Source organism: Jatrophihabitans sp. (genome assembly GCA_036399055.1).
GTDB lineage: Bacteria > Actinomycetota > Actinomycetes > Mycobacteriales > Jatrophihabitantaceae > Jatrophihabitans_A.
On sequence record DASWNX010000035.1, the window covers coordinates 1 to 57,504 of the forward strand.

General features: G+C 69.3%; 53 protein-coding genes (1 of these 53 only partly in view). 36 read left to right on the top strand and 17 right to left on the bottom strand.

Features of this window, described 5'->3' with window-relative positions; translation table 11 throughout:
- The coding region (locus VGB75_15850) for a DNA translocase FtsK (protein HEY0168517.1) at nt 1–1,651 on the top strand (1,651 nt) is incomplete at its 5' end.
- A gap of 76 nt (nt 1,652–1,727) precedes the next feature.
- Here VGB75_15850 and VGB75_15855 read toward each other — a convergent pair.
- A complete protein-coding gene (locus VGB75_15855) occupies nt 1,728–1,883 on the bottom strand; it encodes a hypothetical protein (protein HEY0168518.1) in 156 nt (51 codons plus the stop codon).
- 32 nt (nt 1,884–1,915) lie between these two features.
- Nucleotides 1,916–2,524 carry an amino-acid N-acetyltransferase gene (locus tag VGB75_15860; protein ID HEY0168519.1) on the bottom strand — a complete coding sequence of 203 codons (609 nt, stop codon included), beginning with the start codon at nt 2,522–2,524 and terminating at the stop codon, nt 1,916–1,918.
- A 78-nt stretch (nt 2,525–2,602) separates the two neighbouring features.
- On the opposite strand from VGB75_15860, the gene rimO reads away from it, so the two are divergent.
- From rimO to VGB75_15890, 6 genes are all read left to right on the top strand, one after another.
- A complete protein-coding gene (rimO, locus tag VGB75_15865) occupies nt 2,603–4,021 on the top strand; it encodes a 30S ribosomal protein S12 methylthiotransferase RimO (protein ID HEY0168520.1) in 1,419 nt (472 codons plus the stop codon).
- A complete protein-coding gene (gene pgsA, locus VGB75_15870; GenBank protein ID HEY0168521.1) occupies nt 4,018–4,620 on the top strand; it encodes a CDP-diacylglycerol--glycerol-3-phosphate 3-phosphatidyltransferase in 603 nt (200 codons plus the stop codon). The genes rimO and pgsA overlap by 4 nt, the downstream gene beginning before the upstream one ends.
- Entirely contained in the window at nt 4,617–5,168 is a 552-nt protein-coding gene (locus tag VGB75_15875; protein ID HEY0168522.1) for a CinA family protein, read from the top strand. Before pgsA ends, VGB75_15875 begins: the two co-directional genes overlap by 4 nt.
- A gap of 140 nt (nt 5,169–5,308) precedes the next feature.
- On the top strand, nt 5,309–5,659 hold the full coding sequence (locus VGB75_15880) for a helix-turn-helix transcriptional regulator (GenBank protein HEY0168523.1): 351 nt from the start codon (nt 5,309–5,311) through the stop codon (nt 5,657–5,659).
- A gap of 112 nt (nt 5,660–5,771) precedes the next feature.
- Entirely contained in the window at nt 5,772–6,545 is a 774-nt protein-coding gene (locus VGB75_15885) for a TetR family transcriptional regulator (protein ID HEY0168524.1), read from the top strand.
- Between the two features lie 138 nt (nt 6,546–6,683).
- The gene (locus tag VGB75_15890) at nt 6,684–7,535 is read left to right on the top strand and encodes a PspA/IM30 family protein (protein HEY0168525.1); all 852 of its coding nucleotides are present in this window, start codon (nt 6,684–6,686) and stop codon (nt 7,533–7,535) included.
- A gap of 48 nt (nt 7,536–7,583) precedes the next feature.
- Here the strand turns inward: VGB75_15890 and VGB75_15895 are convergent, their stop codons facing one another.
- The 3 genes from VGB75_15895 to VGB75_15905 are packed head-to-tail and all read right to left on the bottom strand — an operon-like array spanning nt 7,584 to nt 13,605.
- Complete coding sequence (locus VGB75_15895; protein HEY0168526.1) at nt 7,584–8,405, bottom strand: DNA-formamidopyrimidine glycosylase family protein; 822 nt, start codon at nt 8,403–8,405, stop codon at nt 7,584–7,586.
- 5 nt (nt 8,406–8,410) lie between these two features.
- Entirely contained in the window at nt 8,411–12,910 is a 4,500-nt protein-coding gene (locus tag VGB75_15900; GenBank protein HEY0168527.1) for a DEAD/DEAH box helicase, read from the bottom strand.
- Nucleotides 12,911–12,966: 56 nt separating this feature from the next.
- Nucleotides 12,967–13,605: a GNAT family protein gene (locus tag VGB75_15905; GenBank protein ID HEY0168528.1), complete on the bottom strand. Its 639-nt coding sequence runs from the start codon at nt 13,603–13,605 to the stop codon at nt 12,967–12,969.
- A 55-nt stretch (nt 13,606–13,660) separates the two neighbouring features.
- Here VGB75_15905 and VGB75_15910 point away from each other — a divergent pair, with 55 nt between their 5' ends.
- The 5 genes from VGB75_15910 (at nt 13,661) to miaB (ending at nt 19,393) form a co-directional block, all read left to right on the top strand.
- A complete protein-coding gene (locus VGB75_15910) occupies nt 13,661–13,852 on the top strand; it encodes a DUF3046 domain-containing protein (protein ID HEY0168529.1) in 192 nt (63 codons plus the stop codon).
- A 180-nt stretch (nt 13,853–14,032) separates the two neighbouring features.
- Nucleotides 14,033–15,073, top strand: a complete 1,041-nt coding sequence (recA, locus tag VGB75_15915; protein ID HEY0168530.1) for a recombinase RecA — start codon at nt 14,033–14,035, stop codon at nt 15,071–15,073.
- A 119-nt stretch (nt 15,074–15,192) separates the two neighbouring features.
- Nucleotides 15,193–15,669 (top strand): regulatory protein RecX, encoded by a 477-nt coding sequence (locus VGB75_15920; GenBank protein HEY0168531.1) that lies wholly within the window; start codon nt 15,193–15,195, stop codon nt 15,667–15,669.
- Nucleotides 15,670–15,941: 272 nt separating this feature from the next.
- Nucleotides 15,942–17,654: a ribonuclease Y gene (gene rny, locus VGB75_15925; protein ID HEY0168532.1), complete on the top strand. Its 1,713-nt coding sequence runs from the start codon at nt 15,942–15,944 to the stop codon at nt 17,652–17,654.
- A gap of 170 nt (nt 17,655–17,824) precedes the next feature.
- Entirely contained in the window at nt 17,825–19,393 is a 1,569-nt protein-coding gene (gene miaB / locus VGB75_15930) for a tRNA (N6-isopentenyl adenosine(37)-C2)-methylthiotransferase MiaB (protein ID HEY0168533.1), read from the top strand.
- Nucleotides 19,394–19,402: 9 nt separating this feature from the next.
- Here the strand turns inward: miaB and VGB75_15935 are convergent, their stop codons facing one another.
- On the bottom strand, nt 19,403–20,587 hold the full coding sequence (locus tag VGB75_15935; protein HEY0168534.1) for a DUF349 domain-containing protein: 1,185 nt from the start codon (nt 20,585–20,587) through the stop codon (nt 19,403–19,405).
- A 58-nt stretch (nt 20,588–20,645) separates the two neighbouring features.
- On the opposite strand from VGB75_15935, the gene miaA reads away from it, so the two are divergent.
- From miaA to tatA, 4 genes are all read left to right on the top strand, one after another.
- Complete coding sequence (gene miaA, locus VGB75_15940; protein ID HEY0168535.1) at nt 20,646–21,590, top strand: tRNA (adenosine(37)-N6)-dimethylallyltransferase MiaA; 945 nt, start codon at nt 20,646–20,648, stop codon at nt 21,588–21,590.
- Nucleotides 21,587–22,447: a diaminopimelate epimerase gene (gene dapF / locus VGB75_15945; GenBank protein HEY0168536.1), complete on the top strand. Its 861-nt coding sequence runs from the start codon at nt 21,587–21,589 to the stop codon at nt 22,445–22,447. Before miaA ends, dapF begins: the two co-directional genes overlap by 4 nt.
- A 57-nt stretch (nt 22,448–22,504) precedes the next feature.
- Complete coding sequence (gene hflX / locus VGB75_15950; protein ID HEY0168537.1) at nt 22,505–24,088, top strand: GTPase HflX; 1,584 nt, start codon at nt 22,505–22,507, stop codon at nt 24,086–24,088.
- Between the two features lie 72 nt (nt 24,089–24,160).
- Nucleotides 24,161–24,520 carry a Sec-independent protein translocase subunit TatA gene (tatA, locus tag VGB75_15955; protein HEY0168538.1) on the top strand — a complete coding sequence of 120 codons (360 nt, stop codon included), beginning with the start codon at nt 24,161–24,163 and terminating at the stop codon, nt 24,518–24,520.
- A gap of 40 nt (nt 24,521–24,560) precedes the next feature.
- Here the strand turns inward: tatA and lexA are convergent, their stop codons facing one another.
- The gene (lexA, locus tag VGB75_15960; GenBank protein ID HEY0168539.1) at nt 24,561–25,313 is read right to left on the bottom strand and encodes a transcriptional repressor LexA; all 753 of its coding nucleotides are present in this window, start codon (nt 25,311–25,313) and stop codon (nt 24,561–24,563) included.
- A 261-nt stretch (nt 25,314–25,574) separates the two neighbouring features.
- Here lexA and VGB75_15965 point away from each other — a divergent pair, with 261 nt between their 5' ends.
- From VGB75_15965 to VGB75_16000, 8 genes are all read left to right on the top strand, one after another.
- A complete protein-coding gene (locus tag VGB75_15965) occupies nt 25,575–26,144 on the top strand; it encodes a LysM peptidoglycan-binding domain-containing protein (GenBank protein ID HEY0168540.1) in 570 nt (189 codons plus the stop codon).
- Between the two features lie 319 nt (nt 26,145–26,463).
- Entirely contained in the window at nt 26,464–27,021 is a 558-nt protein-coding gene (gene nrdR, locus VGB75_15970) for a transcriptional regulator NrdR (protein HEY0168541.1), read from the top strand.
- Complete coding sequence (locus VGB75_15975) at nt 27,018–29,921, top strand: vitamin B12-dependent ribonucleotide reductase (GenBank protein ID HEY0168542.1); 2,904 nt, start codon at nt 27,018–27,020, stop codon at nt 29,919–29,921. The genes nrdR and VGB75_15975 overlap by 4 nt, the downstream gene beginning before the upstream one ends.
- 594 nt (nt 29,922–30,515) lie before the next feature.
- Entirely contained in the window at nt 30,516–31,691 is a 1,176-nt protein-coding gene (locus VGB75_15980) for a cysteine synthase family protein (GenBank protein ID HEY0168543.1), read from the top strand.
- Nucleotides 31,688–32,887, top strand: coding sequence for a hypothetical protein (locus VGB75_15985; GenBank protein HEY0168544.1), 1,200 nt, complete (start codon nt 31,688–31,690; stop codon nt 32,885–32,887). The genes VGB75_15980 and VGB75_15985 overlap by 4 nt, the downstream gene beginning before the upstream one ends.
- Nucleotides 32,888–32,928: 41 nt before the next feature.
- Nucleotides 32,929–34,197: an MFS transporter gene (locus tag VGB75_15990; GenBank protein HEY0168545.1), complete on the top strand. Its 1,269-nt coding sequence runs from the start codon at nt 32,929–32,931 to the stop codon at nt 34,195–34,197.
- A complete protein-coding gene (locus tag VGB75_15995; protein HEY0168546.1) occupies nt 34,190–35,368 on the top strand; it encodes an ATP-grasp domain-containing protein in 1,179 nt (392 codons plus the stop codon). The genes VGB75_15990 and VGB75_15995 overlap by 8 nt, the downstream gene beginning before the upstream one ends.
- Nucleotides 35,369–35,413: 45 nt before the next feature.
- Nucleotides 35,414–36,421, top strand: a complete 1,008-nt coding sequence (locus VGB75_16000) for a hypothetical protein (GenBank protein ID HEY0168547.1) — start codon at nt 35,414–35,416, stop codon at nt 36,419–36,421.
- 102 nt (nt 36,422–36,523) lie between these two features.
- Here the strand turns inward: VGB75_16000 and VGB75_16005 are convergent, their stop codons facing one another.
- Both VGB75_16005 and VGB75_16010 read right to left on the bottom strand, forming a co-directional pair.
- Nucleotides 36,524–37,531 (bottom strand): magnesium and cobalt transport protein CorA, encoded by a 1,008-nt coding sequence (locus VGB75_16005; protein ID HEY0168548.1) that lies wholly within the window; start codon nt 37,529–37,531, stop codon nt 36,524–36,526.
- A 110-nt stretch (nt 37,532–37,641) separates the two neighbouring features.
- On the bottom strand, nt 37,642–38,706 hold the full coding sequence (locus VGB75_16010; GenBank protein ID HEY0168549.1) for a hypothetical protein: 1,065 nt from the start codon (nt 38,704–38,706) through the stop codon (nt 37,642–37,644).
- Between the two features lie 108 nt (nt 38,707–38,814).
- Between VGB75_16010 and VGB75_16015 the strand changes: the two genes are divergently transcribed.
- A complete protein-coding gene (locus VGB75_16015; GenBank protein HEY0168550.1) occupies nt 38,815–39,888 on the top strand; it encodes a zinc-dependent alcohol dehydrogenase family protein in 1,074 nt (357 codons plus the stop codon).
- A 55-nt stretch (nt 39,889–39,943) separates the two neighbouring features.
- On the opposite strand, the gene VGB75_16020 is transcribed toward VGB75_16015, so the two are convergent.
- The 4 genes from VGB75_16020 to VGB75_16035 form a co-directional block, all read right to left on the bottom strand.
- On the bottom strand, nt 39,944–41,860 hold the full coding sequence (locus VGB75_16020; protein HEY0168551.1) for a glycoside hydrolase family 15 protein: 1,917 nt from the start codon (nt 41,858–41,860) through the stop codon (nt 39,944–39,946).
- A gap of 111 nt (nt 41,861–41,971) precedes the next feature.
- Nucleotides 41,972–42,619, bottom strand: a complete 648-nt coding sequence (locus tag VGB75_16025; GenBank protein HEY0168552.1) for a VOC family protein — start codon at nt 42,617–42,619, stop codon at nt 41,972–41,974.
- Nucleotides 42,620–42,800: 181 nt separating this feature from the next.
- Nucleotides 42,801–43,685 carry a peroxide stress protein YaaA gene (yaaA, locus tag VGB75_16030; GenBank protein ID HEY0168553.1) on the bottom strand — a complete coding sequence of 295 codons (885 nt, stop codon included), beginning with the start codon at nt 43,683–43,685 and terminating at the stop codon, nt 42,801–42,803.
- A gap of 147 nt (nt 43,686–43,832) precedes the next feature.
- The gene (locus VGB75_16035; GenBank protein HEY0168554.1) at nt 43,833–44,510 is read right to left on the bottom strand and encodes an NUDIX domain-containing protein; all 678 of its coding nucleotides are present in this window, start codon (nt 44,508–44,510) and stop codon (nt 43,833–43,835) included.
- Between the two features lie 239 nt (nt 44,511–44,749).
- On the opposite strand from VGB75_16035, the gene VGB75_16040 reads away from it, so the two are divergent.
- Nucleotides 44,750–45,349, top strand: coding sequence for a hypothetical protein (locus VGB75_16040; GenBank protein ID HEY0168555.1), 600 nt, complete (start codon nt 44,750–44,752; stop codon nt 45,347–45,349).
- 41 nt (nt 45,350–45,390) lie between these two features.
- The gene (locus VGB75_16045) at nt 45,391–45,750 is read left to right on the top strand and encodes a nuclear transport factor 2 family protein (protein HEY0168556.1); all 360 of its coding nucleotides are present in this window, start codon (nt 45,391–45,393) and stop codon (nt 45,748–45,750) included.
- Between the two features lie 64 nt (nt 45,751–45,814).
- Here the strand turns inward: VGB75_16045 and VGB75_16050 are convergent, their stop codons facing one another.
- Nucleotides 45,815–46,858: a beta-ketoacyl synthase N-terminal-like domain-containing protein gene (locus VGB75_16050; GenBank protein ID HEY0168557.1), complete on the bottom strand. Its 1,044-nt coding sequence runs from the start codon at nt 46,856–46,858 to the stop codon at nt 45,815–45,817.
- 280 nt (nt 46,859–47,138) lie between these two features.
- Here VGB75_16050 and VGB75_16055 point away from each other — a divergent pair, with 280 nt between their 5' ends.
- The 9 genes from VGB75_16055 to VGB75_16095 all read left to right on the top strand — a co-directional run bounded on the left by VGB75_16055 (nt 47,139) and on the right by VGB75_16095 (nt 55,209).
- A complete protein-coding gene (locus tag VGB75_16055; GenBank protein ID HEY0168558.1) occupies nt 47,139–47,405 on the top strand; it encodes an acyl carrier protein in 267 nt (88 codons plus the stop codon).
- Nucleotides 47,402–48,655, top strand: a complete 1,254-nt coding sequence (locus tag VGB75_16060; protein ID HEY0168559.1) for a beta-ketoacyl-[acyl-carrier-protein] synthase family protein — start codon at nt 47,402–47,404, stop codon at nt 48,653–48,655. Before VGB75_16055 ends, VGB75_16060 begins: the two co-directional genes overlap by 4 nt.
- Nucleotides 48,652–50,814: a beta-ketoacyl-[acyl-carrier-protein] synthase family protein gene (locus VGB75_16065; GenBank protein ID HEY0168560.1), complete on the top strand. Its 2,163-nt coding sequence runs from the start codon at nt 48,652–48,654 to the stop codon at nt 50,812–50,814. Before VGB75_16060 ends, VGB75_16065 begins: the two co-directional genes overlap by 4 nt.
- The gene (locus VGB75_16070; GenBank protein HEY0168561.1) at nt 50,811–51,629 is read left to right on the top strand and encodes an alpha/beta hydrolase; all 819 of its coding nucleotides are present in this window, start codon (nt 50,811–50,813) and stop codon (nt 51,627–51,629) included. The genes VGB75_16065 and VGB75_16070 overlap by 4 nt, the downstream gene beginning before the upstream one ends.
- 37 nt (nt 51,630–51,666) lie before the next feature.
- Nucleotides 51,667–52,659, top strand: coding sequence for a thioesterase family protein (locus tag VGB75_16075; protein ID HEY0168562.1), 993 nt, complete (start codon nt 51,667–51,669; stop codon nt 52,657–52,659).
- Nucleotides 52,656–53,066: a nuclear transport factor 2 family protein gene (locus VGB75_16080; protein ID HEY0168563.1), complete on the top strand. Its 411-nt coding sequence runs from the start codon at nt 52,656–52,658 to the stop codon at nt 53,064–53,066. The genes VGB75_16075 and VGB75_16080 overlap by 4 nt, the downstream gene beginning before the upstream one ends.
- A gap of 45 nt (nt 53,067–53,111) precedes the next feature.
- The gene (locus VGB75_16085) at nt 53,112–53,591 is read left to right on the top strand and encodes a nuclear transport factor 2 family protein (protein ID HEY0168564.1); all 480 of its coding nucleotides are present in this window, start codon (nt 53,112–53,114) and stop codon (nt 53,589–53,591) included.
- Nucleotides 53,592–53,598: 7 nt separating this feature from the next.
- Nucleotides 53,599–53,874 carry a ubiquitin-like small modifier protein 1 gene (locus tag VGB75_16090; GenBank protein HEY0168565.1) on the top strand — a complete coding sequence of 92 codons (276 nt, stop codon included), beginning with the start codon at nt 53,599–53,601 and terminating at the stop codon, nt 53,872–53,874.
- A gap of 81 nt (nt 53,875–53,955) precedes the next feature.
- Complete coding sequence (locus tag VGB75_16095) at nt 53,956–55,209, top strand: NAD(P)/FAD-dependent oxidoreductase (GenBank protein HEY0168566.1); 1,254 nt, start codon at nt 53,956–53,958, stop codon at nt 55,207–55,209.
- Between the two features lie 6 nt (nt 55,210–55,215).
- Here VGB75_16095 and VGB75_16100 read toward each other — a convergent pair whose 3' ends face one another.
- The 3 genes in view from VGB75_16100 to VGB75_16110 are tightly spaced (at most 35 nt apart) and all read right to left on the bottom strand, a layout consistent with a single transcriptional unit that may run on beyond the window.
- Complete coding sequence (locus VGB75_16100) at nt 55,216–56,025, bottom strand: SDR family oxidoreductase (GenBank protein HEY0168567.1); 810 nt, start codon at nt 56,023–56,025, stop codon at nt 55,216–55,218.
- A gap of 35 nt (nt 56,026–56,060) precedes the next feature.
- Nucleotides 56,061–57,002 (bottom strand): beta-ketoacyl synthase N-terminal-like domain-containing protein, encoded by a 942-nt coding sequence (locus VGB75_16105; protein ID HEY0168568.1) that lies wholly within the window; start codon nt 57,000–57,002, stop codon nt 56,061–56,063.
- On the bottom strand, nt 56,999–57,504 hold the 3' portion of the coding sequence (locus tag VGB75_16110) for a beta-ketoacyl-[acyl-carrier-protein] synthase family protein (GenBank protein HEY0168569.1). The gene runs 667 nt beyond the window's last position; only the last 506 of its 1,173 coding nucleotides appear in the window; the start codon falls outside the window, past its right edge; its stop codon occupies nt 56,999–57,001. The genes VGB75_16105 and VGB75_16110 overlap by 4 nt, the downstream gene beginning before the upstream one ends.

The window sequence follows — 57,504 nt, forward strand, 5'->3', positions numbered from 1 at the left end:
GGCGTTGGGCAAGCGTCGACCCGGCGTTCCCGAGCAGGGGCAGCCGCCCACCGACGAGAGGACCGACGACCGGGTCGAGCCACCGCCGCACACGCCGCTGCCGGCGCGCGTCGAGCAGCTCGCGCTGTCGGGTGACGTCACCTACACGCTGCCGGCCAACGAGGTGCTCAAGCCCGGGTCGGTGCACAAGGCGCGCTCCAAGGCCTCCGACGAGGTGGTCAGCCGGTTGACCGAGGTCCTCGAGCAGTTCGACATCGACGCTCAGGTGACGGGCTACACGCGCGGGCCGACCGTGACCCGCTACGAGGTCGAGCTGGGCCCGGCGGTCAAGGTGGAGAAGGTGACGGCTCTGAGCCGCAACATCTCCTACGCCGTGGCCAGCAACGAGGTGCGGATCCTGTCGCCGATCCCCGGCAAGTCCGCGATCGGCATCGAGATCCCCAACACCGACAAGGAGATCGTCAGCCTCGGCGACGTGCTCCGCTCCGCGACGGCGCGCTCGGACCACCACCCGATGGTGGCCGGGCTCGGCAAGGACGTCGAGGGCGGCTTCGTGGTGGCCAACCTGGCCAAGATGCCGCACCTGCTGGTGGCCGGCGCGACCGGCGCCGGCAAGTCCTCCTGCATCAACTCACTCATCCTGTCGGTGCTGACCAGGGCCACCCCTGACGAGGTCCGGATGGTGCTGATCGATCCCAAGCGGGTCGAGTTCGCCGCCTACCAGGGCATTCCGCATCTGGTGACGCCGGTGATCACCAATCCGAAGAAGGCCGCCGACGCCCTCGCCTGGGTGGTTCGTGAGATGGACATGCGCTATGAGGACATGGAGGCCTCCGGCGTCCGGCACATCGACGACTTCAACCGCAAGGTGCGCCACGGCGAGCTGACCGCCCCGCCGGGCAGCGAGCGGGTCTACACGCCCTATCCGTACCTGCTGGTGATCGTCGACGAGTTGGCCGACCTGATGATGGTGGCCCCGCGCGACGTCGAGGACGCGGTCGTGCGGATCACCCAGCTGGCCCGGGCGGCCGGCATCCACCTGGTGATCGCCACCCAGCGACCCTCGGTCGACGTGGTGACCGGCCTGATCAAGGCCAACGTGCCGTCCCGGCTGGGCTTCAAGACCTCGTCTGTGACCGACTCCCGGGTGATCCTGGACCAGCCGGGCGCTGAGAAGCTGCTCGGCAAGGGAGACGGGCTGTTCCTGCCGATGGGGGCCTCCAAGCCGGCCCGGATCCAGGGCGCCTATGTCACCGACTCCGAGATCAACGCGATCGTGGCGCACTGCAAGGCTCAGCTGCAGCCCAGCTACCGCGAGGACGTCACCGTGGTGGCCGCGTCCAAGAAGGACATCGACGCCGACATCGGAGACGACCTCGACGTGTTCCTGCAGGCAGTGGAGTTGGTCGTCTCGACCCAGTTCGGCTCGACGTCGATGCTGCAGCGCAAGCTGAGGGTCGGTTTCGCCAAGGCGGGACGGTTGATGGACCTGATGGAGTCCCGCTCGATCGTGGGCCCGTCCGAGGGGTCCAAGGCGCGCGATGTGCTGGTCAAGCCCGACGAGCTGGCCGGGCTGATGTTCACCCTGCGCAACGGTGGCAGCGCCGAGGACCTGGTGGCCGACGACGGGGACGAGCCGGCGTCGTTCTGAGCCTCCCGCGCCTTGGGGGCGGGCACGGCAAACGGCCCTGACCGCGGCGGTCAGGGCCGGCAGCGAAGCGGGGCCGCTAGCCGCGGGCTGCGTGCCGGGCGAGGTAGAACAGCCGGCGCAGCGTCAGCCTGGCGCGCGCGTGCGAGGCGTGGCGGCCGGAGCCGACGACGGCGTCCCGGGTCGGCGCCGTCCAGCTGGCAGCACCCGAGCGGGTCAACTGAAATCCGGTCATTGACAACACCTCCGTGCCGGACGGTATAGGTGTTACTTCTTGGGACTTGAGAGGCGCGCGGAGCCTTCGGCCTCGACATGACGGTGCGCTCGGTCCGGGGCCGTCGAGCGGCCCTCGAGCGTGAGCAGCATCCGGGAGTTGCCCAGGGTGTTCGGCTTGACGTACTCCAGATCGAGGAATTCGGCCACGCCGGCGTCATAGGAGCGGCGCAGCTGCGAGTACACCTCCGGATCCACCGGAGCGCCTTCGATCGGGATGAAGCCGTGCCGTGCGAAGAACCGGGTCTGAAAGGTCAGCGCGAACAGCCGGCGCAGGCCCAGCTCCCGCGCTCCGGCGATCAGCTCGCCCAGCAGCAGGTCCCCGATCCGGCGACCGCGCCGCTCCGGGGCCACCGCCAGCGTCCGGATCTCGCCGAGGTCCTCCCACAGCACATGCACCGCGCCGCAGCCGATCACCGTGCCGGCCGACTCGGCCACCCGGAACTCCTGCACCGACTCGTACAGGGTCACGGTGTCCTTGGCCAGCAACAGCCGCTGGCCGGTGTAGGTGTCGATGAGGTCCTTGATCATCGGGATGTCTCTGGTGCGGGCCCGCCGGATCACGACTTGCTCAGCCGGACTCGCTGGGCTGATCTCGGGCATGGCTGCACGATACCCAGCCGGCGCCCGAACGGACCTGAGCGAACAGCGGGCGCCCTGGTCACGGGTAGCCTGCTGGATGTGTCCGAACCGCTCACCGGAGTGCAAGCCAGCAGCAGCGTCGCCATCGTCACGTTGGGCTGTGCCCGTAACGAGGTGGATTCGGAGGAGCTGGCAGGAACCTTGACCGCCCGGGGTTGGCAGCTGGCCGACGCCGACACCGCCGACGTGGTCGTGGTCAACACCTGCACGTTCATCGACTCCGCCAAGAAGGACTCGATCGACACCCTGCTGGCGGCGGCCGACAGCGGCAAGAAAGTGGTCGCGGTCGGATGCATGGCCGAGCGTTACGGCGATCAGCTGGCCGGCGCCCTGCCCGAGGCCGACGCCATTCTGGGCTTTGACTCCTACTCCAGCATCGACGCCCGCCTCGATGACGTGCTGGCCGGCCGGCCGATCGCCCCGCACACCCCGAGCGACCGGCGGACCCTGCTGCCGATCAGCCCGGCGCAGCGCCAGGTGGCGGTCTCCGACGTGGCCGTTCCGGGCCACCACTGGGGACCCACGGTGGCACGGGCCCGGCTCGATGACGCCCCGGTGGCCTACCTCAAGCTGGCCTCGGGCTGCGATCGCCGGTGCACCTTCTGCGCCATCCCGTCCTTCCGCGGCGCGTTCGTCTCCCGCGGCCCGGCCGAGATCCTGGCCGAGGCCCGCTGGCTGGCCGACCAGGGCGTCCGGGAGCTGGTGCTGGTCAGTGAGAACTCCACCTCCTACGGCAAGGACCTGGGCGACCTGCGGACCCTGGAGGCGCTGCTGCCCCAGCTGGCCGCGATCGAGGGCATCGAGTGGGTCCGGGTCTCCTACCTGCAGCCGGCCGAGCTGCGCCCCTCACTGCTCCAGGTGATCGCCAGCACCCCAGGCGTGCTGCCGTACTTCGACCTGTCCTTCCAGCACGCGGCCCCCCAGGTGCTGCGCCGGATGAAGCGGTTCGGCTCGACCGAGTCCTTCGTGGGACTGCTCGAGCAGGCTCGCGCGCTGGCGCCGCACGCTGGCGCACGCAGCAATGTGATCGTCGGCTTCCCCGGCGAGACCGAGGACGACGTGGCCGAGCTGGAGCGGTTCCTGACCCTCGCGCGGCTCGACGCGGTCGGGGTCTTCGGTTACTCCGACGAGGACGGCACCGAGGCCGAGCAGCTCGACGGCAAGCACGACCCGGCCGTGATCGCCAGCCGGGTGGAGCGGGTCTCGACCCTGGCCAACGAGCTGATCGACCAGCGTGCCGAGGACCGGCTGGGCGAGAACCTCGAGGTGCTGATCGAGTCGGTTGAGGACGGCGCGCTGATCGGCCGGGCCGGCCACCAGGCGCCTGAGAGCGACGGTAGTGTGCGGCTGTCCGGCGAGCTGGCCGGCTTGCGTCCGGGACTGCTCGTGCGAGCCGTGGTGGTCGGCACTGACGGCGCGGACCTGATCGCCGACGTGGTCCCCGGCACAGCGCGATGACTGGGTTCGAGCCGCGGCCCGACCCGATCGCCGATCCGGTCACCACCGTGTCGGCGTGGAACCTCGCCAACGCCCTGACCATGCTGCGACTGGCGCTGGTGCCGTTCTTCGCCGCGGCGCTGTTTCATGGCAGCGGCCACTCGACGGGGTGGCGGGTGACTGCCTGGGCGATCTTCGCGGTGGCCAGCATCACCGACCGGATCGACGGCGAGGTCGCGCGCAAGCGTGGCCTGATCACCGAATTCGGCAAGCTGGCCGACCCGATCGCGGACAAGGCGCTGATCGGCACCGCGCTGGTCGGGCTGTCGATGCTGGGCGACCTGCACTGGTGGGTGACGGTGGTGATCCTGGTGCGCGAGGTCGGCGTGACGCTGCTGAGGTTCTGGGTCATCCGGCACGGCGTGATGCCCGCCAGCCGTGGCGGCAAGGTCAAGACCTTGCTGCAGGGGGTGGCGATCGGGTTGCTGGTGTTGCCGCTGTCCGGCGCGCTGCACCTGGCCGCCAGCCTGGTGATGGCAGCCGCGGTGGTGCTGACCGTCATCACCGGCCTGGACTACGTGGCTCGAGCGCTGCGATGGCGGCGGGTGGTGCGGGTATGACCACGTCCGCGCTGCCCGCGGTGAGCCCGGAACTCGCCGAGCAGCTGCAGCAGCTGCACCGGATGCTGGGCGAGCTAGAGCAGACGGTGGCGGTGGCCGAGTCGGTGACCGGCGGCCTGCTGGCGGCGGCGCTGACCAGCACCGCCGGCGCCAGCGCCACCTTTCGCGGCGGGTTGGTGGTCTATGCCACCGACCTCAAGACACGGCTGGCCGGCGTGGCGGAGGACCTGCTCGCCGAGCACGGGCCGGTAGCCCCCCAGGTCGCCCTGGAGCTGGCGCGCGGCGTGCGCAGCCGGCTGTCGGCAAGCTGGGGCGTCGGAGTCACCGGGGTGGCCGGGCCGCAGCCCCAGGACGGCAAGCCGGTGGGGACGGTCTTTCTCAGCGTCGTCGGGCCTGGCCCGGCCGCTGGCATCGAATCGGTGTCGGAGCTGAATCTCAGCGGGGACCGGAACATGATCCGGGTGCGCGTCGTTGAACAAGCAGTCGCACTTCTCGCCGGCGCGGTTTCCCACCTAGCCGGACCAACTGAGACGAGCGCCTGGAAATAGTTCGCTGTCAGCAAATTAGTTCGCGGGCTCGGCGCCGTCCTTGGTGACCGGACTAGCATTGGATTTCAGAAGATCGCCACTCGGCCGATGGTGCTTTCAGGGCCGATGACGTGATCGGTGGACGAAGGGGGTATCGCGAGATGGCAGTTCTCCGCCATGTGGTCGGCGAGACCCTGCGTGCGGTCCGCCTGCGCCAGCGCCGCACCCTTCGCGAGGTGTCAGCAGCGGCGCGGGTCAGCCTGGGCTACCTGTCCGAGATCGAGCGGGGCCACAAAGAGCCGTCCTCGGAGCTGCTGGCCGCGATCTGTGAGGCACTCGACATTCCGCTGTCCGAGGTGTTCCTGCTGGTCTCGGACACGCTGCGTCGCCAAGAGACGATGGCCGAGCGGGCGATGGTGCTCGGCGCCCGGCGTGGCTCTCCGGTGCTGACCCCGGCGCCGCGCGGCGCCGAGGGTCCGCAGGTCCGGTCGCTGCCCCACGTCGCGGCCTAGCCGCCTCCAGCCCCGCTGCGCAGGGCTTAACCCTCATCCCGCGGTCGAGACAATGGGCGTGTCGGGTGTGCGGCTAGGTGATGCGCGCCGGTCTGCCGCCTAACTTCGGGGTATGAGCACGCACAGTTCTTCCCGCCGTCCTGACCCGTTGTCCGACTTCGTGCTTCGACCCACCACCGCGGGCCCCGTGCCCGGAGCGCAGCCGCGGGCCGCCTCGGCCGCCCTCGGTGGCCAGGCCGCCCTTGGCGGCCCCGCTGCTCCGTCCAGCGCCGCCGTCAACCGGCCCAGCGGCCCGGCTGCTCCGTCCAGCGCCGGCAGGCCGCAGGCCGCTCGAGCCGGTTCGGCCCCGGTCACCTCTGCCGCGGCGGCGAGTTCCCGGACGGCGGGTCCGATGGCCCGCAGCCGCGCCGCGATCCTCGACGGCGCCAGAGCTGCTGTCGAGGCGAATGGAACGAAGATCACGATGGCGCAGGTGGCCGCGCGCGGCGGAGTGGCCAAGGCGACCTTGTACAACCACTTCCGCGCCCGTGAGGACGTGCTGGCGGCCCTGTTGCTCGACGAGATCGACCGGCTGGTGGCCGCGGTGTCGCACCTGGAGCTGTCACAGGCGCTGATCACCGCCGCGGTGGCGGTGTCTGAGCACCCGTTGCTCGAAGCGCTCGGTGGTCAGGACACCACCGCCCTTGCCGTGCTCGCCCGGGTGGACGTGCGCAGCCCGGGTTGGGCCCGGGTCGCCCAGGCCGTCGAGCGGCTGCTGCGGCGGTCCGGGCGAGCCGGCACGCCGACGGTGCTGCGCTGGCTGTCCTCATTCATCATCGCGCCGGCAGAGGAGGTCGACATCGCAGCTGATGTGGCCGTCCTGCTCTCCGGCCTGCCGACGGCCTGACACCGGCTGCAGCCGGACGCTGGGGACCGGCCCGCCGGCCAGCCAGCCCGCCAGCCCGGTTTGGACCATGCCGCCGGCCATGATGCAGACTGGACGAGGACGGATGTCTCCAACGGTTACCGGAAGGTCGTAGCAGCGATGGCGAACGGCTTAGTCAAGGCCTGGCGTTACATCTCAGCCTGGTTCGGCGCCAAGGTGGACGAGAATGCTGACCCGGAGATCCAGATCCGGCAGGCGATCGAAGATGCCCAGCGACAGCACGTGGGACTGAACAATCAGGCTGCGCGTGTCATCGGCACCCAGCATCAGCTGGAGCTGCAGCTTGACCGCCAACTCGGCGAGATTGAGAGTCTGCAGGCCCAGGCCCGGCAGGCTCTGGTGCTGGCCGATCAGGCGCGGGCCGCCGGTGATGAGGCCAAGGCCGCCCAATTCGAAGAGACCGCCGGGATGCTGGCCAATCAGCTGGTGACCGCCGAGTCTTCGGCTGCCAATCTCAAGCAACTGCACGACCAGTCGATAGTCGCCGCTCAGCAGGCCCGCCAGGCGGTGCAGGACAACGCCATGACGCTGCAGGAGAAGATGGCTCAACGCAGCAAGCTGCTCGGCCAGCTGGAGCAGGCCAAGATGCAGGAGCAGGTCTCGGCGGCGCTGAACCAGATGGGCGAGCTGGCCGCGCCCAAGAACACCCCGTCGCTGGACGAGGTGCGTGACAAGATCGAGCGGCGCTACGCCAACGCGCTGGGGCAGGCCGACCTGGCCCAGAACTCGGTCCAGGGCCGGATGCTGGAAGTCCGCCGGGCGACCACGAACCTGGCGGGACAGTCACGGCTGGCTGAGATCCGCGCCTCGCTCGGCTCAGGCACCGGTGGTGACGGTGGCGCCGGTGGCGCCGCGGCCCTGACCGACAGCGCGCCGCCGGCGCTGGAGAAGGGCCAGCCGCCGTTGACCGCGGACCAGACCGTGACCGAGCGGGCCGAGACCGAGCGCTAGGGCTTGATCGAGCGCTAGGCCCGAATCGAGCGCTAGGCCCGGACCGAGCTAGCCCTGGGCCGGCTCCTTGCCGGCTAGCCCGGGGCCACCCGCCTGGCAGGACGGGCAGTAGAAGGTGATGCGCTCCGTCGCCGGGTCCTCGCCCTGCTCGCATTGCAGCACCCGGGCGCCGCACCGGCGGCAGCCCTTGCCCGCCCGCCCGTACACCCAGTACTGCTGCCCCGGCTGACGCCAGCCGGTGGTAGTCCTGCTGTACTGGCCGAGGTTGCCGCGTAACAGCCTTGCCGCGTCGTCCAGGACCGCGCCGAGATCGGGCACCTCGGCCACCGGCAGGAACGGGCTGAGTCTGTTGAGAAAGAGGATTTCGCTCTTGTAGACGTTGCCGATTCCCGCTGCCAGTCGCTGGTCGAGCAGCGCCTCCCCGATGGGCCTGTCCGGTTGACCGGCGTACCTGCGCAGCGCCTCGGGGCGGTCGAAGTCCGGCGTCACCAGATCCGGGCCGAGGTGACCGACTACCTCGTGCTCGTCCGCGGTCGCCACCAGCTTCAGGTCGTGCACGCGCACTCCCGCCGCAAGCCAGTCGGCGTTGCCGACCAGCGCTCGGATCTCGAAGTCGCGCCCCCGCGGCCGGGATTTCGCCGGGCCGACCAGCCAGCTGCCGTCCATCCGGAGATGGCTGTGCAGGGTCTGCCCGGTGGAGAACCTCATCAGGATGTGCTTGCCGCGCGGCGTCACCTCGGTGACGGTGGCGCCGGTCAGGTCCGCTAGCGCCAGGGCGGACGTGCGCAGGTCGAACCGGGTCACCGGCCGTCCCGCCAGGGCCGTGTGCAGGCGCTGGCAGGCGATGTAGATGGTGTCGCCCTCGGGCATTCAGCTCACGCCCGCAGTCGCAGGCCGCGCGGGGAGGGCCTGAAGCCGGCCTGCTCCAGCGCGTTGCCCAGCGCCGAGGACACGACTGGGTCGCCGTCGGCTGACTCGACATGCAGCTTGCCCAGCGCGCCGGCTCGGGCGCTGAGGGCCAGTGCCGTGGCCGCCGCGCGCAGCCGGTCCTCATCACCGGTGAACGACAGCAGCGTCTTGCCGCCACGCTCGACGTAGAGGGCGCATTCACCGTCGACCAGCACCACCAAGGCCCCCGCCTTGCGGGCCGGTTGGTGCCCGCGCTTGCCGGCTTCCAGCTCGGGCAGGTGCATCCGGTCAGGCCAATTCAGAGCCGCCCCGTAAGGGTTGGCGGGGTCGGTGGCAGCCAGCACCAGCGCTTCTCCCGGACTGGAAGTGCTCCGGTCCCGTTCGCTCGTCAGGCTGCGCAGCCGGTCGATCGCGCCGGTCAGCCCGAACTGGGCGGCGCCCAGGCCCTCGACGAAGTAGCCACGCCGGTAGCGGCCGGCGTCCTCACCTTGCCGAAGCACCGGGTAGACCGCTGAAAAGCCTCCGATCACCCCCTCGGCGGCGACCTCGCCGCGGGTCAGGATGCCGTAGCGGTCCAGCAGCACCTCGGTGCGCAGCAACGCCCGGTGGGCATCGTCGGGGCCGCGCTCGGGCAGCCGGGACCAGCGGCCGGGAAGGGACGCGGTGTGCCGCGCGACCCCGGCCGAGGCCGCGCCCGTCAGGTTGAACCTGCCGTACCGGGCTCGGGGAGCCGCCGGCCGCCGGCTATGCGCGGTGCGCCCACCGCCGAGCCGTCCGCGCACCGGGGCCAGCGTGTCGTTGGTGATGAGGCCGGCGAACGCCAGGTCCCAGATCGCCCGGGTGATGTCAGCTTCAGACACCTCGGCCAACTCGGCCACATCAGCCGCCTCGGCGCGCACCCGGTCGGCGATGGCGCGCAGGAACAGCGCCTGCTCACCGTCCAGCGCGGCCAGGATGGCCCTGTGCGCCGGGCTCAGCTCGAGATCGGACACCGGCGCCAGCAACTCGGCCGCCGCCCCGGCCGGCACCAGGGTCAGCCAACCGTCATTGCCTGCCAGCGCGCCGGCGCCGCACCACAGCACCTCGCCCGAACTGGTCAGCTCATCCAGCAGCGCCGGTGAGTAATCCGAGACCCGGGCCGGTAGCACCAGGCTCTCCAACGCGCTGGCCGGCACCGCGACGCCAGCCAGTTGCTCGATCACCCGGGCCAGGCCGTCGACGCCCCGGGCGCGGCGAGCGCCGCCGACGCCTTGCCACTCCGGCAGGAACCGGGCCAGCACGGCTTGGGGCGCGGGCTCGACCTCGCGGCGCAGAGCAGCCAGGGACCGTCGTCGGATAGTGCGCAGCATGGTGGCGCCGCAATATTCGCGCCCGGCCCGGCCAGGCGTGAACTCACCAGCGACCACCTGCCCGGTGGCCACCAACCGCTCAAGACCGGCCTGGACCACAGCGGCGCCCAAGCCCAACCGGGCTGCGGGCTCGGCGATGACGAATGGGCCGTGGGTTCGGGCGTACCTGGACAGCAGGTCGCCCAGCGGATCTGCGACCAGTTCGGTGAAGGCCTCCGGAATCCCGACCGGCAGCGCGGCCCCGAGAGCGTCGCGGACCCGGCCGGCGTCCTCGATGGTCAGCCAGCGCAGTTCGCCGGCGATCCGCACGGTGATCACCCGGCGCGCTGAGCGCAGCTGCTCCAGGTCTTGGGCGGTGGCGCCCCGGGCGACGGCCTCGGCGGTGCTGAGGTCACCGACCTCGCGCAACAGGTCATGGGTCTGGTCCGGCCCGCGGACCTGGCGGGTCTCGCTGAGCCTCTGAGCGTCGGCGACGGACTCGGCGATGGCGTTCTCATCGAGTAGGTCTCGCAGGTCGGGCGAGCCCATCAGCTCGGCCAGCAGCGAGGTGTCCAGGGTGAGCGCCTGAGCGCGGCGCTCGGCCAACGGCGCGTCGGTGTCGTAGAGGAACATGCCCACGTAGCTGAACAGCAGGGACTGCGAGAACGGCGACGGGCTGGTGGTCTCGACCTCGACCAGCCGGACCTGGCGGGACTGAAGTTGTCGCATGAGCTCGCTCAGGCCGGGCAGGTCATAGACGTCCTGCAGGCACTCACGCATGGCTTCGAGCACCACCGGGAACTGGCCGTAGTCACGGGCGACCTGCATCAGGGCGTTGGCGCGCTGCCGCTGCTGCCACAGCGGCGCGCGTCGGCGCGGATCTCGCTTGGGAAGCAGCAACGACCGGGCCGCGCACTCCCGGAACCGGGAGGCGAACAGCGCGGAGTTGGTCACCTCGCCGGTCACCAGGCTGGCGATCTCAGCGGGGTCGAAGACGGTGATGTCCGCGCCCGGGGCTTCTGCCGTGGTGTCGGGCAGCCGCAACACGATGCCGTCGTCGGAGTGCATCGACTGCACGTCCAAGCCATGCCGCTCACGCAGCGCGGCTGAGATGGCCAGCGCCCACGGCGCGTTCACCGGCGCGCCGAACGGCGAATGGATAACCAGCCGCCAGTCACCGAGCTCGTCGCGGAACCGCTCCACCACGATCGTGCGGTCGGTCGGCAGGTGTCCGGTGGCGATCCGCTGTTCGGTGAGGTAGCCGACCAGATTGGTCGCTGCCCATTCATCCAGCCCGGCGGCGCGGGCCCGGCCGATCGCCTCGGCCTCGGTGGCGCCGCCGAGCTCGCGCACGAACGCCCCCAGCGCCCGGCCCAGCTCCACCGGCCGCCCGGGCGAGTCGCCCTTCCAGAACGGCATCTTGCCGGCTTGGCCAGGCGCCGGGCTGACCAGCACCCGGTCGTGGGTGATGTCCTCGATCCGCCAGGAGGAGGAGCCGAGCAGGAACACCTCGCCGACCCGGGATTCGTAGACCATCTCCTCATCCAGCTCGCCGACCCGGCGGCCGGGGCCGTCAGCGGCGGCCAGGAACACCCCGAACAGGCCGCGGTCTGGGATGGTGCCGCCTGAGGTCACCGCCAGCCGCTGGGCGCCTGCCCTCCCGGTCAGCTCTCCGCTGATCCGGTCCCAGACCAGCCGGGGCCGCAACTCGGCGAAGGCGTCAGAGGGATAGCGGCCGGCCAGCATGTCCAGCACCGCCTCGAGGGCGGAGCGGGGGAGGGTGGCGAAGGACGCGCTGCGCCGGATCAGGCGCTCCACCTCGTCCACCGTCACGGTGTCCAGCGCGACCATGGCCACGATCTGCTGGGCGAGCACGTCCAGCGGATTTCGCGGGTAGCGCATGGACTCGATCTGGCCGTCGCGGATTCGCTCGGCCACCACGGCGCACTCGAGCAGGTCGCCGCGGTACTTGGGGAAGATCACGCCGCGCGACTCCGCGCCGACCTGGTGCCCGGCGCGGCCCAACCGCTGCAGGCCGGCGGCGACCGACGGCGGTGACTCGACCTGCACCACCAGGTCCACCGCGCCCATGTCGATGCCCAGTTCGAGCGAGGAGGTGGCGACCACCGCCGGTATCCGGCCGGCTTTGAGGTCCTCTTCGACGATCTGGCGTTGCTCGCGAGACACCGAGCCGTGATGGGCCCGGATGTCGGCCACCCGGTCGGGATCGCGTTCGTGAGCCAGGTCGTTCAGCCGTGCCGTCAGCCGCTCGGCCAACCGGCGGGAATTGGCGAAGACGATGGTGGAGGTGTGGCTGTCGATCAGGTCCAGCACCCGCTCCTCGACATGCGGCCAGATCGAGGCCCGGCGCTGGGGGTCCTGCCCGGTGTCGGGCTGGCCGTCACCGAGCGCGGTCAGGTCCTCGACCGGCACCACCACCGCCAGGTCCAGCCGCTTGACTGTGTGCGGCTGGACCACGGTCACGGCCCGTCCACCGGCCAGGAAGGTGGCGACCTCCTCGATCGGCCGGACGGTGGCTGACAGGCCGATCCGTTGCGCGGGCTGGTCCAGCAGCGCGTCCAGCCGCTCCAGGCTCACCGCCAGGTGCGCGCCGCGTTTGGTCGCCGCGACCGCGTGCACCTCGTCGATGATGACGGTCTCGACGCCGGCCAGGGCCTGCCGGGCCGCGGAGGTGAGCAGCAGGAACAGCGACTCCGGCGTGGTGATCAGGATGTCGGCGCCGTGGCGGGCAAAGGCGCGCCGGTCCTCGACCGAGGTGTCGCCGGAGCGCATCGCGACCTGGATTCTGGGCTCGGGCAACTCCAGCCGGCGAGCGGCTTGGGAGATGCCGACCAGCGGCGAGCGCAGGTTGCGTTCCACATCGGCCGCCAGCGCCTTCAACGGGCTGACGTAGAGCACCCGGCAGCGCCGGTTCGGATCGTCGGGAACCGGCAGCGCGGCCAGCCGGTCGATCGCGGACAGGAACGCGGCCAGCGTCTTACCGGAGCCGGTCGGGGCGACCACCAGCGTGTGCTCGCCTTTGGCGATGGCTTGCCAGGCCCCGGTCTGGGCGTCGGTGGGGCTGTCGAAGGCACCCTCGAACCAGGCGGTGGTCGCCGGCGCGAACATGGTGTCCATGCCTCCAGTGTGCGCGTGGGGTATGACAGGGACGCCCGAGGAGCCCGGTCGCCGGGTCAGCGGCGCAGGCTGGCCCGCAGACGGTCGCGGGCCTCGGGCCAGTCCTCGTCGGTCATGGCGTATTGAGCGGTGTCGCGCCAGGTGCCGTCGGCTCTGATCCGGTGCTTGCGCAGCACCCCCTCCGGCCGGGCGCCCAGCCGTTGGATCGCCGCCCTCGACCGCTCGTTGAGCACGTCGGTGTGCCACACCACTCGGGCGGCGCCGAGCACCTCGAAGGCCTGGCTGAGCAGGAGCAGCTTCGACTCGGTGTTGTGGCCGGTGCGCCACCACCGCCTGCCCAGCCAGGTGTGACCGATGGCCAGCGCCCGCAGCTCGGGTCGCACCTCGTAGTAGCTGGTGGCGCCCAGCACCTCGCCGGTGCCGGCGTCGAGCTGGGCGAACGGAAACTGCTCCCCGCGGGCTCGGGCTGCCAGCGCGGCCAGGATCTCAGCGCGGGCGAGCTCGGCGGTCACGGGGATCGTCGCCCTGCCCAGCCAGCGGTAGACCTCCTCTGCGCCGCCGTCGGAGCGCACCGCCGCCGCGTACCCCTCGGCGTGCTCGAGCTGCAGCGGCGCCAGCGTGACCTTGGAGCCGAGCAGCACCTCCTGGGCGTACCAACGGTGCGGCTCGGGTGCGGGGGTGGCGGGAACCGGCATGGGGAGATCTTGCCCGAGAGCCGCGGCCGGCCGCGCGGGCATTACTCTTCCAGGCGTGCGACTGAGTGAGTTCTGGCAGCGGATGGAAGCCGGGTTCGGATCGGCCTATGCGCACTCGCTGGCCGCGGACTACCGGGTGACCGCCCTCGGCGCGACCGTCAACGACGCGATCGCGCGCGGGGACTCGCCGAAATCGGTGTGGCGCGCGCTCTGCCAGGAATTCGACGTTCCGCAGCGACTGCGCTGAGCCGCCGGGGCCGGTCAGCGGCGCATTGACACCGGCGTGTCGCCCTCAATCGAACACTTGTTCGCTAATCTGGTGGACGAGCGCGTGGTCCTCCACAGATGCGCTTGGCCGATGAAAGTGTCGGTGGTCAGATCTAACGTTGCTCTCGACGGAACAGCCAAATGAGAGAGGTACCCAAAGATGGCCGCAGCATTCGACCGCGACAAGGCACTTGAGGTCGCACTGGGTCAGATCGACAAGCAGTTCGGCAAGGGCTCGGTCATGCGGTTGGGCGAGCGGCCCTACGTGCCGATCGAGGTGATTCCGACCGGCTCGATCGCGCTGGACATCGCGCTCGGAATCGGCGGCCTGCCCCGCGGCCGGATTGTGGAGATCTACGGCCCAGAGAGCTCGGGCAAGACGACCGTGGCCCTGCACGCCGTCGCCAACGCCCAGGCTGCCGGTGGGGTGGCGGCGTTCATCGACGCCGAGCACGCGCTGGACCCTGAGTACGCCCGCGCTCTAGGCGTTGACACCGACGCGCTGCTGGTCAGCCAGCCCGACACCGGTGAGCAGGCGCTCGAAATCATGGACATGCTGATTCGCTCGGGAGCTTTGGACATCATCGTCGTGGACTCGGTCGCCGCCCTGGTGCCCCGCGCCGAGATCGAAGGCGAGATGGGTGACAGCCACGTGGGTCTGCAGGCCAGGCTGATGAGCCAGGCATTGCGCAAGATCACCGGCGCGCTGAGCAACTCCGGCACCACGGCGATCTTCATCAACCAGCTGCGCGAGAAGATCGGCGTCATGTTCGGCTCGCCCGAGACCACCACCGGTGGCAAGGCGCTGAAGTTCTACTCGTCGGTGCGCCTGGACGTGCGCCGCATCGAGACCCTCAAGGACGGTGGCGAAGCGGTAGGCAACCGGACCCGGGTCAAGGTGGTCAAGAACAAGGTCGCTCCGCCGTTCAAGCAGGCGGAGTTCGACATCGTCTACGGCCAGGGAATCAGCCGTGAGGGTTCGCTGATCGACGTCGGTGTCGATCAGGGAATCGTTCGCAAGTCCGGCGCCTGGTACACCTACGAAGGCGATCAGCTCGGCCAGGGCAAGGAGAACTCCCGCAACTTCTTGCGCGATAACCCCGACCTCGCAGAAGAGATCGAGAAGAAGATCAAGGAAAAGCTCGGAGTGGGCGCCCAGGTGACTGAAGAGGCGCCGTTGCCGGCCCCGGTGGACTTCTAACGCCAGTGGCTCGCTCGCGTCCGGCGGGCGGTGGCTCATTTCCGCCGCCCGCCGAGCCCACAGATCTCGATGACCGCCTCGCTGATCCGGACGCTGACCCTGAAAGCGTCGCTCGGACGATGTGCCTGCGTCTGCTGACGGTGCGTGCCCGAACCCGCGCTGAGCTGTACGAGGCGCTCACGGCTCGGGGCGTTCCCGAGCCGGCGTCGACGAAAGTCCTCGACCGGCTGGCCGAGGTCGGATTGGTCGACGATCGCGCATTCGCCGACGCCTATGTCCTGTCCCGGCGACGTGATCGTGGCCTGGCGGTGCGAGAGATCGGCCGCCAATTGCGAGACAAGGGCGTCGACGAACCGGTGATCGCAGCCGCGGTGAGCGGCATAGGCGCCGACGCTGAGGCAGAGGTCGCCCGGCATCTCGTGCTGACCAAGCTGCGCTCGATGACCCGGCTGACGTCTGAGGTCAAAACGCGTCGTTTAGTAGGAATGCTGGCTCGCAAGGGTTATCCGCCGTCCATGGCCTTTCAGATAGTCCGCGAAGCCGTCGGGGCGTCAGCTGATGACTCCGGTTCTGACCAGACCGCATGGCTGGCTTGACCCTGTGCCTCATCATTCATAACCTCACAAGATCAGGAGACTGGATGCGTTGCGTCCCACGCGTAACGCACTGACATACATCACGTCATGTTTGCCCGTTGACCACCGCCACGTCGAGGACCGAAGGAGCTTGCAAACGCCGCCGCTGCCTCTGCGGAAAGGCGCCTCCATTCTGTGTTCGTTCAGGCGTTCGTCGCACGGCTCCGCCTCCTGGCAGTGCTGTCGCGACGGGTCTTGACTGACGCGTCGCCTCCGCGAGAGGAGGACGTTCAGTGAGCCACTTGAGTGAGTTTGCGGCTATCGCCGCCATATTCGCGTTGATCCTCATCCTCGGTCTTCGATTCCTGTCGCTCTACGCCGGCCGCTCCGCGGCCGGCACGGCCACAGCCCCACAGGCGGCGGTGATCAGCCCGGACCGGATGGCCGAGGCCGAGGCCGAGGCGGAGGCGGTGCGGCAGCGCGCGGTGAAAGAAGCCGACGCGGCCCGGCGCGCGGCCGACGCCGAGATCGAATCGCTGCGCAGGGCGGCTCAAACCGAGGTGGCCACGGCCCGAGCCAGCGGTGACGCCGCCAAGGCGCGTGCCGAGGCGGCTGCCGCCGACCTCATCGCCGACGCCAAGCGCGCTGCGGAGCGAGAGACACAGGCCCGGCTGGCAACGTTGACGGCTCGTGAGGAGGATCTGGCCGCGCGTGCTGAGGAGCTGGAACGGCGCGAGTCCGATCTGGATTCGGCCGTGTGTGAGATCGAGGCCCGCCGGGCTGAGCTCGACGTCGAGGGCGCCACGCTGGAGGAGCTGCGCTCCGAGCTGGCCGCGGCGACGCTCCGGCACGAACTCGAGCACACAGCGGCTCTGGAGCGGGTAGCCGGCCTCACCGCCGAAGAGGCCAAGGTGGAGTTGCTCAGCTCTGTCGAGGCCGCCGCCCGCCGCGACGCGGCAAGCCTGGTCCGCTCGATCGAGACCGAGGCGCGCGCCGAAGCGACCGACCGGGCCCGGGCGATCGTGGTCGACGCGGTGCAACGCGTCGCCAGCGAGCAGACCACCGAGACCGTGGTCAGCGTGCTGCACCTGCCCAGCGACGAGATGAAGGGCCGCATCATCGGGCGAGAGGGCCGCAACATCCGAGCCTTCGAGTCGGTCACCGGCGTCAACGTGATCATCGACGACACCCCTGAGGCCGTCCTGTTGTCGTGTTTCGACCCGGTTCGCCGAGAGATTGCCCGGATCACCCTGGAGAAGCTGGTGCTCGATGGCCGGATCCATCCGCACCGCATCGAGGAGATCTATGAGACGGCCAAGGTCGAGGTGGACGAGTTGTGTCTGCGAGCGGCCCGCGACTCGCTGGCCGAAATCGGCATCACCGACCTCGATGAGCGGCTGATTCCCACCCTGGGGCGGCTGAAGTACCGGACCAGCTACGGCCAGAACGTCCTGGGGCACCTGACCGAGACGGCTCACATCGCCGGCATCATGGCCAGCGAGCTCGGGCTCGAGCCGAGCTTGATCAAGCGCTCGGCCTTCCTGCACGACATCGGCAAGGCCCTCACCCATGAGGTCGAAGGAAGCCACGCCATCATCGGCGCGGACCTGCTGCGCAAGTACGGCGAGAGCGAAGCGGTCGCCCATGCCGTGGAGGCCCACCACAACGAGGTGCAACCCAGGACTGTCGAAGCCGTGCTGACCCAGGCGGCCGACGCGTGCTCGGCGGCTCGCCCGGGCGCTCGGCGGGAGTCGCTGGAGGCCTACGTCAAGCGGCTTGAGCGGATCGAGGAGATCGCCACCGCCCGGCCAGGGGTCGAGCGGGTCTTCGCCATGCAATCGGGCCGCGAGGTCCGGGTGATGGTGCTGCCCGAGCAGGTCGATGACCTGGCCGCCGGCGTGATCGCCCGCGAGGTAGCCAAGCAGATTGAGGACGAGCTGACCTACCCCGGCCAGATCCGGGTGACGGTGGTTCGCGAGTCGCGAGCCACCGAGGTAGCCCACTGAGCCGGCCAGCGGCCTGCTGAGGAGTCGTCAGGTCGTGCTCGACGCAGCCCTGCTCGCCTGTGACCCGCTGGGTCCAGGGGCGTGGGGGAGGGGCCGGCCATGAGCAAGGCGGGAGGCGTCTAAGAGCCTGGTCAGCGGTGGGTGGTGCGGCCTCGTATTCTTGAGCCGATATGAATGCCGCCCCCGGTCCCGAGTCCAGCGCCGCTCACACCGGCGACCCTGCCCGCACCCCGGCCACCGGTGACCTGGCGGGTGACCCGACCAGGGGCGACCTGGCTGCTCACCCGGCCACGGGCGACCCAGCCGGCGCGGGCCTGACCTATGCCATCCGCACCTACGGCTGCCAGATGAACGTCCACGACTCCGAACGCTTGGCCGGGCTCCTGGAGCAGGCTGGCTACCTCCGGGCAGCCGACCAGAGCGGCCGGGAGGCTGACCTGGTGGTGTTCAACACCTGCGCGGTGCGCGAGAACGCCGACAACCGGCTCTACGGAAACCTCAGCCAGTTGGCGCCGGTGAAGTCTGCCCGACCGGGCATGCAGATCGCCGTCGGAGGCTGCCTGGCGCAGAAGGACCAGGCGACCGTGCTGCAGAAGGCGCCCTGGGTGGACGTGGTCTTCGGCACCCACAACCTGGCCAGCCTGCCGGTGCTGCTCGAGCGCGCTCGGCACAACGGCCAAGCCCAGGTCGAGATCCTCGAGGCCCTGGCAAACTTCCCCTCGGACCTGCCCAGCCGGCGTGACTCGGCCTTCTCGGCCTGGGTGTCGATCGCGGTGGGCTGCGACAACAGCTGCACGTTCTGCATCGTGCCCAGCCTGCGCGGCAAGGAGACCGACCGGCGCCCCGGCGACGTGCTGGCCGAGATCGAGGCGCTGGTGGCCGAGGGCGTCACCGAGATCACCCTGTTGGGGCAGAACGTCAACTCCTACGGCCGGTCGTTCGGTGACCCCCTCGCTTTCGGCAAGCTGCTGCGCGCCTGCGGGCGTGTCCAAGGCTTGGACCGGGTCCGGTTCACCAGCCCGCACCCTCGTGATTTCACCGATGACGTGATCGCCGCGATGGCTGAGACCCCGAATGTCTGCCCGCAGCTGCACATGCCCATGCAGTCAGGCTCGGACGCGGTGCTCAAGTCGATGCGGCGGTCATACCGGCAGGCCCGCTATCTCGACATCATCGACCGGGTGCGAGCGGTGATGCCGCAGGCGGCCATCACCACCGACATCATCGTCGGTTTTCCCGGCGAGACCGAGCAGGACTTCGACCAGACCCTCGAAGCCGTCCGGCGGGCCAGGTTCGCCAGCGCGTTCACCTTCCAGTACTCCCCACGGCCGGGCACGCCGGCCGCGACGATGGAGCACCAGATCCCCAAAGCCGTGGTGCAGGAGCGCTACGAACGGTTGATCGAGCTTCAGGACGAGATCAGCTGGCAGGAGAACAAGCGACTGCTGGGCACCGAGGTGCAGGTGCTGGTGAGCTCGGCTCAGGGCAAGAAGGACGCGGCGAATCTGCGGATGTCGGGCAGGGCGCGCGACGGCCGGCTGGTGCATGTGGGCGCCGGCGAGCTTCCGGTGGCGCCCGGCGACCTGGTCCACGCCACGGTCAGTCATGCCGCCCCGCACCACCTGGTCGCCGACGGCGGCATCTCCGCGCACCACAAGTGGCGTGGGCCCTCCGGTCAAGCCGCGCCGGCCGCCAGGCCAGCCGCGCCGCTGCTCAGCATCGGCCGCCGTCCGAGCTAGCCCGGACGGCTACTCCGGCAGCAGGGCCTTGCGCCTGCTGACCTCGGCTTCAGCCTTGGCGATCCGCTGCGGGTCTCCGGAAGCCTGGGCCTTGGCGAGCTTGGCCTCTGCCTCGCGGAGGCGTTCTTTCAACTGGGCCAGGAAGGGGTTCGACTCGGTCGCTCCCCGCTTCCACTCGGCGTCAAGCGCGTCGCGAACCCGCTGCTCGGCGGCGCGCATCCGGGCCTCCAGCCGCTGCACGGCATCGCGTGGCACGTGGCCAAGCGCTTCGAGCTTCTCCTGCAGGTCGCGCAGCGCCACCTGAGCCTGCCGCGGATTGCTCAGATCCAGCGCGGCGGCTTCAGCGATGATCGACTCCTTCTCCTTCAGGTTCTGGCTCTGCTCGGCGTCACGCTCGGCGAAGACCCCCGAACGCCGCTCGAAGAAGACGTCCTGGGCAGCCCTGAACCGCTTCCACAGCGCGTCCTCGGTGCTGCGGTTGGTTCGCGGAGCGAGCTTCCACTCGTTCATCAGTTCCTTCAACGCCGCTGAGGTCTCGCGCCAGTCCTCGGAGCCGGACAGCTCCTCAGCCTTGGCGACCAGCTTCTCCTTGATCGACTTGGCGGCGTCGCGCTCGGTGTCGAGGTTGGCGAAGTGGCTGCCTCGGCGCTTGCCGAAGGCGTCGCGGGCGGCGGCGAACCGCTTCCACAGCGCGTCGTCGGTCTTGCGGTCGATGCCCTTGATCAACTTCCATTCCTCGACGATGGCACGCAGCCGGTCGCCGGCTGCCTTCCACTGGGTGGAGCTTTCCGCGATCGTCTCGGCCTCGACCACCAGGGCTTCCTTCTTGGCGATGGCCTCGGCGCGGGCAGCGTCGCGCGCTTCGGCCTGCTCGCCCATCTTGGCGTCGGCCGCGGTGATCAACGCGACGAGCCGGGTGTCGAGCGCGGCGAGATCACCGACCGCCGCGACCGTCGGCAGCGAGGCGTGCAAGGTCATGGCTTGGGACTTGGTGGCCTTGGGATCGCCGGCGCCGGATTCCAGCCGCTTTGCCAGCAGGCCGATCTCGGTCTGCAGGTCTTCATACCTGCGGGTGTAGTAAGCCAGGCCGGCCTCGGCGTCCCCGGCTTGCCAGGAGCCGACCTCCCGTTCACCGTCGGCGGTCTTGACGAACACCGTGCCAGCCTCGTCGATACGTCCCCATTCCGAACTCATATCGAGCATTAGACACGACTGCAGACGCCTACGGTGCAGCCGGTTAGCCTCTTGCAACGTGACTGACACCGACGCGGGGCCCCCGGGACGTCCGGTGGTGGCGATCGTGGGCCCGACGGGGACCGGCAAATCCGATCTGGCGGTGGCGGTGGCGCGGCGAATCGGCGGCGAGATCATCAACGCCGACTCTATGCAGCTCTATCGCGGTATGGACATCGGCACCGCCAAGCTGCCTCTGGCCGAGCGCGGCGGCGTCGTTCACCACCTGCTCGACATCTGGCCCGTGAGCAGGTCCGCCGCAGTCGCTGAGTACCAGCGGCTGGCCCGGGCGGCGATCGCCGACATCACGAGCCGGGGCCGGACGCCGGTGCTGGTCGGCGGCTCGGGGCTCTACATCCGGGCCAGCCTGGACCGCCTGGAGTTTCCTGGCGAGTCGCCCGAGATCAGGGCTCGGCTGGCGGCCGAGCTGGCCGAGGTCGGCTCGGCGGTGCTGCACGCTCGGCTGGCGCGGCTGGACCCGGCCGCCGGGGCGGCGATCCTGCCGTCCAACGCCCGCCGGGTCGTGCGGGCGCTGGAGGTCATGGAACTCACCGGCGGCCTGTTCACCGCCCGGATGCCCGCCTTCGAGTCGGTCTATGAGACGGTGCAGATCGCGCTGGAGCACCCTGAGCTGGAGGAGCGGGTCCGGCTGCGGGTGGATCGCATGATGGCCGGCGGCCTGCTCGACGAGGTGCGCCGGCTGCTGCCATTCGGCCTGCGCGAGAGCCCCACTGCCGGCAAGGCGCTGGGCTACCAGCAGCTGCTCGCGGTGCTCGATGAGCAGGGCGAGCTGCGGGGCGACCTCGGCGAGGCCGTCGAGCTGACCGTCCGGGGGACCTGGCGCTTCGTGCGCAGGCAGCGGTCCTGGTTTCGCAGGGACCCGAGGCTGCACTGGCTGGACGCAGCGGCGCCGGGCCTTCTGGACAAGACGCTGGCGTTGTTGCCCGCTAGGCTTGGAACGTGAACCGCAGACTGCCGGTGATGAAGGGCCATGGCACCGAGAACGACTTCGTGCTGCTACCCGACCTTGACGCGGTGATCTCGATGTCGCCGTCGATGGTGCGGGCGTTGTGCGACCGGCGCGGCGGAATCGGGGCAGACGGCGTGCTGCGGGTGACCCGGACGGCGCTGGCCACCGAGCCGGATGTCCTGGCTCAGGCTGAGGTCGCCGAGTACTTCATGGACTACCACAACGCCGACGGCTCGATCGCGGAGATGTGCGGCAACGGGCTGCGGGTGTTCGGCCGTTACCTGCAGCAAGTCGGGTTAACCGACTCAGCCGGGGGCGCCGTCACGGTGGCGACCCGGGGCGGGCCCAAGGAGCTGAGCTTCGACGGCGAGCACATCACCGCCGAGATGGGCCCGGCGACTGCCCGGCCGGAGCGGCCGCGGGTCACCGCCGACGGGCTGGACGGCGTGTTCGAGTCGGTGGCTCTGGATCTGCCCAACCCGCATGTGGTGGTGCAGCTGTCCTCGGTGGAGGAACTGGCGGCGTTGCGGCTGACCGCGCCGCCGCAGGTTCATCCGGCGTTGCCGGAGGGCCAGAACGTGGAATTCGTGGTGCGCCTCGGGCCGGATCGGCTGCGGATGCGGGTGTTCGAGCGGGGCTCGGGTGAGACCCGCTCATGTGGCACCGGAATCTGCGCCGCGGTGGCTGCGGTCGCCGGGGAGCAGGCCGGCCAGGGGGAGTGGATCGTCGAGGTGCCGGGCGGCGAGTGCCGGGTGTGGTGGAACGCCGACGGCAACCTGATGCTGTCGGGCCCGGCCGTCCTGGTCGCCAGCCTGGAGCTGTCGCCGGAGTGGCTTGCCGCACACCGGTGAGGGCTCTGGGCGAAATTAAATCGCATTCCGGGCGGTGAGGCTGTCACCATGGAGGTAATGACTGCTTACCGACGTGATGACTCCCAGACCGTGCCGACCGCCGCCGAGCCCGGCCATGCCGCGGCCGACGAGTTCGACACCGGGCCGGCCACTCCCTCCAGCCACTACGCCGTTGACGGCGCCGAGCTGTCCGACGACGCCGCTGAGGGCCCTGACGGCCTTGGCGGCGCTGAGCCCGACAACGGGCTGGACTACACCCTCGGCGAGTACGACCTGTCCGAGCGCGCCGCTCTGCGCCGGATCGCCGGGCTGTCCACCGAGCTCACCGACATCACCGAGGTCGAGTACCGCCAGCTGCGCCTGGAGCGGGTCGTGCTGGTCGGGGTCTGGACCACCGGCACCCTGACCGAGGCCGAGAACTCGATGCACGAGCTGGCCCGGCTGGCCGAGACCGCCGGCTCGGAGGTGCTCGACGGCCTGGTGCAGCGCCGCGACCGCCCCGACCCGGCGACCTACATCGGCTCGGGCAAGGCCAAGGAGTTGCGCGACATCGTCGCCGCCACCGGCGCCGACACCGTCATCTGCGACGGTGAGCTGACGCCTGGCCAGCTGCGGCAGCTCGAGCAGGTCGTCAAGGTCAAGGTGGTGGACCGGACCGCGCTGATTCTCGACATCTTCGCCCAGCACGCCCGCTCACGCGAGGGCAAGGCGCAGGTAGAGCTGGCGCAGTTGCAGTACCTGGTGCCGCGATTGCGCGGCTGGGGCGAGTCGCTGTCCCGGCAGGTCGGCGGCCGGGCAGCCAACGGCGTCGGAATCGGCGGCCGCGGGCCTGGTGAGACCAAGCTGGAGATCGACCGTCGCAGGATCACCGCCCGAATGGCGAAACTGCGCAAGGAGATCTCTGGCATGAAGACCGCCCGCGACGTCAAGCGCTCGCGGCGCGATGACAAAGAGGTGCCCTCGGTGGTGCTGGCCGGCTACACCAACGCGGGCAAGTCCTCTCTGTTGAACCGGCTCACCGGCGCCGGCGTGCTGGTGGAGAACGCGCTGTTCGCCACCCTGGACCCCACCGTCCGGCGTGCCGAGACCACCGACGGGCGTGTCTACACGCTGTCTGACACGGTGGGCTTCGTCCGGCACCTGCCGCATCAGCTCGTCGAGGCCTTCCGGTCGACGCTGGAGGAGGTCGCTTCGGCAGATCTCATCCTGCACGTGGTGGACGCCTCCGACGAGGACCCCGAAGCGCAGATCCGCGCCGTGCGCGAGGTGCTGTCAGACCTGGACGCCCTCGACGTGCCTGAGCAGATCCTGTTCAACAAGGCCGACGCCGCCGACGCCGAGACCCAGCTACGGCTACGCAGCCTGGTGCCTGACGCGCTGTTCGTCTCGGCGGTGACCGGCGCCGGGATGGCCGAGCTGGCAGCTCTCATCGAGTCGAAGCTGCCCCGGCCGGAGCGCGAGGTCCTGGTGCTGCTGCCCTACACCCGAGGCGACCTGGTCGCCCGGATCCACGCCGACGGCGAGATGCTCTCAGAGGAGCACACCAGCGAGGGAACCCTGATCAGCGCGCGGGTTCGGGCGGATCTGGCCGCGGCGCTGGAGCAGTTCGCCACGGCGGCCGCGCCAGCCGGTGACCGCTGAGCCGGATTTCACGCGATCACCGCGTAGGCTTGCCTGCAGAAGGTGTGTCGAAGCTTCACAGGGAGAGTAATTATGACTGGCTGGACATCGCCGTCGCACTGGGTGATCATCGCGCTGCTCGTGCTGGTGCTCTTCGGATACAAGAAGTTGCCCGAGATGTCGCGCTCGGTCGGCCGGTCGCTGCGGATCTTCAAGACCGAGATCAAGGGCATGGACGCCGACGACGCGGCCCGCAACTCCGCTGAGGCGCCCGCCGGAACCCCGCCTGTCGCCAGCGCGCCTGCGGTCAGCGCACCCGGCGCGAACCAGCCGGCTGCTGCCAGCGAGCCTGTCATCGCCCAGCCCGTGGCCCCGCCTCTGCCGGGCACCCCGGCCCCGGTGGCGCTGCCGCCCGCTGCCGAGGAGTCACCTCAGCAGCGGACGCAGGCCTGATTTCCTGGGTCTGACCCCGGAGGCAGTCCTCCGGGGTCGCTCAGACCTTGCGCAGCACCGCCACGACCCGGCCCAGGATGGTCGCCTCATCGGCCGGGATGGGTGAGTAGGCCTCGTTGTGCGGCAGCAGCCAGGCATGGCCGTCACGGCGCTGCAACGTCTTGACAGTGGCCTCGCCCTCGATCATGGCTGCCACGATCTCGCCGTTGTCGGCGTTGGGCTGTTGGCGCACCACGACCCAGTCACCGTCGGCGATGGCGGCGTCCACCATCGAGTCGCCCTGCACCCGCAGCAGATAGAGGGTGCCTTCGCCCACCAGGGTCCGCGGCAACGGGAAGACGTCCTCGACGACCTGCTCGGCCAGGATCGGGCCGCCGGCGGCGATCCGGCCGATCAACGGCACCATCACCGCTTCGGGGGCATTGGCGTTCAGCGCGTCGTCGCCCACCGGGTGCATCCCGGGCGAGCCGGTGACTGGCTCTTCCTGCTCCTCCGGAGATCGGACGTCCAGCGCCCGGGGCTTGTTCGGGTCTCGCCGGATGAAGCCCTTCTGCTCGAGGACGGCGAGCTGGTGGCTGACGCTTGAGGTCGACTGCAGGCCCACCGCGTCACCGATCTCGCGCATGCTCGGCGGAAAGCCGCGTTGCTGAACGGTGTTGCGGATGACGCTCAGGATGGTTCGCTGCCGGGCGGTCAGCCCGTCTCCGCGGTCGTGGTCGGGGAATTCGGCGATAGTGCTGTTCCTGGGTCGTCCCGGACCTCGTCTTGCTGGCGGCTTGGGCGGCTTGGGCACCGGAGTCTCCCTGTCTCTATCTGGCCTGGCGGCCGGTATGGCGCCGCCGAGGGCTACTCCCTCGGCGTCGTGTCGTCCAGGGACGAACGTGCCGAAGGTAGCGTCACTGGAGTAACGATTCAAACACCTGTTCGAATCGGCGTGTCGAGAATCTGGTTTCTGTCGGAGGCTTGTAGTAGACATCGGTACAGACGTTGGTCGAACGCATGTTCGATCTTCAGCGTAACTGGCCATCCGATCAGATCCAGTGAGGAGCACGGCATGTCAGTCGCAACAGAGTTCCCTCCGGCGGTGTTCATTCCCGTTCGCGCCCGGCGGCTGCCGCATCCCGCGGCGCCCGCCGACCCAGCCACCACGCCCGCCGGCCTCCCACAGCTCCGACTGGTTCAGCCGGCCGGCCGCTGCGCGCCGGCGTCGGGCAGCCGGGTCGACGGAGCACGGCGCGGCGGACGGGGCGCCCGCTCATCGGTCCGGCTCGTCAAGCCGGCGAGCGCGACGGCGAGCCTGCCCTCGATCGGCGTCCCCGCCGGTCAGCTCGCGGCGGCGCCACTGCGCCTGACCAGGCGAGGGGTCGTGGCGATCGCTCTCGGCGTGGCGGCCGTAGGCGGCCTGCTGCTGCTCGTGGCCCACCTGTCGGCAGGCTCGCCCACCGCTCCGGCGGTCAGCGTGCCGAGCGCGGTCGTCACGGTGCAGCCAGGCGACACCCTCTGGTCGATCGCCGGCCAGGTCGCTCCCGGCCGCGATCCGCGCCAGGTGGTTCAGAGCATTCGGGAGTCCAACCACCTCACCTCCGTGTCCTTGAGTCCTGGCCAAACCCTCAAGGTCGGCTAAAGGTTTACCGTGCTGCGGTCCGCGTTCCCGGGCGGCTCACAGCAGTTCTTCCATTTATCGGCGGCGCTACTTGCGGAAGCTTTGCCGACGCTCTAGCGTTCCTACATGTAGTAGTTACAAGCATGTAAGTCGTCCACAGGTTGGGGTTCGGTAGTCCACAGGCCGTCAACAGAGGGAAGGGCCCGTCCACGGTCCATCCCCAGGTTGTCGACAGTCACCTGTTGACGAAGTCCCCTGGCAAGGCGGACGCGATAGTCCGGCACAGCCCCGCAGCAGCCCTTTGGCTGAACGCGGGCTTCACGTCAGAGGAGTCGATCGCATGCGGTGCCCGTACTGCCGCTACCCGGACTCACGGGTGGTGGACTCCCGTGAGCAAGACGAGGGCCAGGTCATCCGGCGGCGCCGGAGCTGCCCCGATTGCGGCAAGCGGTTCACCACGGTCGAAGAAGCCACTCTGGCCGTCATCAAGCGCAGCGGGGTGACCGAGCCGTTCAGCAGGCAGAAGGTCATCACGGGAGTGCGTCGGGCGTGCCAGGGCCGTCCGGTCGATGAGGACGCGCTGGCTCAGCTTGCCCAGACGGTCGAGGAGACCATCCGGGCCACCGGGTCGGCCGAGGTGCCCGCACCCGAGGTCGGTCTGGCGATCCTCGGCCCGCTGCGCGCGCTGGACGAGGTCGCCTACCTGCGCTTTGCCAGCGTCTACCGCTCCTTCAGCTCCATCGAAGACTTCGAGAAGGCGATCAGCGAACTGCGCGCCGAGCACCGCCTCGACGGTTCAGGCGAGGTCACGGCAGCCAGGCAGGCAGCTCCGCTTGGTCAGCCATCAGCACAGCAACCACACGGGATCACCAAGGAAAAGGGGAACAGCGGGTTATGACCGAAGTTGTCGAAGGCGAGTCCAGCGGCAGTTCTTCATCGAAGAACACCGGCAAGTCGGCGGGCTCCAAGCACGCCGGTGACTCGCGCGCGTTGAAGGTCACCGCCAAGGACAAGCCGGTGTACCCCGCCAATGGCTTGGTCATCGAGCGGGTCTACACCACCGAGGGAGTGCACCCCTTCGACGAGCTCGACTGGGAGCGCCGCGACGTGGTCATGACCAACTGGCGCGACGGCTCGGTCAACTTCGAGCAGCGCGGTGTCGAGTTCCCCACGTCATGGTCGGTCAACGCCGCCAACATCGTCACCACCAAGTACTTCCGGGGCGCGGTCGGCTCTGAGCAGCGCGAGTGGTCCCTCAAGCAGCTCATCCACCGGGTGGTGCACACCTACCGGGTCGCCGGCGAGGAGTACGGCTACTTCCGCTCGGCGGCGGACGCGGAGATCTTCGAGCACGAGCTGACCTGGATGCTGGTGCACCAGGTGTTCAGCTTCAACTCGCCGGTCTGGTTCAACGTGGGCACCACCTCGCCGCAGCAGGTCAGCGCCTGCTTCATCCTGGCCGTCGACGACACCATGGACTCAATCCTCAACTGGTACCGCGAAGAGGGCCTGATCTTCAAGGGCGGCTCGGGCGCGGGGTTGAACCTGTCGCGGATTCGCTCCTCCAAGGAGCTGCTGTCCTCCGGCGGCACCGCCTCGGGGCCTGTCAGCTTCATGCGCGGCGCGGACGCCTCGGCCGGCACCATCAAGTCCGGCGGCGCCACCCGGCGGGCCGCCAAGATGGTCGTGCTCGACATCGACCACCCCGACATCGTCGAGTTCGTCGAGACCAAGGCTCGCGAAGAAGACAAGATCCGGGTGCTGCGCGACGCCGGCTTCGACATGGACCTCGGCGGCAGCGACATCACCTCCGTGCAGTACCAGAACGCCAACAACTCCGTCCGGGTGTCGGATGAGTTCATGCACGCCGTCGAGGAAGGCGCCCAGTTCGGGTTGCGCGCCCGCTCCAACCACGAGGTCATCGAGACCATCGACGCCAAGCAGCTCTTCCACAAGGTCGCCAAGGCGGCCTGGGAGTGCGCGGACCCGGGCATCCAGTACGACGACACCATCAACGACTGGCACACCAACCCCGAGTCCGGCCGGATCACCGCGTCCAACCCGTGCTCGGAGTACATGAGCCTGGACAACACCTCCTGCAACCTGGCGTCGCTGAACCTGATGAAGTTCCTCGGCGCCGACGGCGCCGGCAACTCCTTCGACTCGGCCAAGTTCGTCAAGGCCGTCGAGCTGATCATCACCGCGATGGACATCTCGATCTGCTTCGCCGACTTCCCGACCGAGGCGATCGGCGTCAACACCCGCGCCTACCGGCAGCTGGGCATCGGCTACGCCAACCTCGGCGCGCTGCTGATGGCCTCGGGCCTGGCCTATGACTCTGACGCCGGCCGGGCGATGGCCGCCGCCATCACCTCGCTGATGACCGGCACCGCCTACCGCCGCTCGGCCGAGCTGGCCGGCGTGGTCGGCCCGTACGACGGCTACGCCCGCAACGCCGAGGGCCACGCCCGGGTGATGCGCAAGCACGCCGCCGCCAACGACAGCGTGCGGTTCTTCCACCAGACCGACAAGGCGGTGCTGGGCCGGGCCACCGAGGAGTGGGCCAAGTGCCTCAAGATCGGAGCCGTCAACGGCTGGCGCAACGCCCAAGCCTCGGTGCTGGCGCCCACCGGCACCATCGGCCTGATGATGGACTGCGACACCACCGGCATCGAGCCTGACCTGGCGCTGGTGAAGTTCAAGAAGCTGGTCGGCGGCGGCTCGATGCAGATCGTCAACCAGACGGTGCCGCGGGCGCTCCAGGCGCTGGGCTACCAGCAGGAGCAGATCGAGGCGATCGTCGAGTTCATCGGCGAGCACGGGCACGTCCAGGACGCCCCGGGACTCAGGACCGAGCATTACGACGTCTTCGACTGCGCCATGGGCGCCCGGGCCATCAGGGCGATGGGCCACGTCCGGATGATGGCCGCGACCCAGCCGTTCATCTCCGGCGCGATCTCCAAGACGGTCAACCTGCCGGAGTCCGCGACCATCGACGACATCGCCGATGTGTACTTCCAGGGCTGGAAGCTGGGCCTGAAGGCGCTGGCGGTCTACCGCGACAACTGCAAGGTGGGCCAGCCGCTGTCGGCAGGCAAGGAGGCCAAGAAGGCCGGCGCGGTGGCAGTCGAGTCGACGGTCGAGCACCGCCCGATCCGCAAGCGGCTGCCCAAGTCGCGGCCCTCGCAGACGGTCTCCTTCGCCGTCGGAGGCGCCGAGGGCTACCTGACCGCCGGCTCCTACCCCGACGACGGCCTCGGCGAGGTCTTCCTCAAGCTCGGCAAGCAGGGCTCGACGCTGGCCGGTGTCATGGACGCCTTCTCGATCGCGATCTCGATCGCGCTGCAGTACGGCGTGCCGCTGGAGACCTACGTCTCGAAGTTCACCAACATGCGCTTCGAGCCGGCCGGTCTGACCGATGACCCGGACATCCGGATGGCGCAGTCGATCGTGGACTACATCTTCCGGCGGCTGGCGTTGGACTACCTGCCCTTCGAGACCCGCAGCGCGATGGGCATCCACACCGCCGAGGAGCGTGCCCGGCAGCTGGACACCGGCAGCTACGGCTCATCCGAGGACGACTTCGAGAACCTGGCCCAGTCGGTGCCGGTGGCCGAGGCCAAGCCCGCCGCCATCCCTGAGTCGATGTCGACGGTGCACAGCTCCACCGAGCTGCTGGAATCCATCATCGGCACCTCCGCGGACGCCCCACTGTGCATGAACTGCGGCACCAAGATGCGCCCCGCCGGTTCCTGCTTCGTCTGCGAAGGTTGCGGAAGCACCTCCGGCTGCAGCTGAACTTGGAAGGTTATGAAGTCTCCTAGCCTTATAACCTTCGGCGCGCCTACGGCCCCATGAAAGTCGCTACAACGGGTGTCTCTCCTGCCAGATGGTGGGAGAGGCACCCGTTGTGGTGTCAGTGACCTGGGATGGGGACTACGAGTTGCCTGTAGGTGTCGGCGTCGTCTCTTCGTCAGCAACACCCGACCGAAACGTGCTCCAGTCGCTCCTGGGCGAGCCACGCTGCCCACTCCTCACTGCGACGCACCTGCCCTCCTGATCGACGGACGGTTCCACACCGCCGCGTGCCAGCGAGTTTCGCCGCAACCGAGGAAGACCTGGTCATGACCCTGCCGCCAGGACCACCCTGCATCGGCAACCACGTTCACAGGGTGTGCCAGGCCCAGCCGCGACCCCCCATACCGGCCAGTCGCAAGGCGGAACGGCGCCTGGCCGGTGTAACTGCGCCGCCTGATTCATCAACGCGACAGCGCCGACTGTGTCTAGGCCCGGACCGCCCGCGTGCTGCCTATGTGCTGGCGTAGGAAAAGCACCTTGATGTAACGGAGGGTTGTTTCAACTGATTAGACCGTTGTAGTAGGTTAGTCCGCAGTGTCCGAATCAACGGAAGGACAAGCGGCGGTGTCTCACACTCTTCCCGCGCTGCTGGAGACAGTACGAAGTACGCCGGTGGCCTGCCTGTCGAACCTCACGCGGAAGGGTGACGGAGAAGTCGTCGTGAAGCTTGAGTCCGCCAATCCCGGAGGTAGCCTGAAGGATCGTGCTGCGTGGCACATCATTCGTAGCGCGGAGGAATCCGGCCTCCTGCGGCCCGGGGCGACAGTTATCGAATCGTCGTCCGGCAATTTCAGTATCGCTCTGGCGATGATCGGAGCGATCCGAGGTTACGACGTCATCGCAGTCGTCGACCCCAAGATCACGCCGACCAATCGCAGCCTCCTTGAGGCATATGGCGCCCAGATCATTGTCGTGGACGAACAGGACGACTCCGGCTCCTATCACAAGACCCGGATCGCGCTGGCCAACAAGCTACATGCCGAGATCGCGAATTCCTTCAGGCCCGACCAGTGCTTCAACCTGCAGAATGGGGAGGCGCACTACCTGGGCACCGCTCCCGAACTCGCCGAGCAGGTGGGGGCGAGCCTGCGCTACGTTGTCTGTTCTGTCAGCACCGGCGGCCAGATCGGCGGCATCTCGCGCTACTTCGCTCGTCACGACCCGACGGTGCGGGTGGTCGGGGTGGACGTGTACGGCAGTGCCATATTCGGCGGACCCGCTCACGCCTATTTGGTGCCTGGGGTGGGCTTGAGCTGGACCCCGGACAACATCGATGATCTCTCACGCCTTCATTCGGTCTACAAAGTAACTGACCAGCAGGCCTACGATATGACCCGCGTCCTGGCTAGGCATGAGGGACTGCTAGTTGGCGTGTCCACCGGCGCGTGTGCGCTCGTGGCGCTTGCGCTGGCAAGACGATGCCGTTCTGGAGAGCGGGTAGCCTGCTTAGCGGCAGATCGTGGGGAGCGGTACTTGGCCACTGCTTTTGACGAGAACTGGTTGGCCGAGAAAGGACTTGATTCGCGCTTGAAGACCATTGAGGAAATGAATCGCGAGGCTGCGTCACTGGTGCCGTGGAGCACGAACCCGACTGATTGTGCCAATTATGAGCCCACTTTGGCCTTGACACTCGGATCGCCGACAGCAGGTAACCCGAACTATCTGCCGGCTGACATGCGCAAGCAATTGGACCACGAGCTGACACGATGAGCGCCATTGCGATCATCAATTATGGGGCCAAGAACGACTACGCCCGAATGCTGCCGGAGCGGGCCAGTGACTTGGTGGTTTTCAGCCATCACGACCTCAAGTCGACGGAGGAGTTCGCATACTACGAGTACGTTCCTGACTGTGAGCTCGTTCCATACGCCGAGCTGAGCATTCTTGAGCGTGCGACCGCAACCGATTTCTCGCATGTCATCACGGACAACGAATATGACCTGGAACGTGCCGCTCGAATTCGCGCACGGCTTGGGTTGTCCGGTCAGTCCGAGGCCAGTGCCGCGTCCTTCCGTGACAAGGTGCTGATGAAACAGGTGGCCAGTAAGACCGTGCGGGTGCCGCGTTTCCGCGGACTGAACCACATCGGTGACCTGATGGAGTTCATCGGCGAAGTGGGATACCCGGTGGTGGTCAAGCCTCGGAAGCAAGGCGGCTCGCGAGACATCACCGTCCTGCGCTCATCGTCTGAGCTGGAGAGGTTCAGCCGTCTGCGCTGGCGTGAGGATCTGATGGTCGAGGAGTTCGTCCCTGGGCCAATTCTGCATGTAGACGCAGTCCTCGCCGAGGATTACCGCCTCATCTCGAGTTCGCGTTACCTGCGGACACCGCTTGGCGTGCTGGGTGGCATCAACAACGGGTCCCTGCAGTTCCATCCGGACGAGCCGACGGCCAAGGAACTCGAGGTGTTCTTCGATCAGGTGCTCAGCGCCTTCGAGCTACCGCCGGTCTCGGCATACCACCTGGAGGTGTTCCAGCCCCGGCCCGGCGAGCTCCTGCTCTGTGAGATCGCATCCCGGGCCGGCGGCGCCCGGATTCCCATGATCACGCGTGCTACCTACGATGTGGACCTGGTGAGCACCTGGCTGCGGTTGTCCTGCGGCCTTCCGGTGCGACCCGCGCCAACGACGGCGCCGGACCAGGTGCACGGCGCAGTCGCGATGGTGCCCCCCGGACGGGCGGTAAGGCCACCGTCACGACCTCCCTTCGATTGGGTCACCGACTATCAGGTCAACGAGCAACTATCCGCTGGCGCCACAGCTCAGAACAGCACCTCTCACCTCTGCTATGCGGTGGTGAGAGGGGCCGATTCCGTCGAGCTGGAAAGGCGTCTCCTCCAAGTCGAACGCTGGCTACAGGACGAGATCGACGCGCAGGGGAGCACGACTGGAGCAGCCGAAGAGTGACTGCCTGGGGTGAAGCCTCTTCTCGAATTCGAGTGCTGCTGGTGGCAGTGCTTGTCACGGGCGTGACGACCTTCATGTTTCTGCCGTTGCTTGCCATCGATCTGACAGCGCGAGGCGTACGCGCGGGCGTCATGGGCGCCATGGTGGGTTTGCTGGCGTTCAGCTCGCAGGGCTTTTCGCTGGTCACCGGTTTGCTGCTGGACCGGTTCGGCGCACTCCGCGTCCTCGGCTGTGGCTTCGCGTTCCGGATAGCGGGCTATCTGATACTGGGTCTGAGCCCCGGCAAAGCGCTGGCGCCCTTGACGGGCGGTATCGTCGCAATCGGGGTCGGCGGTTCAATGCTGGGCCTGACGATCAAGACGATGCTGGTGACGGAGCCAGCGTCCTCCCCACGCGCGATGCTGGCGTTACGTTCCACCTTCGTCAACGTCGGTGTGGTCGTGGGGCCAGCCCTCGGCGCGTTGACTTATCGCGCCGGCTTTCGCGTCATCCTCCTGGTGTGCGTGCTCTCCCATCTGGTGCTGGCGATACGGCTAGTGCAAGTGCGCGCGAACCGTCCTGAACCGCGACGGCCGGCAGTAGCCGAAGCGACTTCGGCAAACATCGAAGCCTGGGCTTCATCCTCACCAGCCGAAGTGCCTTCGGGCTCAGCTTCACCCCCCGGTAGCGCACCGAACCACGTGTCACCCGCCCGCGCCGGAACAGTCGCAGCGGCCACCCAGAGCGCTGTCCCGCACCCGGTGTGGGGTGCTGCGAACTGGGGCACTTTGTGTGTCATCACTGTCGCGTACTGGGCGATCTACAGTCAGCTGAATACCGTCGTGCCTGTCGCGGTCAAGGCGATGACCGGCACGCCGACCGCCATCTCGGTGATCTTCACCCTCAACGGAGCTCTTGTGGTGTTGTTCCAATACGTACTGCTGCAACGGGTGTTCAAGAGGGCAGATGCTCGCACGCTGCTGATCCTGGGGTTCGTCTCGTTCGCCATCGCCTACACGATCCTGATGTCAGAAGCCGGGTGGTGGTCAGTCCTGTGCTTTGTCCTACCGTTGACTCTGGCCGAGATGTTGATCGGTCCGAGCCTGGACGAGCAGGTCGTCAGGGTCGCACCTCGACATCGAACCGGCCGGGCGCTGGGTGTCCTGAGCACCGCGGCTGCCTGCGGAAGCCTGCTAGGCGCGAGTCTCGGCGGCACGCTGTTCGAGGCGTTGGACGGAAGGGCCGCCGTGTGGATGGCGGTGGCCGGTTGCGCGGTGGCCGCCGCTGGCGCCAGCGCACTGCTACCGAAATCGCGGAGAGGCTATGTCTGAGCGCGCCGTAGTGTTGTTCAATCCAAGAGACCTGGTTCTTCGAGCCGCTCGCCGGCTGGGCCTCGACACTGTGGTCGTCATCCAACAAGAGGCGCCGACGCCGCCTGGTGAATACGTCGATGAATTACTGCGATGTGAGTGGCTGACCGACCTTGACGCGGCACTGGCTCAGTTAGCCCCGCTGGCATCCAGTTGCGTGGGCGCGTTCGGGTTCGGCGAGATCGGCTCCTACGCGGCGGCAGTGGCCAATGAGCGATTTCATTGGCCTGGCAACACCCTAGCTTCGTTGCTGGCCTTCCAGCGCAAGGCCGCACTGCGAGCGGCTGTCGGTGATCGCGCGGGACGCCCGGTGCGGCACCGCGTCTGTCTGAGCTTGGACGAATTACTCGCCGGCGCCGAACTGATCGGCTATCCCTGCGTTGTCAAGCCGATGGACGGCACGGGTAGTGCGGGGGTTCGGTACCTCGCCGGCTCAGATGATTGCCGCGCTTACGCCGACCAGTTCCCGGTGTCAGGCGGCGTTCTGATCGAGGAATACCTGCTGGGCCGTGAGGTCAGTGTCGAGGCGATGAGCGTTGACGGCCAACACACATTGTTGGCGGTGACGGAGAAGATCACGACGGGGAGGCCGGATTTCGTCGAGATGGGCCACACCCTGCCGATCTCGCTGGACAAGCCGGAGCACGACCGGCTGTGGAACGTGGTGGAAGCGACCTTGACGGCAGCAGGACATCGCTACGGCGTGAGCCACACCGAAGTCATGCTCACCCGCACGGGACCTCAGTTGATCGAGTCCCACGGGCGACCCGGGGGTGATCGGATCAGCGACCTGATTCAGTTGGCCACCGGAATCGATGTGTTCGAGCAAACCATGGCGCTCACCCTCGGGATCGACTGCGACTTGGAGCCGCGGACACAGCGGCTTGCCGGCATCCGGTACCTCAGCTTCGACACTGCTGTCGCCCTGGCCGCGCTGGATCTCGCGCCGGTCGAACGCCTTCCCGGTATCCACGAGGTCGTGCTGTCGGTACCCGCAGGCCAGCGACCCTCGGTTGTTCACCGCTCGGCCGACAGGCACGGCTTCGTGGTGGCCACCGGGGCCGACTCCGTTGAGCTGGCCGCCAACCTGGACCGGGCATCTGCCGCCGTCTACCAGCAACTCGCCCACTGACATTCCCCATCTGATTCAGGTTCGCGATCACTGAAAGGCTTGAAGATGTCCTACAAGATCCTCGTGCTGGTGTCGGAGGCGGCGAAGTTTCGCCTGGACAACCAGTCGATCATTCCCAGCGCGCTCTTCCGCGAGGGCCATCAGGTTTTCGTCGGCGACATCGACACCGTCTCGATTCACGACTCAGTCGTGGTGTGCGACATGGTCGAGCTGAACGAGGAGTTCGTCAGCGGGCATGATTTCCCCTCGCTGGCCATGCCTTACGCCTCGGCCGAGGAGTTCGACTTGGTCTGGGTTCTCGCAGGTACCAACCCTGCAGTGCTTGTCGACTCGTTTCAGCTGCTCTGGGTGCTGAACCAGCGAGTGCCATTCGTCAACGACGCCGCCGCGTTGTTCTACCTGAACTCCAAAATCACGCTCGGCGTAGCGGTCCCGAAAGAGAACTTGCCCTCATCCTACGTGTCCAATGACTTCGACTTCCTCGACAAGCTGGTGGAGTCCGAGCCGCAGCGCTCCTGGGTGCTGAAGCCGACCAACGAGGGTTGCGGCGCGGATGTGTACTTCATCAGCAAGGCAGAGCGCAACCGTCGAGCCCTGCTGCAATCGGTAACGGGCAACGAGGTGCCCCGGTATGAGATGTACAGCCGCAACATCATCGGCCTCGCCAAGCGATATACGGCAGTGCAGGAATACATCCCTAATGTCCGTGCCAACGAGAACCGGGTCATCATCGCTGGTGACGTGCCAGTGTGCGGTTTTCGACGGTTGCATATCGATGACGACGACCGGGGCAATGTCTCCCTCGGAGCGCGCTACGAAATATTGAATCTCACGCCGGAGGAAGACGCTTTCTGCCGCCAGCTGGGCAAGAATCTCATGTCGATGGGCATCCATTACTCCGGCATAGACCTCGCCTACCCCTACGTGGTGGAACTCAACCTGGTCGACCCGGGAGGTCTGAACTACTCGTTCCGCGCGACGGGGGTGGACCAGTCCTCCGAAGCGGTGAACCTGGTGCTGGCGGCGCTCCGGGCCAACGGCAAGCTCAGCTAGGGCTCGCCGTGCCAGCCGAATCCGGAAGCTGCGCCGTGCCGTGACCAACGGGGGCGCCGTCGCCTGCACCGAACGGCGCGCCCGCCGACTCAGACAGCGGCCCTACAACCAGTCGCGCCGCTTGAACACCAGATAGAGCCCGACTCCCATCAACACCATCAATCCGAGCGCCATCGGGTAGCCGTACTTCCACCCCAGCTCCGGCATATGGTCGAAGTTCATGCCATACACCGTGCCGATCAGGGCGGGCGCGAACAGGATCGCCGCCCACGAGGAGATCTTCTTGACCTCTTCGTTCTGTTTCAGACTCGTCTCGGTCAGCCGTTGGGTCTCCTCGTTCTGACGTTGCGCCACCAGCGTGGCGTTGACGGTCAGGATGTTCTGCAGCAGCGCCCGGAACCCGTCGACGCGCTCCACGATGCGAATGGTGTGGTCCTGCACGTCGCGCAGATACTGCTGCAACTCGCCGTCGACCTCATGCTTGTCGAACCCTTCGCCGAGCTCGGCGAGGATTTTGAGCAGCGGCTTCGTGGCGCGCTGGAACTCGATGACCTCACGGGACAACTGGTAGATGCGACGCGAGACCTCAGGGTCACCCTCGAACACCTGGTCCTCGATCTCGTCGATGTCGTTCTCCAACCCGACGACGACCGGCTCGTACTCGTCCACGACCTCATCGAGGATCGCGTACAGCACCGCCTGCGGGCCCAACCGCAGCAGGTCCGGGTCGGCCTCGAGCCGCCGACGCACCCGACCGAGGTCCGGGGCCTCGGCGTGCCGCACGGTCACGACGAAGTCCTTGCCGGTGAACACGTGCAGCTCACCGAACTCGACCCGCTCGTCAGCTTCGATGTAGCGGGCCGGGCGCAATACCGTGAACAGCACGTCGCCGTAGCGCTCGGACTTCGGACGCTGGTGCGCCGAGATGGTGTCCTCGACTGCGAGGCCGTGGATCTCGAACTCCGCAGCCACGGACCGGACCTCATGAGGGTCGGGCCGGTACAGCCCGATCCACCCCATGCCCTTCTGGTCGCGCAGCATCTCGTAGGTGACCTCAAGAGACGGCGGTTCAGCATGCCTGCAGCCGTCCACGTAGACGGCGTTGTCCACGACAGTCACCTATCACCCACCCATCAGAGAAAACGCTCGATCACCAAAGCACCCAAGTCTAGGTCGCGGCATGCCACCTCACCGACCCGAGGACGCGCCGTCAGACCTTGTCAGGTTCGCGTCCAGGCATTGGTGTCGGTGTCCCTGCGCCACTGCGTAGGTCCGCCCGTGACTCGCAGGACGTCGGCGAGCCAGAACGTCGCGTCAGGCGGCCACCCCGCCAGAACGGTCGCGGTGTCCGAATCCACCGGCAAGGCCCGCCCGGCGGTTGTCAGGTAGCCGGCGACGCTCAGATGGACCGCGTCCCAGTCCTCGGCGACCGAAGGCCAATCAGGCATCGCCCACCTGCCGTCCCGGCCCGTCGTCCGCCACCAGTCGCCGCGCTTGCTCGTGTCCGTGACGTCCAGCGGGTAACGGCGAACCAGGTCTACCCAGTGCTGCGGGGCGCCTAGTTCGAGGACCCTGGCATCGCGAGTCGGACAGACCTGCCAGGACGTCGCGGCGGTCCAGCCGAACGAGTCCTCCACGAAGACCAGGCCGACCGGTAGCGACGGCTGTCGGATCGAGCGGGCAGTGCGCACCCCGGGGTGCGCTATCGGCGCCGACCACCACACGCCGCTGACCGTCTTCCACTCGACCGGACCGCTGCCTGGGTCAAGGCCAGGCACCGGCCGCCATGCGCTGCTGATCTTCTTCCACACGGCGCCAAACCCACCGCCGGCGTCATCGTCACGCCGATCGCGGGAGTGCTCGAGGTTGAGCCCGTTCACCGCTGCCCGCAGGCCGGTCAGCGTCGGCTCGTCCTCCGGCTGCGCAGCGTCCTCATCGAGAAACCGGACGAGGTGCTGATCTTCAAGCTCGAGCGGGCTGCTCCACCAACTCGTAGCGGGACTGGACGCGATCGCCTCAGCGACGGGCTGAAGCCGGCTCAGCCACTGGGTGGACCGCAGATCGACATCGACGTCGTCAGGAGGTTGCCAGTACATCGCCCAGTCGCACGCTCCGGCGACGGCCTCAACCGCGGTCTGACCGTCGACCTCCATCCGGCCGGGCGTCGCCGGCAGCGAGTGCTCAGCCGAAATCCGCCTGAGCTCATAGCAGAGCCGGCGGCCACGCGGTCCGCGTAAGAGGTCGGCGGCGTCCATGGCGGTGATCATGTCACTGTGCCCAGGCATCGTCAGCCGCGTTGTCGCCGCCCTGGGTGTGGAAGCTGGCCCGCAATCATGGGACGTCGAGTCGGTGGCGGTGAATCGCCACTGGAGGCATCGGCAAGAATGCGCTCCATGCGCGCAGTCCTGATCCACCACTTCGGCCAGGCCCCGACCGTCACCGACGTGCCCGAGCCGGACCTGCCCCAGGGCGGGGTGATCCTGCGGGTGAGCTCCACCGGCCTGTGCCGCAGCGACTGGCACGCCTGGCAAGGCCATGACCCGGACGTCGCCTTGCCGCACGTGCCCGGCCACGAGCTGGCAGGGACCATCGCCGAGGTGGACTCAAGCGTGCGGGGCTGGCGGCCGGGCCAGCGGGTGACCGTGCCGTTCATCTGCGCGTGCGGGGACTGCGAGCAGTGCCGCGAGGGCAATCAGCAGGTCTGCACCCGGCAGCTGCAGCCAGGTTTCAACTACTGGGGCTCGTTCGCCGAGTACGTGGCCATCCCCTACGCCGAGGTGAACCTGGTGGCGCTGCCCGAGGAGATCAGCTACGACACCGCGGCCTCGCTGGGCTGCCGGTTCGCCACCGCCTACCGGGCCGTGACCGCGGTCGGCGCCGTCCGGCCGGGGGAGTGGCTGGCGGTCTTCGGTTGCGGCGGCGTCGGACTGTCCGTCGTCATGATCGCCGCGGCCCTCGGCGCCCGGGTGATCGCGGTCGACACCAACCCGGTGGCCCTGGCGATGGCGACCAGGCACGGCGCGCAGCACACGATGCTGGCCGGCTCCGGTCCCAGCGCGGCCGGCGCTGCCAACGAATCCGATGACATCGCCGAGCAGATCAGGCAGCTGACCGGCGGCGGCGCGGCGGTCACGATGGACGCGATCGGCGCCGAGTCGGTGGTGCAGGCCGCGCTGCGCTCGCTCAAGCCGCGCGGTCGCCACGTCCAGGTCGGCTTGCTGCCTGACAAGGTGCGCCTGGACCTGTCACTTCTGGCGTTCCGGGAGCTGGCCTGGCTGGGCAGCCATGGCATGGCGGCTCAGAACTACCCGGCGATGCTGGAGCTGGTCCGCTCCGGCGCCGTGCGACCCGACGAGCTGGTCACCGGCGTGATCGGCCTGGACGATGTCGGGTCGGCGCTGTCGGCCATGTCCGGCGCCGCTCCGGCCGGCATCACCGTCATCCATCCGGCCGCCGACCGGAGCTGACCTGCCGCGGGCCAGGACCAGCCACCGCAAGCGACCAGCCTGCCACGGGCGATGACTAGGGTTTGGCCACCGGCGGGCCGGCGTCGGCGGCCTGCTCCTCCAGCTTTTCCAGGGCGATCACGTGCTGCACCGCGTTGATCAGCGCCAGATGGGTGAACGCTTGCGGGAAGTTACCCAGATGGTGGCCGCTGTGGGTGTCGATCTCCTCGGCGTACAGCTCCAACGGCCCGGCGAAGGACAGCAGCTTGGCGCACAGCTTGCGAGCCCGGTGGTACTCACCGATCTCGCACAACGCCGACACCAGCCAGAACGAGCAGATGGTGAAACTGCCCTCCTCGCCGGAGAAACCGTCGTCGGTCTCCTCAGGGCGGTAGCGCAACACCAGGCCGCTCTCGGTGAGCTCGTCGGCGATCGCCAGCACGGTGGCCCGGATCCGCGGGTCATCCGGCGGCAGGAAGCGGACCAGCACCGCCAGCAGCAGCGAGGCGTCCAGCGCGGTGCTGCCGTAGTACTGGGTGAAGACCCCGCGCTCGTCGAGGCCGTTGGCCAGGATGTCCTGCTTGATCTCCTCGGCCGCCAGCTCCCACTGGGCGGCCTCGGCGTCCTGACCGATCATCGACGCCAGCCGGGCGCCGCGGTCCACCGCCACCCAGCACATGATCTTGGAGGACGTGAAGTGCTGAAGCTCCCCGCGCACCTCCCAGATCCCGGCGTCGGGCTCGCGCCAGTGCTTGAGCGCGGCGTTGACCTGGTTGCCCAGGATCGGCCAGATCCGGTTGTCCAGGTGGTCGGCGGACTTGGAGTGCAGGTACACCGAGTCCAGCAGCGCTCCCCAGACGTCGTGCTGGCGCTGGGCGTAGGCGGCGTTGCCCACCCGCACCGGCCTGGAGTTGGCATAGCCGGGTAGGTGATCGAGCTGGTACTCCTTCAGATCGCGCTCACCGCCGATGCCATACATGATCTGCAGGTCGGCGTCGCGCTCGGCGAGGTCGGCGATGAAGGAGAAGAAGTCCAGCGCCTCCCAGTCAAAGCCCAGCGAGTACAGCCCCCACAGGGCGAAGGTGGCGTCCCTGATCCAGGAGTAGCGGTAGTCGTAGTTGCGCTCGCCGCCCAGGGTCTCGGGCAGCGAGGTGGTGGCAGCCGCGGCGATCGCGCCGGTCGGGGCGTAGGTCAGGCCCTTGAGGGTGAGCGCGCTGCGCTGTAGGTACGTGCGCCACGGGTGGTCGGGAAAGGTGCCGCGAGCCAGCCAGTGTTGCCAGTGGTGGGCGGTCCACACCATCCGCGCGTAGGCGTCGGCGTAGTCCTCCGGCGGCGTCCGGCCACCCCAGGACAACGCCACGAACCGGACGTCGCCCTCCTTGAGCAGCGTCCGGGCGCCGGCCTGCCCACCCTCGAAACCGAGGCGTAGATCGGTGGTCAGGGTCAGCTCGATGTCGCTGCCCTCGACCTGGCCGTGCGCCTGGTGGTACCCCTTGTCGGTGTGGGCCCACCGCACCGCCTTGCGCCCGTAGTCCAGCACCGGCTCGCACTCCATCACCACCTGGACCTCGCCCGAGACGCACCGGACGGTGCGCAGCAGCACCCGCTCGGCGTCGTAGTCGGTCGGCGTCCGGCGGTGTTCGCGGTCGACCTCGGCCTCGTGGCGCCAGGGGCCCATCACCAGGACGTCGCGGACGATGATCCAGCCGGTCGCGGTTCCCCAGCTGGTCTCCAGGATCATCGTGCCGGGCAGGTAGCGGCGGGCCGCCGGCACCGAGACGTCAGCGGGAGCGATCCGGAACGACCCGGCGTGCCGTCCCAGGATCGAGCCGAACACGCTGGCCGAGTCCAACCGCGGCAGGCACATCCAGTCCACCGAGCCGCCGGGGGACACCAACGCTGTCGTCTCGCCGTCGCTGAGGAAGCCGTAGTCGCCGATCGGCACCGTGCGGACGTCGTGATGACTGGAGCTGGGAGAGATCTTCAAGGTCATTGCTCGCCCGTCAGGTAGTCGAGACATCCATCGTGGTCGGAAACGTGGTCTCAGTAAAGGCGACGCGGCGTCTGGACTGATTCGGTCTCCGAGCGAGCTGAGGCTGCTCGCTCAGTCGATGACCACGACGCCGTGGGCGGTGGTGAAGTGCACGGCCACGATGCCGGTCTCGCCGTCGTTGTCCTCCACCGGCAGCCACCGCACATTGAGGTCATCCAGTGACTTGGTGGCGCGGTCGCCGAGGAAGTCCACGACCCTGGACCTGTCACCGGCGATGTCGAGCAGCTCGAGGTTGACCTTGCCGCCGGCTGCGGCCGGGTGCTCGGCCTGGTCGGACTCCCAGTGGATGAACCACGGCAGCTGCGGGTCGCCGGCGGTGTCCAGGACTCCGATCTGCTTCCAGCGCAGGTCATAGCCGTCCGGACGCCTGCGGTGCCCAGGCACTGCCCGGCGACCCAGGCGCTGCTCGATGGCGGGCAGGTCCGTGACCGCGACCACCCAGCTGAACCAGCCGCCGCCGGCCAGCTTGCGGGCCTTGACCGCGCGGCCGAACGGCGCCGACTCCACAGCCGGGTGGTCCAGCGCCTCGACGACTTCGAGGTAGATGCCGCCGGACAGCGGCAGGACGAAGTTGCGGGTGCCGAAGCGGGGGTGCAGACCGCCGTCGGTGAAGCCGGCGCCGAGCTGGGAACCGAGCCGCTGAACGCACGAGGCGAGACCTTCTGGGCCTGCTGCGTAGGAGAGATGGTCCAATCGCATGCCGTCGATAGTGGCTGAGTCGCATTTGCCCGCAGGCACCGGGGTGGGCTGACCCGGCTGTCTTATCCCTGATTGCCGCTGCTATACGGGGTTGGCCGCGATCCGGCCCGGGTCAAGGCCTCGATCTGACCGGGTTGAAAGCCGCGAGCCGGCCGGGTTGAAGCCGCGGGCCGGCCGGGGTTCAGCGCGCGAGCCGGCCGGGGTTCAGCGCGCGAGCCGAGCCGGGGTTCAGCGCGCGAGCCGAGCCGGTGACCCCGGCCGGCCCGGTGGCGGTGGCGGTGATCAGCTCCAGAGCCACGCCCAGCGGCGTGCGGCGCTCGATCAGGTCGCTGCCACCGGCGGCGGCCCAGGCCGCTGAGATGTCGGCGACGTCCTGGACCGGCTGGCCGGCGGCCCGGCGTTCCAGCAACGCGGCCGTGAGCCGGCCCTTGGCCAGCTTGGAGGCGAATGAGATCACCCCGAGGCTGCCGTCCGGCCTGGGGGAGAGCACCCGGACGCTGACCAGCTCGCCGGCCCGCGAGCCGCGGCCGGCCGGCTGCCACATCGCGGCGTAGTCGGCCGATCGCAGGTCGATCAGCAGCCCCCTGTCAAGCAGGGCCGGCATCACCGCCTCCAGCCGCGGCCGCCAGAACGTCGACAGCACGCCCAGGCCGGGCAGCGCGGCCTTGGCCGGAACCCGGTAGGCAGGCACCGGGTCGCCGCCCCGCAGCACCCCGAACAGGCCGGAGAAGATCAACAGCTCGCGGTCGGCCACCGCCCGGGCCGCCTGGCTCAGCGGCTGGAGGAACAGCCCGTCATAGACCACGCCCGCGTAGCGGTCCAGCGCAGCCATCGTCGGCGCCGTCCTGATCCGCCGGTTGTCAGCCAGGGCGTCGGCCGCGACCGAGTCGGGCAATAGCAGCGAGCGGGCCGCGTCGAGGTCCCCGTCACCGGCCAGCAGCCGGTCCAGGGCCTGCAGGACCAGGTCGCGGCTGTCCTGGATTGGCTGCCGTCGCCGACGGCGGGCCAGCGGCAGCCCCCGGCCACCGGGATTCTTGGACTCGCTGGGGGGAAGCAGGATGCGCACCCCGCAGACGCTAGCGGCGCCGGTCCGATCGCCTAGCCGCTGGCTCAGGCCAGCCGCCGGGCTCAGGCCAGCCGCCGGGCTCAGGCAGCCGCCGGGCTCAGGCAGCCGCCGGGCGCAGGCGAGCGCCGGCTCAGGCAGCCGCCGAGCTCAGGCCAGCAGCCGCAGATCCGCCGGCTCTTCCGCCAGGAACACCTGGCCGCGATCGGCGTAGGCGGGGGCGAGGCTGGCCGCCAGGTCGCCGGCGTAGACCACATGCGGCAGCAGCCGGGTCAGGCCGCCGCCGGACATTCCGGCGGGCAGCCGGTCGGTGGCGATGCCGGCCGCGCGCAGTTGCTCGAGCAGCGGATCGTCGGCGGTCTCCTGGCTCACCACCAGGAACAGCGGCGGGGGCACGTCCTGCAGGCGGTCCCAGGCGGAGGCGAAGCCGGGATGCAGCCGCAGATCGGCCACCTCGGCGACCGCGTGCCAGCGGACCGCCACGCTCTCGGCGTTCGCGGCGTAGGGCCGAACCGTCCGGGTGGCCTGGGCCACCACCGTGGTGTAGCTCCAGCCGTGGTGGTCATCGATGTAGACACCGATCGGGTCGATGTCGGCTGCCGACAGGTGCGCCTCTTCGGCTGCCTCGCGCAACGCCGCGGTGATCGCGTCCTCGTGGCTGTCGCGGGCGCCTCCCGGGATGCCCCAGGTGTCGCCCTGGTGAGTCCAGGGGGCGCGGTGCTGCAGGATCACCTGGTCATCGCTCATCAACAGCAACCCGGCGGCGCCGAAGCGGCCCCAGTGCCGGTGGCCGGCCGCGCAGGTGATCCACCCATCGCCGGAACTCATACGCTGTCCTTCGTCCGGCGGTCACAGGCCTTAGAGCTTATGTAGACGCCGACCCGCCAGGTCGCCTCTCGGCAAAAGGCCGCTCGTGGCGGCATAAGTGGGACCGGGGGCCATGGATCGGGTCGACGCCTGCCTTCAGTTTAGCCATCGATCCCGCCGCGGCGAGCCGGGTTGGCCCAGGAGCGAGTCGGGTTCGCCCGATGAGGTGGTCGGGCCGCACGCTCGCCTACCCTGTACGGGTGCCACCCGCTGACCGTCCGCACCGCCCGATCCGGCGGCCCGACCTCGAGCTGGCCGGCTCGGTCGAGTTCGAGCCGTTCGCCCGTGCCGAGCTCGCCGCTGCCACCGCGGCCGCGGTCATCAGCCACGGCCGGTCCGATGGTTCAGAGTCCCTCGTCGACCTGGCCGACCGGGTTGGCCTGGACACCCTTGCCGAGCTCTGGCGGATGGAACAGCCCTCCAGCCTGCCCGGCGCCTTGTGGGCGCTGTACCTGCTGCGCCGTTGGTGCCAGAGCAATGGTGACGAGGTCACCCGCCTGTGGCGGGCCGGCCGGCCCTACGCACCCGCTGACGAGGTGGTCGCCGGGGTCTCCGAGGACGCTGATCCGGCCGCCATCGAGGCGCTGGCCGACGCGGTGCTCAACGGCGCCTACCAGGGGGAGTTCGACGTCGCGCTGGAGCGCGCCGCCGCTTTCTTCCGCGTCATCGCCACCGGGCGCCGGGAAGCCGCCGGACCTGACGCGGAGGGTGAGCGCGAGCACCGGCTGGCCGACCGGAACGACGAGGTGGCTGACGGGTTGATGGTCGCGGCCCTGAACTGGCGGAAGAACCCGCTCTAGCCGGCCGGCGCCGGCTCGGCCAGCCTGTCAGAATCGGCGCCATGACCTCTGGTGAACCGCCTCGTTCCACCGGTGACCTCGACGAGTCCATCCGAGCGCACTGCGCCCTGTTCAACGCCTGCGTCGCCACCGGTGACTGGACCCCGTTCGTGGCCACCTTCGCCGAGGACGTCCGGATGGTGACCACGGTGGCGCCGGACCGGCCGATCGTCGGTCGTGAGCTGCTCGCTCGGATGTATGCCAAGCACCCACCGACCCAGGCGATGACGATGACCGCGATCGAGGTTCTCGACGACGACACGGCGCTGGCCCGGTTTCGCTGGGAGCGGGGTGGCGCCGGGGAGATGACGGTGCGCTGGCGGGACGGCCTGGTCGCCGACGTCTCCCTCCGCGACACCTGACCCGCAGGCAGGCGCAGACGCAAGCCCTGCTCAGACGCAAGCCCTGCTCAGACGCAAGCCCCGCTCAGACGCGGACCAGGGCGCAGCCGACCGAGCCGTCGATGCCCAGCGAGGTGATTAGGCAGGGCCGCACCGGGTCGCCGGCGGGCCGGTCCGTGGCGGCCACCGCCATGGCCGCGGCCAACTGGAACGCGCCCAGGGCGCTGAACGAGTTTCCGGTGCGGTCCGCGGCCACGATCCGCCGGCCGACGCCCGGCCCGCCGAGCGCCTGGTCCACCGCCGCCAGTTCGGCGCTGTCCAGCGTGCCGTCCCCGCTCTGCGCGAGGCTCACCAGCGCGATGTCCTCCGGCCGCAGCGCGTTGCGCAGCAGCAGCGCGCGGATCGTCCGGTCAAGCGCGGCCGACAGCGCTGGGGTGTCCGCGTCCAACTCCGCCGTGCCGAACTCGAAGTCGACCAGTTCGGCCGCGGCGGTCCCGCCGCCAGCTCCGCCCCGACCGCCGAGAAGGAACAGCACGCAGCCCTCGCCGAGCGGGTTGACCCCGCCGCCGGGCGCCGCCGCGCGGTGTCCACGGGTCACCTGCACACCGACCGAGACCGCGTCGGAGACCTCCTCGACGGCGCCGACCAGCAGAGTGTCGGCGTAGCCGAGGCGGATCATCCGGCTGGCGTACCGCAGGGCGACCAAGCCGGTCAGGTGCCCGGCGGCGATCGTGCTGTTGAGGCCGCGCAGCCCGTACCAGATCGCGGTGCGGCCGGCCGCGCTGTTCATCACGGTGTTCGGGAAGTCAGCCGGGTTCACCAGGTACGGCCGCTCCTGCACGAACGTGTCGCGGGTGAAGTCGACGATGCTGGCGATGCTGCCGGTGTTGGTGCCGAGGACCAGGCCGACCGACTCGCGGGCCTGCGGCTCGACCAGGCCGCCGTCGAGGACCATCCCGGCGGTGGCGATGACCAGCGACGTCATCCGGTCCAGCGTCCGAGTGCCTTTCTTGCCGATCAGCGTGGTCGGGTCGAACCCGGTCAGCAACCGACCGTCGGAGCCGGCCTGCTGGGAGCCGAGAAATCCGCGGGAGAAGTCGTCCTTACCTACTCCTAACCCGGATACCACGGACCAATCATAGATTTCTGCCGTGGAAAGCGCTGATCCAACCGAAACGGTCATGACTGGTCCTTTCGGGCGCCGGCGGTGAGGCGACGTGCTTCTGTCTACAAAGACAAAGTATTTGTGTCTGCGGGACGTGTACTTCTCTAGGCGAAGACCGTAAAGTGCGTACTTCTACACGGGAGACCGTTAGAGTGCCTGTCTACGACATGGCGTATTAGGTCATCGTATCTACTTCCCAGCATGTTCATACGGCACATGGCTGTTAATGCGAAGGGGCGACATAGTGACGGTTGTTACCGATGAGGACCAGCGGCGAATCAAAGAGATCGTCGTCGACATCTTGGAGCTCGATGAGGACGAGCTGACGGATACGAGCCTGTTCATCGAAGACCACGACGCGGACTCGCTGCGTGCGATCGAGATCCTCGCCTCCCTGGAGCGCGAGTTCAAGATCGTCATCGACCAGGCCGAGCTGGCCAGGATGGTCAACCTCGCAGGCGTCTACGAGGTGGTGTCCACGTCCGAAGGTTGGGACGAGCGAGCATCGTGACGGTGGCCCAGGACGCCCGGCGCCGGGTGGTGGTCACTGGGCTCGGCCCGCTGTCCAGCATCGGGGTGGGCGTCGAGGACTTCGCCGCCGGCCTCGCCGCCGGCGCCAGCGGGATCTCTCCGATCTCCGCCTTCGACACCACCGGTTTCGGATCAAACCTCGGCTGCGAGGTGCGCGACTTCGAACCGGAGCGCTACATCTCCCGGCTCGACCCCCGCACGCTCGGCCGCGCCTCCCAGTTCTCGGTGTCCGCGGCCAGCCTGGCATTGCAGGACGCCGGCGTCGACCCGGCTTCATTGGTCGACCGCCCGGGGGTGATCTCGGTAGGCACCACCGACGGCGAGTCCCAGGACCTCGACCAACTGGTGGAGATCTGCGTCCGCAAGGGCGTCGATGACCTGCCGCCGCAACGGGTGGCCCGGGTGCCGGCGAGCTGGCTGTCGGTGTCGATCGCCCGCGAGTTCGGCCTGCGTGCAGCAGAGACGGTGACGCTGCCGACTGCCTGCGCGGCGGGCAATTACGCGATCGGCTACGCCTTTGACGTGCTCCGGCTCGGCGAGGCTGAGTACGCGCTGTGCGGCGGCGCGGACGCGATGTGCCGCAAGACCTTCGCCGGGTTCTACCGGCTCGGCACGATCGCGCCCGAGGTCTGCCAGCCCTTCGACGCCGACCGCAAGGGCATCCTCACCGGCGAGGGCTCGGGCATGCTGTTCCTGGAGACGATGGAGAGCGCCCAGCGCCGCGGGGCCTCCTGGTACGCCGAGATCCTCGGCTACGGGCTGACCTGCGACGCCAGCCACCCGGTGGCCCCGGACCGGGGCAGCATCGGCGACTGCATGCGGCGGGCGCATCTGAACTCCGGCGTCACCCCCGCCGACGTCGACCTGGTCTCCGCCCACGGGACCGGCACCAAGGCCAACGACCTCACCGAGGCGGCCGCGGTCCGCGACGTGTTCGGCGAGCGGATGCCGCCGGTGGTGTCGATCAAGTCGATGATCGGCCACACGATGGGCGCGGCCAGCGCGCTGGCGACCATCGCCTGCTCGGTGGCGCTGGACCGGCAGTTCATCCCGCCGACGATCAACCACAACAGCACCTGCTCTGACTGCGCGGTCGACTGCGTGCCCAACACCGCGCGGCAGGCCCCGCTGCGGGTGGTGCAGAACAACGCGTTCGCCTTCGGCGGCAACAACGCGATCCTGCTGTTGGCCCACCGAGACGGGTACCAGCCGCGGCAGGGCGCGGCATGAGCTGGTCGATCACCGGCGCCGGGATGCTCAGCAGCCTGGGCGGCGATGTCGCCAGCTCCTACGCGGCGCTGTGCCGGGGCGAGACCGGGGTGGCCCCGCTGCGCTCGTTCGAGGCGGCGAAGTTCCGGGTGCGCCACGCCTACGAGGTGGCCGACCGGGTCGGCGGCAGGGACCGGCCGCGGCGGGCCTCGGACTGGCTGCAGGACGTGGTCGAGCAGGCGCTGGAGCAGGCCGGGCTGCGGCTGGGCGCCGACACCCGCCGGATCCCGGTGGTGGTCGGAACCGGGCTGGCCGAGCAGCGCTCCCTGGAGCTGTGGTGGCGGGGGGAGGCGCCGCTGACGGTGGACCAGCTCGACCTCAGCGTCGGCCTGGCCGACCTCGGCCCGACATACACATTCGTCAACGCCTGCTCCGCCAGCCTGTACGCGCTGGCGGTGGCCACCGACCTGCTCGCCCTCGGCGAGGCGGACGCGGTCGTGGTCGCCGGAACCGACGCGATCACCGAGAGCATGTTCGGCCTGCTGGACCGGGTGAACATGACACCGCCGACCGAGGTCCGGCCGTTCGACACCGAACGGCGCGGAGTCATCCTCGGCGAGGGCGCCGCCGCGATAGTGCTGGAGACGCCCGAGCACGCGTGCTCCCGCGGCGCGAGCGTGCTGGCCGAGCTGACCGGCGTCGGGACCAGCTGCGACGCCGACCACCTGACCGCTCCGCTGCTCGGCGGCATCCTGCGGGCGATGGGCGAGGCCCACCGACGCGCCGCGGCGACCCCCGGCGACATCGACGTCGTCTTCGCGCACGGCACCGGCACCCAGCTCAACGACGAGACCGAGGCCCAGGCGCTGCGTGAGGTCTTCGGCGGGCTGCCGCGCCGGCCGCTGGTGACCGCGCTGAAGTCGATGACCGGCCACACCTCCGGCGCTTCCGGCCTGATGAGCCTGGTGACCGCCGTCGAGTCGCTGGCCGACGGCCGGGTGCCGCCGACCCGCAACCACACCTCTGCGATCGAGTCGATCAGCTCATTCCCTGTCGTCACCGAGCCCACCGAGCGAACGGGCCTACGGCGGGCCCAGGTGGACGCGTTCGGCTTCGGCGGGGTGAACGCCGTCGCCGTGGTGGAGCGGCCGGCCTCCGACCGGCCGGCCCCCGACCGCTCCGCTTCCGACCGCGCCGCCCTGACCCGGCCGAGCGGCGTCGTGGTCAGCGCGCTCGGGCTGGCGGTTCCCGGCCTGGCCGGCGCCGCCGACCTGCTGTCTGTCACCCAGATCCCGCCGGCGTCGTTCACCCCGGCGGGCGTCGTCGGCAAGCGCGGCCTGCGTTACAAGGACCGGGCCAGCCAGCTGGCCCTGTGCGCGGCGGCGGCGACCCTGGACGAGGCGGGCCTGCCGCGGTCGCGGGCGGAGCGGACCGAGGGGGAGTCCTTCGGGGTGGTGGTGGCCACCACCAACGGCATCTCCGAGACGGTCTGTCGGGTGTCGGAGACGATCCACGACGGCGGTGCGGTCAGCGCCGCGCCGATGGACCTGCCCAACGCCTCCGGCAACGTGGCCTCGGCCTCGGTGGCGATCTGGTTCGGCTTCGAGGGCTTCAACCTCACGGTGGCCTCCGGGCCGACCTCCGGGCTGGACGCCATCTGGTTGGCGACGGCGGCGATCCGGGCCGGTCGAGCGCGCCGGATGCTCGTCATCGGGGTGGAGCCGGCGGCGGAGGCGGTGGACCGGCTGGTCGCCGAGACCGCCCGCCGCCACGGCGGCGCGGCGCCGCGGGTCTTCGACGGCGCGGCGGCGCTGCTGCTGGAGGACGCCGGCGCGGTGGCCGAGCGCGGCGGCCGGGTGCTGGCCACCGTCGGCGGCTATGAGCGGGGTCCTGACCTGGACACGGCGGCGTGCGGCGCCCTGGCGGGGGACCGGCCCGGGCTCTGGCTGACCCCGTGCGGCGGCCACGGCGGGACCAAGACCGAGCTGGCCGAGCTGACCGGCGCCGACACGGTGGGACTCGACGACCTGGTCGGTGAGGCCCTCGCCGCCTACGGGGTGCTGCAGGCTGCGGCGGGCGCCAGTTGGCTGGCCGGTCGGCCCGGCACGCGCGCGCTGCTGACCAGCGGCGGCTGCTGGGGCGGCGAGTACGCCGGACTCACGCTGGTGAGCGCCCGATGACGGCGCGACGGGCCGCCCGGCTCGCCGCCGCAGGCCTGTCCGGCCCCGGCTGGGTCACCGCCGAGCAGGTCCGCAAGGCCTCCGGCGAGCCGACGATGCGGATCGGTTTCCTGCACGGGCTGCGGGAGAACACCCGATGTTGGGAGCGGGTCGTCGCGCTGCTGCCCGAGGACGTCGACGCCTGGGTGTTCCAGCTTCCCTGGGACGGCGCCCACGGCGACGACTGGGCGCTGGAGCGGGACCCGGGCGTGTGGATCGAGCGGGCGCTGCAGCAGGCGCCGGAGCCGTTCACCGTCCTGGTGGCGCACTCGTTCGGCGCGAACGTGCTGCTGGACTACCTGGACGCCAACGGGGCCCCGGACGAGCTCGGGCTGGTGCTGCTGGCGCCGTTCTACCGGGCGAGCCGGGAGGCCTTCGACTGGACGTTGATCAGCTATTACCTCAACGACTTCCACCACTTCCTCGCCAGCGGGATGACCGCCCGGCGCACCCGGCCGATCGATCCCGACGTGCTGCTGGGCATGAGCGAGAAGGTGCGCGGCTGGGTCGGCCCGTACGGCTGGCTGCGCTTCTTCGAACTGTTCTCCCGCACCCCGATGCTCGACCTGGAGGCGCTGACCCTGCCGTGCGCGGTCGTCGGCGGCGAGCTCGACGTCGCCTCCTACCCGGCCGACTGCCTCGCGTTGGCCGACGCACTGCCCAACGCCACCGTCGAGATCCTGCCCGGCTGCGGCCACCACCTGATGCTGGACGCGCCGCAGCGGGTGGCCGTGCTGATCCGGGAGCTGGCGCAGCGGCGGCGCCAGGCGGCATGAACCGACGCGACAGCAGCCGAGAAGGAGGACGCACCGAATGACGACATCCACCGCGCAGGTGGTCACCGCGCAGAGCAGGCCGCGGTACGAGGGCTCCAACATCAACACCTGGATCGGCTTCAAGCACGTCATGTACGTGATCGAGGAGGCCGTCCTGGACTTCTTGCGTCAGTCCGGCCGGTCGCCGCAGGAGCTGTACGAGTCCTACGGCCTGGGGGTCGACATCGTCGACTCCGACGCCCGGATCCTCACCGCGCTGCACATCGACGACGTCACCCGCACCGAGGTCACCCAGCAGCCCGACGACGGCAGCGGCGAGCTGGCCTTCCGGACGGTGACCTACGTCGACCGGGCCGGCCAGAACGGCGCCGCGACGGTCAAGGCGGTGACCGCGAAGGTCCGCCTGGTGCTGCGCAAGGCGGCGGACGCGCCGGAGACGCCGGCTGACCTGGCCCCCATCACGGTCGCCGAGATCCGCCGGGGCCCCGCCCAGTCGCAGCCGGCGGGCGCTGGCGACAGCGGGGCGACGCTGGTCGGCCGCGGCGTGGTGGGCCCGGCTGACGAGGTGGCCAGGGCGCTGGGCGAGGGCCGCAACGCGGTGGTCTGGCGCTGGCGGATCCCGTACTTCTACTGCCACTTCAACGAGCGGATCCAGCACTCGGGTTACCTGCGGATCATGGAGGAGGTCGTCGACCTCTTCCTGGCCGAGCGGGGCATCTCCATCCGCACCCTGCTCGCGGGCCAGCGCTGGATCCCGGTCGTCCCGCAGGCCCGGGTGGAGATCCTGCGTGAGGCGCTGATGGAGGAGGAGCTCTACACCGTGTTCACGGTGGAGACCGTCTTCAAGGACCTGACGTACACAGCCGCGATGGACTGCTACGTCGTCCGCGACGGCGAGTTGCTGCACACCGCCACCGGCCGGATCACCCACGGCTACGCGGTGACGCTGGACCGGCACAACTGGCAGGTGGTGCCGTTTGACGCCAAGACGATCGCGGCGCTGAACAACGAGCAAGGAGGTGCGGTGTGAGCAGTCCTAGTCCCTGGGTCAACCTGGACCGGGCCAAGCGGGCGATCGAGCTCTTCCACGCGGGCAAGGTCGAGCTGATGCGGCCGATGCTCGCCGAGGACGTCCTCTGGCGGGTGCCGCACAGCCACCCGCTGGCCGCCGACATCGTCGGGATCGACAACGTGCTGGCGTTCTTCAAGCGCGTGCAGACCGACACCGATCGCACGTTCCAAGCCGAGGTGCTGGAGTTGCTCGGCAACGAGCGCAACATCTTCTGCCTGATGCACGTCCGCGCCAAGCGCGGCGGCAAGACGCTAGACCAGAAAGTGATCAACATCTGGAAGCTCCGGCCCGAGGACGGCAAGGTCTACGAGCGGGAGCTGTACATGGAGGACCAACCGGCCTCCGACGAATTCTGGGCGTACTGACTCGGTGCGCCGCCTCACCCACCTGTCCAGCGGAAGGGAACACCCATGACGTCGATCAAGAACGTCACCACTCTCACGGCCGACACCGCCGTGGATGTGGCCAAGAGCTACAAGGGCACCTCGATGGCCGACCACCCGATGATCAAGCTCCTCGCCGCCGGCCACGTCCGGTACGGCAAGCTCAGTTTGGACTTGCTCCGTAAGGGCATCGCTGACGACGTGGTGTGGTACACCCCCGGGGACCACCCGCTGTCGGGAAGGATCGTCGGCATCGAGGGCGTCCTGGACTGGCTGCGGGAGAGCGCCGAGGTCACCGACGGCACCTTCCGGGTCGACATGCACCGCATCGTCGCCGACGACGAGGTGGCCGCGGTCATCTCGACCTACCGCGGCGAGCGCAAGGGCATGATCCTGGAGATGCCGGGCGTGCAGACCTTCCGGCGTGACATGACGACGAACAAGATCGTGGAGGCCCGGATCTGGGTCTATGACGACGTGTTCGTCAACAAGTTCTGGTCGGCGTGAGACCCGGATGCGCATCAAGCTCCCAGCCGCGCTGAACCAGGGAGGCTCGCCCGGGATGGTCAATCTCGACATCCCGGCGCAGTCCACCCTTGGTTCGGTGCTGCAGGATCTGGAGAGGCACATCCCCGGCGCGACCAGCAAGATAGTCAGCACGGACGGCAAGCTGTACGGCTACGTCAACCTGTACGTCAACGGCGACGACGTCCGTCACGGCAAGGGGCTGGACACCCCGGTCAGCGAGCACGACGAGGTGCTCATCCTGCCGGCGATCAGCGGCGGATAGCGACGCGGCCCGCGACCGCGGGTCGCGTCACGAGGTGAGGTCCTGGCGGCGACGAGCCGCGCTGACGAGGTGGAGGTCCTGGTGACGACGAGCCGCGCCGATGATCGTGCAGATTACGACGTGATCGTCGTCGGAGCCCGTTGCGGCGGCGCTCCGACGGCGATGCTGCTGGCGCGGCTCGGTCACCGGGTCCTCATGGTTGACCGGGTGACCTTCCCCAAGGACACCATCTCCTCGCACTTCGTCCACGCCTACGGCGTCGCCAGGCTCGCCCGCTGGGGCGTGCTGCCGGCGCTGCTGCGCACGGGGTGCCCGCCGGTCAACCTGATGACCTCCGACTGGGGGGAGATCACGCTCACCGGCACGCCTCCGCCGTACGAGGGGATCGACTTCGGCCTCTGCCCCCGCCGGTACATCATCGACGAGCTGCTCAACTCGGCCGCCGTGGAGGCGGGAGCCGAGTTCGAGGAGGGCTTCAACGTCGTCGGCCTGCTCGGTGACGGCGACCGGGTCACCGGCGTCCGCGGCCGGAGGAGGACCGGCGCCGAGGTGGAGGTCACCGCCCGGTACGTGGTCGGCGCCGACGGAATGCACTCATTCGTCGCGCGCGCGGTCGGCGCGGCGGAGTACGACACGGTCCCTCGGCTGACCACCACGTTCTACAGCTACTTCGAGAACCTGCCGATGGACCGGCTGCTGATCCACTGGCGGCCCGGCCGCTGCGTGCCGGCGATCCCCACCCACGACGGCCTCACGGTCGTGCTGTGCGGCTGGTCCTACGACGGCTGGCAGGAATACCGCCGCGACATAGAGGGAAACTACTTCCGCACCATCGAGAGCCAGGCGAGCCCGGAATTCGTGGAGCGGGTGCGCAGCGCGAAGCGGGTCGCCAAGATCGTCGGCCACCACCATTCGGAGAACTTCTTCCGCAAGCCCTACGGGGCCGGCTGGGCGCTGGTGGGCGACGCCGGCTACCACAAGGACCCGGTGACGGCGTTGGGCATGTCCGACGCGTTCCGCGACAGCGAGTTCCTCGCCCAGGCGCTGGATGAGACGCTGTCCGGGCGGCGGCCGGCGGCCGAGGCCCTCGGCGACTACGAGCGTCGCCGCAACGAGGCCGGCAAGCCGCTCTACGACTACACGATCGAGCAGGCCCGGTACGAGCCGCTGGCCGGCACTCGCAAGGCGGTGCTCAAGGCGCTGGCGAACAACGAGGAGGACCGCAACCGGTTCTTCGGCGTGCTGGCCGGCAGCGTGTCGGTCGAGGAGTTCTCCTCGTTCACCAACATGAAGCGGATCCTGACCAAGGCGGCCGACTTCGCCGACGCGGGCTGATCGGGCTCACACCGTCAGGATCTCGCCGCCGTCCACCCCGATCACGTTGCCGGTCAGCCATGACGACCCGGCCTGGGCCAGCAGCGCGATGACGTCGGCGACGTCCTCAGGGGTGGTCAGCCGGCCGTGCGGGTTGGCCGCCCGGGCCCGCTCGCTCAGCTCCTGGCTCTCCGGGATCCGCAGGAACGACGGGGTGAGGGTGATGCCGGCCCGGATCGCGTTGACCGCGACCCCGCGTGGGGCCAACTCGACGGCGAGCTGGCGCACGTGCGACTCCAGCGCGGACTTCGCCGCCGACACCGCGCCGTAGGAGCGGGCCACCCTCGCCGTGCCGGAGCTGGTCATCGCGAAGATCCGGCTGCTCTGGCCGAGCAGGCCGACCCGCAGCAGGTCCTGCGTCCAGTAGACCAGGCTGTTCGCCATCACCGTCATGGTCATGTCCAGCTGCCGCTGGGTCAGCGTCTGGTCGGCGTCGGCACCGTCGGCGTCGGGCAGGTACGGCGCGAGGGCGCCGAAAGCCAGGGAGTGCACCAGCACCCGGACGCTGTCGGCGCCGACCCGCTCGATGATGTCGGGCAGCACCCGGTCCCGGCCGGCCTGGCTGGCCGCGTTGTCGTTGACCAGGTGGACCTGCACGCCGTAGCCGGCCAGTTCCGCCCGCAGCGCCTCGACCTCGCGCAGCCGCTGGCCGGTGTCCAGGTGCACGCCGATGATGTGGGAGCCCGCCTCAGCCAGCCGCAGCGCGCAGGCGCGTCCCATTCCACTGGACGCGCCGAGGATCACGCTCCAGCTACCGGCCAGCTTCTGCTCGGGCACAGGCTCTCCTCTTTCCAGGCGGGGGTGGGTGATTTCTAGGCAGGGGGGCGTAGCAGGACGGCGGCCACGTGCCCGTGCGGGCTGGCGGCGAGCACCAGCCCGCCGGCCGGCGCAGCCGCCAGGCCGGCCAGCTGCAGCAGCGGCGAGACGGTGAAGTCCCGGCCGTCGGCGCCGGTCAACTCCGCCTCGAGCAGCTCGATCCCGGCCTGCTTTGCCCATGACCGGCAGGCGTCGTCGACCTGGTCGCGCAGCCGGAACGACCCGGCCGGCGGCGCGTACGGCAGTGGGCCGGTCGCCCCGGCCAGCAGCGCGTCCAGCCGGGCGCCGAGCAGCGCCACCGGGTCCAGGCCCGGGGCGGCGAAGACGGAGAACCCTCCGGCCACCTCCGGACCGGTCCGCGGCGCCGCGTCGTCCGCCCGCTCCAGCACCACGCAGCAGGCGCCCTCACCGGCGGCGCCCGCGCCGATCGCCTCGGCGGCGGTGTCCGCCGGCCGCTCCTCGACCGCGCCGGCGATCCCCGCCCGTGCCCGGCCGCGCAGCAGCGCCGAGCGCATCGTGAGCACCGCCTCCAGGCCTGCGACCATCGGGTTGGTCAGCGTCAGGTTGAACGCGCGCAGCCCGTGCCGCATCGAGATCTGGCTGGCCGGGATGTTCACAGAGAAGGCCGGCGCCTCGGCCGGGCTGATCGCGTCGGCGCCCTCGTCGGCCACGATCCGGTCGAACCGGGCGACCACCGGGGCGGCGGCGAAGTTGGTGCCGATCGCGACGCCGACGTCCTCATCGGCCAGCGACCCGGGGTGAAAGCCGGCGTCGGACATCGCGAGCCCGGCGGCGGCCAGCACGTACCGGGTGGCTGGGGTGAGGTAGCGCCATCCGCGCGCGCCCAGGTGCGGCACCGGGTCGAACCAGGGCTCGGCGCCGCCCGGCTCCGGGTGCACGAAGCCGGCGCCGGTGAGCAGCACCGTGGCGGCGGTCACCGGCCCACCAGGACCGAGCAGTTGTTGCCGCCGAAGGCGTAGGCGTTGACCAGCACATGTCGCGGGGCCGGGGCCAGCGGCGCCGGCCCGGACAGCTCGATCACGCATTCCGGGTCCGGCCGGCCGAGGGGCACGTTCGGCGGGATGGCGCCCCGGTCCAGGATCAGCATCGCGGTGAGCAGCGAGAACGCGCCGGCCGCGCCGCCGGTGTGGCCCAGCATCGCCTTGAGGCTGTAGACCGGCACGGTGGCGGCGCTCGGGCCGAGCACCTGGTGCAGCGCGCGGCTCTCCACCACGTCGTTGAGCGGGGTCCCGGTGCCGTGCGGCACCACGCAGCCCACGTCGGCCGGGTCCACCCCTGCCTCGTCCAGCGCGGTGCGCATCGCCCGGGCGATCTGCCGGGCGCCGGCGTCCGGCGCGGTCGGGTGGTGGCCGTCGCAGCTCCAACCCGAGCCCTCCACGACACCGTAGTGCCGGTCCCGGCCGCGGGCCCGCGCGTGCG

Coding starts and splice junctions, on each gene's coding strand:
- VGB75_15855 (HEY0168518.1), bottom strand. CDS start 1,883: ATGACCGGATTTCAGTTGACCCGCTCGGGTGCTGCCAGCTGGACGGCG.
- VGB75_15860 (HEY0168519.1), bottom strand. CDS start 2,524: ATGCCCGAGATCAGCCCAGCGAGTCCGGCTGAGCAAGTCGTGATCCGG.
- pgsA (HEY0168521.1), top strand. CDS start 4,018: ATGACTGGGTTCGAGCCGCGGCCCGACCCGATCGCCGATCCGGTCACC.
- VGB75_15875 (HEY0168522.1), top strand. CDS start 4,617: ATGACCACGTCCGCGCTGCCCGCGGTGAGCCCGGAACTCGCCGAGCAG.
- VGB75_15880 (HEY0168523.1), top strand. CDS start 5,309: ATGGCAGTTCTCCGCCATGTGGTCGGCGAGACCCTGCGTGCGGTCCGC.
- VGB75_15885 (HEY0168524.1), top strand. CDS start 5,772: ATGAGCACGCACAGTTCTTCCCGCCGTCCTGACCCGTTGTCCGACTTC.
- VGB75_15890 (HEY0168525.1), top strand. CDS start 6,684: ATGGCGAACGGCTTAGTCAAGGCCTGGCGTTACATCTCAGCCTGGTTC.
- VGB75_15895 (HEY0168526.1), bottom strand. CDS start 8,405: ATGCCCGAGGGCGACACCATCTACATCGCCTGCCAGCGCCTGCACACG.
- VGB75_15900 (HEY0168527.1), bottom strand. CDS start 12,910: ATGGACACCATGTTCGCGCCGGCGACCACCGCCTGGTTCGAGGGTGCC.
- VGB75_15905 (HEY0168528.1), bottom strand. CDS start 13,605: ATGCCGGTTCCCGCCACCCCCGCACCCGAGCCGCACCGTTGGTACGCC.
- recA (HEY0168530.1), top strand. CDS start 14,033: ATGGCCGCAGCATTCGACCGCGACAAGGCACTTGAGGTCGCACTGGGT.
- VGB75_15920 (HEY0168531.1), top strand. CDS start 15,193: ATGTGCCTGCGTCTGCTGACGGTGCGTGCCCGAACCCGCGCTGAGCTG.
- miaB (HEY0168533.1), top strand. CDS start 17,825: ATGAATGCCGCCCCCGGTCCCGAGTCCAGCGCCGCTCACACCGGCGAC.
- VGB75_15935 (HEY0168534.1), bottom strand. CDS start 20,587: ATGAGTTCGGAATGGGGACGTATCGACGAGGCTGGCACGGTGTTCGTC.
- hflX (HEY0168537.1), top strand. CDS start 22,505: ATGACTGCTTACCGACGTGATGACTCCCAGACCGTGCCGACCGCCGCC.
- tatA (HEY0168538.1), top strand. CDS start 24,161: ATGACTGGCTGGACATCGCCGTCGCACTGGGTGATCATCGCGCTGCTC.
- VGB75_15965 (HEY0168540.1), top strand. CDS start 25,575: ATGTCAGTCGCAACAGAGTTCCCTCCGGCGGTGTTCATTCCCGTTCGC.
- nrdR (HEY0168541.1), top strand. CDS start 26,464: ATGCGGTGCCCGTACTGCCGCTACCCGGACTCACGGGTGGTGGACTCC.
- VGB75_15975 (HEY0168542.1), top strand. CDS start 27,018: ATGACCGAAGTTGTCGAAGGCGAGTCCAGCGGCAGTTCTTCATCGAAG.
- VGB75_15985 (HEY0168544.1), top strand. CDS start 31,688: ATGAGCGCCATTGCGATCATCAATTATGGGGCCAAGAACGACTACGCC.
- VGB75_15995 (HEY0168546.1), top strand. CDS start 34,190: ATGTCTGAGCGCGCCGTAGTGTTGTTCAATCCAAGAGACCTGGTTCTT.
- VGB75_16000 (HEY0168547.1), top strand. CDS start 35,414: ATGTCCTACAAGATCCTCGTGCTGGTGTCGGAGGCGGCGAAGTTTCGC.
- VGB75_16010 (HEY0168549.1), bottom strand. CDS start 38,706: ATGCCTGGGCACAGTGACATGATCACCGCCATGGACGCCGCCGACCTC.
- VGB75_16015 (HEY0168550.1), top strand. CDS start 38,815: ATGCGCGCAGTCCTGATCCACCACTTCGGCCAGGCCCCGACCGTCACC.
- VGB75_16020 (HEY0168551.1), bottom strand. CDS start 41,860: ATGACCTTGAAGATCTCTCCCAGCTCCAGTCATCACGACGTCCGCACG.
- VGB75_16025 (HEY0168552.1), bottom strand. CDS start 42,619: ATGCGATTGGACCATCTCTCCTACGCAGCAGGCCCAGAAGGTCTCGCC.
- VGB75_16035 (HEY0168554.1), bottom strand. CDS start 44,510: ATGAGTTCCGGCGATGGGTGGATCACCTGCGCGGCCGGCCACCGGCAC.
- VGB75_16045 (HEY0168556.1), top strand. CDS start 45,391: ATGACCTCTGGTGAACCGCCTCGTTCCACCGGTGACCTCGACGAGTCC.
- VGB75_16065 (HEY0168560.1), top strand. CDS start 48,652: ATGAGCTGGTCGATCACCGGCGCCGGGATGCTCAGCAGCCTGGGCGGC.
- VGB75_16070 (HEY0168561.1), top strand. CDS start 50,811: ATGACGGCGCGACGGGCCGCCCGGCTCGCCGCCGCAGGCCTGTCCGGC.
- VGB75_16075 (HEY0168562.1), top strand. CDS start 51,667: ATGACGACATCCACCGCGCAGGTGGTCACCGCGCAGAGCAGGCCGCGG.
- VGB75_16085 (HEY0168564.1), top strand. CDS start 53,112: ATGACGTCGATCAAGAACGTCACCACTCTCACGGCCGACACCGCCGTG.
- VGB75_16090 (HEY0168565.1), top strand. CDS start 53,599: ATGCGCATCAAGCTCCCAGCCGCGCTGAACCAGGGAGGCTCGCCCGGG.